This window comes from Xanthomonas sp. 4461 (assembly GCF_024806475.1).
Taxonomy (GTDB): Bacteria; Pseudomonadota; Gammaproteobacteria; order Xanthomonadales; family Xanthomonadaceae; genus Xanthomonas; species Xanthomonas arboricola_F.
Genome location: NZ_JANTYV010000001.1, coordinates 344,903 through 402,573 on the forward strand (window position 1 = coordinate 344,903; position 57,671 = coordinate 402,573).

53 protein-coding genes and 2 tRNA genes (2 of these 55 running past the window's edge) are annotated in these 57,671 nt (G+C 62.4%); 7 read left to right on the forward strand and 48 right to left on the reverse strand.

What is annotated here, in order from left to right; translation table 11 throughout:
- The 6 genes from FHY19_RS01355 to FHY19_RS01380 form a co-directional block, all read right to left on the reverse strand.
- Nucleotides 1-151: the 5' portion of a type IV pilin protein gene (locus tag FHY19_RS01355; RefSeq protein ID WP_326521099.1), read on the reverse strand. The gene continues 290 nt to the left of window position 1, outside the view; the window shows 151 of its 441 coding nt (coding positions 1-151); it begins with the start codon at nucleotides 149-151; its stop codon lies off the left edge, out of view.
- 3 nt (nucleotides 152-154) lie between these two features.
- A complete protein-coding gene (locus FHY19_RS01360; protein ID WP_259160991.1) occupies nucleotides 155-3,955 on the reverse strand; it encodes a PilC/PilY family type IV pilus protein in 3,801 nt (1,266 codons plus the stop codon).
- An 11-nt stretch (nucleotides 3,956-3,966) separates the two neighbouring features.
- The gene (locus FHY19_RS01365; RefSeq protein ID WP_259160993.1) at nucleotides 3,967-4,500 is read right to left on the reverse strand and encodes a PilX N-terminal domain-containing pilus assembly protein; all 534 of its coding nucleotides are present in this window, start codon (nucleotides 4,498-4,500) and stop codon (nucleotides 3,967-3,969) included.
- On the reverse strand, nucleotides 4,497-5,432 hold the full coding sequence (locus FHY19_RS01370; protein ID WP_259160994.1) for a PilW family protein: 936 nt from the start codon (nucleotides 5,430-5,432) through the stop codon (nucleotides 4,497-4,499). The genes FHY19_RS01365 and FHY19_RS01370 overlap by 4 nt, the downstream gene beginning before the upstream one ends.
- Nucleotides 5,433-5,497: 65 nt before the next feature.
- Complete coding sequence (gene pilV / locus FHY19_RS01375) at nucleotides 5,498-5,980, reverse strand: type IV pilus modification protein PilV (protein WP_259160996.1); 483 nt, start codon at nucleotides 5,978-5,980, stop codon at nucleotides 5,498-5,500.
- A 40-nt stretch (nucleotides 5,981-6,020) separates the two neighbouring features.
- Nucleotides 6,021-6,488 (reverse strand): GspH/FimT family pseudopilin, encoded by a 468-nt coding sequence (locus tag FHY19_RS01380; protein WP_326521113.1) that lies wholly within the window; start codon nucleotides 6,486-6,488, stop codon nucleotides 6,021-6,023.
- Nucleotides 6,489-6,708: 220 nt separating this feature from the next.
- Between FHY19_RS01380 and FHY19_RS01385 the strand changes: the two genes are divergently transcribed.
- Nucleotides 6,709-7,773: a histidine kinase gene (locus tag FHY19_RS01385; RefSeq protein WP_259160997.1), complete on the forward strand. Its 1,065-nt coding sequence runs from the start codon at nucleotides 6,709-6,711 to the stop codon at nucleotides 7,771-7,773.
- Here the strand turns inward: FHY19_RS01385 and ppnN are convergent.
- The 5 genes from ppnN to grxD all read right to left on the reverse strand — a co-directional run bounded on the left by ppnN (nucleotide 7,770) and on the right by grxD (nucleotide 14,542).
- Nucleotides 7,770-9,155 (reverse strand): nucleotide 5'-monophosphate nucleosidase PpnN, encoded by a 1,386-nt coding sequence (gene ppnN, locus FHY19_RS01390; protein WP_259150999.1) that lies wholly within the window; start codon nucleotides 9,153-9,155, stop codon nucleotides 7,770-7,772. The two genes, FHY19_RS01385 and ppnN, sit on opposite strands and share 4 nt — an antisense overlap.
- A 103-nt stretch (nucleotides 9,156-9,258) precedes the next feature.
- Nucleotides 9,259-12,516: a carboxypeptidase regulatory-like domain-containing protein gene (locus FHY19_RS01395; RefSeq protein WP_259160999.1), complete on the reverse strand. Its 3,258-nt coding sequence runs from the start codon at nucleotides 12,514-12,516 to the stop codon at nucleotides 9,259-9,261.
- Between the two features lie 369 nt (nucleotides 12,517-12,885).
- Complete coding sequence (locus FHY19_RS01400; RefSeq protein WP_046963961.1) at nucleotides 12,886-13,485, reverse strand: YhgN family NAAT transporter; 600 nt, start codon at nucleotides 13,483-13,485, stop codon at nucleotides 12,886-12,888.
- Entirely contained in the window at nucleotides 13,482-14,225 is a 744-nt protein-coding gene (locus FHY19_RS01405) for an SDR family NAD(P)-dependent oxidoreductase (RefSeq protein WP_259161001.1), read from the reverse strand. Before FHY19_RS01405 ends, FHY19_RS01400 begins: the two co-directional genes overlap by 4 nt.
- On the reverse strand, nucleotides 14,222-14,542 hold the full coding sequence (gene grxD / locus FHY19_RS01410; protein WP_039420602.1) for a Grx4 family monothiol glutaredoxin: 321 nt from the start codon (nucleotides 14,540-14,542) through the stop codon (nucleotides 14,222-14,224). The genes FHY19_RS01405 and grxD overlap by 4 nt, the downstream gene beginning before the upstream one ends.
- A 120-nt stretch (nucleotides 14,543-14,662) precedes the next feature.
- Between grxD and FHY19_RS01415 the strand changes: the two genes are divergently transcribed.
- Nucleotides 14,663-15,241 carry a Fe-Mn family superoxide dismutase gene (locus FHY19_RS01415; RefSeq protein ID WP_259151004.1) on the forward strand — a complete coding sequence of 193 codons (579 nt, stop codon included), beginning with the start codon at nucleotides 14,663-14,665 and terminating at the stop codon, nucleotides 15,239-15,241.
- A gap of 124 nt (nucleotides 15,242-15,365) precedes the next feature.
- Here the strand turns inward: FHY19_RS01415 and FHY19_RS01420 are convergent, their stop codons facing one another.
- Entirely contained in the window at nucleotides 15,366-16,511 is a 1,146-nt protein-coding gene (locus FHY19_RS01420) for a 5-(carboxyamino)imidazole ribonucleotide synthase (RefSeq protein ID WP_259161005.1), read from the reverse strand.
- Complete coding sequence (gene purE, locus FHY19_RS01425; protein WP_259151007.1) at nucleotides 16,508-17,011, reverse strand: 5-(carboxyamino)imidazole ribonucleotide mutase; 504 nt, start codon at nucleotides 17,009-17,011, stop codon at nucleotides 16,508-16,510. Before purE ends, FHY19_RS01420 begins: the two co-directional genes overlap by 4 nt.
- A gap of 58 nt (nucleotides 17,012-17,069) precedes the next feature.
- On the opposite strand from purE, the gene FHY19_RS01430 reads away from it, so the two are divergent.
- The 3 genes from FHY19_RS01430 to FHY19_RS01440 all read left to right on the forward strand — a co-directional run bounded on the left by FHY19_RS01430 (nucleotide 17,070) and on the right by FHY19_RS01440 (nucleotide 19,333).
- Nucleotides 17,070-17,339: a Trm112 family protein gene (locus tag FHY19_RS01430; protein ID WP_046963956.1), complete on the forward strand. Its 270-nt coding sequence runs from the start codon at nucleotides 17,070-17,072 to the stop codon at nucleotides 17,337-17,339.
- Nucleotides 17,336-18,217, forward strand: a complete 882-nt coding sequence (gene nadC / locus FHY19_RS01435; protein WP_259161008.1) for a carboxylating nicotinate-nucleotide diphosphorylase — start codon at nucleotides 17,336-17,338, stop codon at nucleotides 18,215-18,217. Before FHY19_RS01430 ends, nadC begins: the two co-directional genes overlap by 4 nt.
- Nucleotides 18,218-18,280: 63 nt before the next feature.
- The gene (locus FHY19_RS01440; RefSeq protein WP_259161010.1) at nucleotides 18,281-19,333 is read left to right on the forward strand and encodes a DUF2272 domain-containing protein; all 1,053 of its coding nucleotides are present in this window, start codon (nucleotides 18,281-18,283) and stop codon (nucleotides 19,331-19,333) included.
- A 232-nt stretch (nucleotides 19,334-19,565) separates the two neighbouring features.
- Here FHY19_RS01440 and pnp read toward each other — a convergent pair whose 3' ends face one another.
- From pnp to tpiA, 25 genes are all read right to left on the reverse strand, one after another.
- On the reverse strand, nucleotides 19,566-21,680 hold the full coding sequence (pnp, locus tag FHY19_RS01445; RefSeq protein ID WP_046963953.1) for a polyribonucleotide nucleotidyltransferase: 2,115 nt from the start codon (nucleotides 21,678-21,680) through the stop codon (nucleotides 19,566-19,568).
- 168 nt (nucleotides 21,681-21,848) lie between these two features.
- Nucleotides 21,849-22,109 carry a 30S ribosomal protein S15 gene (gene rpsO / locus FHY19_RS01450; protein ID WP_005991399.1) on the reverse strand — a complete coding sequence of 87 codons (261 nt, stop codon included), beginning with the start codon at nucleotides 22,107-22,109 and terminating at the stop codon, nucleotides 21,849-21,851.
- Between the two features lie 156 nt (nucleotides 22,110-22,265).
- Nucleotides 22,266-23,192 (reverse strand): tRNA pseudouridine(55) synthase TruB, encoded by a 927-nt coding sequence (gene truB / locus FHY19_RS01455; RefSeq protein ID WP_259161012.1) that lies wholly within the window; start codon nucleotides 23,190-23,192, stop codon nucleotides 22,266-22,268.
- A gap of 79 nt (nucleotides 23,193-23,271) precedes the next feature.
- Nucleotides 23,272-23,664 (reverse strand): 30S ribosome-binding factor RbfA, encoded by a 393-nt coding sequence (gene rbfA / locus FHY19_RS01460; protein ID WP_259161014.1) that lies wholly within the window; start codon nucleotides 23,662-23,664, stop codon nucleotides 23,272-23,274.
- Between the two features lie 144 nt (nucleotides 23,665-23,808).
- On the reverse strand, nucleotides 23,809-26,520 hold the full coding sequence (infB, locus tag FHY19_RS01465) for a translation initiation factor IF-2 (RefSeq protein ID WP_259161015.1): 2,712 nt from the start codon (nucleotides 26,518-26,520) through the stop codon (nucleotides 23,809-23,811).
- Nucleotides 26,521-26,615: 95 nt separating this feature from the next.
- Nucleotides 26,616-28,127 (reverse strand): transcription termination factor NusA, encoded by a 1,512-nt coding sequence (gene nusA, locus FHY19_RS01470; protein ID WP_259161017.1) that lies wholly within the window; start codon nucleotides 28,125-28,127, stop codon nucleotides 26,616-26,618.
- A 4-nt stretch (nucleotides 28,128-28,131) separates the two neighbouring features.
- Nucleotides 28,132-28,722: a ribosome maturation factor RimP gene (rimP, locus tag FHY19_RS01475; RefSeq protein ID WP_259151031.1), complete on the reverse strand. Its 591-nt coding sequence runs from the start codon at nucleotides 28,720-28,722 to the stop codon at nucleotides 28,132-28,134.
- Nucleotides 28,723-28,919: 197 nt separating this feature from the next.
- Nucleotides 28,920-28,996 (reverse strand) — tRNA-Met (locus FHY19_RS01480).
- Nucleotides 28,997-29,204: 208 nt separating this feature from the next.
- Entirely contained in the window at nucleotides 29,205-30,665 is a 1,461-nt protein-coding gene (nuoN, locus tag FHY19_RS01485; protein ID WP_259151033.1) for an NADH-quinone oxidoreductase subunit NuoN, read from the reverse strand.
- Between the two features lie 36 nt (nucleotides 30,666-30,701).
- Nucleotides 30,702-32,204, reverse strand: coding sequence for an NADH-quinone oxidoreductase subunit M (locus FHY19_RS01490; protein WP_259151036.1), 1,503 nt, complete (start codon nucleotides 32,202-32,204; stop codon nucleotides 30,702-30,704).
- Nucleotides 32,205-32,224: 20 nt separating this feature from the next.
- Complete coding sequence (gene nuoL, locus FHY19_RS01495; protein WP_259151038.1) at nucleotides 32,225-34,393, reverse strand: NADH-quinone oxidoreductase subunit L; 2,169 nt, start codon at nucleotides 34,391-34,393, stop codon at nucleotides 32,225-32,227.
- Between the two features lie 7 nt (nucleotides 34,394-34,400).
- Nucleotides 34,401-34,706: an NADH-quinone oxidoreductase subunit NuoK gene (gene nuoK, locus FHY19_RS01500; RefSeq protein WP_005914274.1), complete on the reverse strand. Its 306-nt coding sequence runs from the start codon at nucleotides 34,704-34,706 to the stop codon at nucleotides 34,401-34,403.
- Nucleotides 34,703-35,365, reverse strand: coding sequence for an NADH-quinone oxidoreductase subunit J (locus FHY19_RS01505; protein WP_259163814.1), 663 nt, complete (start codon nucleotides 35,363-35,365; stop codon nucleotides 34,703-34,705). The genes nuoK and FHY19_RS01505 overlap by 4 nt, the downstream gene beginning before the upstream one ends.
- Before the next feature lie 4 nt (nucleotides 35,366-35,369).
- Entirely contained in the window at nucleotides 35,370-35,858 is a 489-nt protein-coding gene (nuoI, locus tag FHY19_RS01510) for an NADH-quinone oxidoreductase subunit NuoI (RefSeq protein ID WP_039407442.1), read from the reverse strand.
- 3 nt (nucleotides 35,859-35,861) lie between these two features.
- Nucleotides 35,862-36,956 carry an NADH-quinone oxidoreductase subunit NuoH gene (gene nuoH, locus FHY19_RS01515; RefSeq protein WP_259161019.1) on the reverse strand — a complete coding sequence of 365 codons (1,095 nt, stop codon included), beginning with the start codon at nucleotides 36,954-36,956 and terminating at the stop codon, nucleotides 35,862-35,864.
- Nucleotides 36,953-39,187 carry an NADH-quinone oxidoreductase subunit NuoG gene (gene nuoG, locus FHY19_RS01520; RefSeq protein WP_259161021.1) on the reverse strand — a complete coding sequence of 745 codons (2,235 nt, stop codon included), beginning with the start codon at nucleotides 39,185-39,187 and terminating at the stop codon, nucleotides 36,953-36,955. Before nuoG ends, nuoH begins: the two co-directional genes overlap by 4 nt.
- Nucleotides 39,184-40,518, reverse strand: a complete 1,335-nt coding sequence (gene nuoF / locus FHY19_RS01525; protein WP_259161023.1) for an NADH-quinone oxidoreductase subunit NuoF — start codon at nucleotides 40,516-40,518, stop codon at nucleotides 39,184-39,186. The genes nuoG and nuoF overlap by 4 nt, the downstream gene beginning before the upstream one ends.
- 3 nt (nucleotides 40,519-40,521) lie before the next feature.
- Nucleotides 40,522-41,049, reverse strand: a complete 528-nt coding sequence (gene nuoE / locus FHY19_RS01530; protein WP_005991372.1) for an NADH-quinone oxidoreductase subunit NuoE — start codon at nucleotides 41,047-41,049, stop codon at nucleotides 40,522-40,524.
- Entirely contained in the window at nucleotides 41,046-42,353 is a 1,308-nt protein-coding gene (locus tag FHY19_RS01535) for an NADH-quinone oxidoreductase subunit D (protein ID WP_039420572.1), read from the reverse strand. The genes nuoE and FHY19_RS01535 overlap by 4 nt, the downstream gene beginning before the upstream one ends.
- Nucleotides 42,350-43,102, reverse strand: coding sequence for an NADH-quinone oxidoreductase subunit C (locus FHY19_RS01540; protein WP_005991368.1), 753 nt, complete (start codon nucleotides 43,100-43,102; stop codon nucleotides 42,350-42,352). Before FHY19_RS01540 ends, FHY19_RS01535 begins: the two co-directional genes overlap by 4 nt.
- Nucleotides 43,103-43,138: 36 nt before the next feature.
- Nucleotides 43,139-43,693 (reverse strand): NADH-quinone oxidoreductase subunit B, encoded by a 555-nt coding sequence (locus tag FHY19_RS01545; protein ID WP_039420570.1) that lies wholly within the window; start codon nucleotides 43,691-43,693, stop codon nucleotides 43,139-43,141.
- Nucleotides 43,684-44,040, reverse strand: coding sequence for an NADH-quinone oxidoreductase subunit A (locus FHY19_RS01550; RefSeq protein WP_005991364.1), 357 nt, complete (start codon nucleotides 44,038-44,040; stop codon nucleotides 43,684-43,686). Before FHY19_RS01550 ends, FHY19_RS01545 begins: the two co-directional genes overlap by 10 nt.
- 105 nt (nucleotides 44,041-44,145) lie before the next feature.
- A tRNA-Leu gene (locus FHY19_RS01555) sits at nucleotides 44,146-44,230 on the reverse strand.
- 49 nt (nucleotides 44,231-44,279) lie between these two features.
- A complete protein-coding gene (secG, locus tag FHY19_RS01560) occupies nucleotides 44,280-44,753 on the reverse strand; it encodes a preprotein translocase subunit SecG (protein WP_259151170.1) in 474 nt (157 codons plus the stop codon).
- A 33-nt stretch (nucleotides 44,754-44,786) separates the two neighbouring features.
- The gene (tpiA, locus tag FHY19_RS01565; protein WP_259163824.1) at nucleotides 44,787-45,542 is read right to left on the reverse strand and encodes a triose-phosphate isomerase; all 756 of its coding nucleotides are present in this window, start codon (nucleotides 45,540-45,542) and stop codon (nucleotides 44,787-44,789) included.
- 112 nt (nucleotides 45,543-45,654) lie between these two features.
- Between tpiA and FHY19_RS01570 the strand changes: the two genes are divergently transcribed.
- Nucleotides 45,655-46,455 carry an SDR family oxidoreductase gene (locus tag FHY19_RS01570; protein ID WP_259161024.1) on the forward strand — a complete coding sequence of 267 codons (801 nt, stop codon included), beginning with the start codon at nucleotides 45,655-45,657 and terminating at the stop codon, nucleotides 46,453-46,455.
- A gap of 74 nt (nucleotides 46,456-46,529) precedes the next feature.
- Here the strand turns inward: FHY19_RS01570 and FHY19_RS01575 are convergent, their stop codons facing one another.
- The 10 genes from FHY19_RS01575 to trpB form a co-directional block, all read right to left on the reverse strand.
- The gene (locus FHY19_RS01575; protein WP_259161026.1) at nucleotides 46,530-46,952 is read right to left on the reverse strand and encodes a group 1 truncated hemoglobin; all 423 of its coding nucleotides are present in this window, start codon (nucleotides 46,950-46,952) and stop codon (nucleotides 46,530-46,532) included.
- Nucleotides 46,952-47,770: a DUF3034 family protein gene (locus tag FHY19_RS01580; RefSeq protein WP_259163827.1), complete on the reverse strand. Its 819-nt coding sequence runs from the start codon at nucleotides 47,768-47,770 to the stop codon at nucleotides 46,952-46,954. The genes FHY19_RS01575 and FHY19_RS01580 overlap by 1 nt, the downstream gene beginning before the upstream one ends.
- Nucleotides 47,771-47,820: 50 nt before the next feature.
- Entirely contained in the window at nucleotides 47,821-50,187 is a 2,367-nt protein-coding gene (locus tag FHY19_RS01585; protein ID WP_259161029.1) for an EAL domain-containing protein, read from the reverse strand.
- The gene (locus tag FHY19_RS01590) at nucleotides 50,184-50,867 is read right to left on the reverse strand and encodes a methylamine utilization protein (protein ID WP_259161030.1); all 684 of its coding nucleotides are present in this window, start codon (nucleotides 50,865-50,867) and stop codon (nucleotides 50,184-50,186) included. Before FHY19_RS01590 ends, FHY19_RS01585 begins: the two co-directional genes overlap by 4 nt.
- A gap of 253 nt (nucleotides 50,868-51,120) precedes the next feature.
- Nucleotides 51,121-52,059 (reverse strand): 2-oxoglutarate and iron-dependent oxygenase domain-containing protein, encoded by a 939-nt coding sequence (locus tag FHY19_RS01595; RefSeq protein ID WP_259161035.1) that lies wholly within the window; start codon nucleotides 52,057-52,059, stop codon nucleotides 51,121-51,123.
- 113 nt (nucleotides 52,060-52,172) lie between these two features.
- Nucleotides 52,173-53,522 carry a phosphoglucosamine mutase gene (glmM, locus tag FHY19_RS01600; RefSeq protein WP_259151184.1) on the reverse strand — a complete coding sequence of 450 codons (1,350 nt, stop codon included), beginning with the start codon at nucleotides 53,520-53,522 and terminating at the stop codon, nucleotides 52,173-52,175.
- A gap of 97 nt (nucleotides 53,523-53,619) precedes the next feature.
- Complete coding sequence (gene accD / locus FHY19_RS01605) at nucleotides 53,620-54,504, reverse strand: acetyl-CoA carboxylase, carboxyltransferase subunit beta (protein ID WP_259161036.1); 885 nt, start codon at nucleotides 54,502-54,504, stop codon at nucleotides 53,620-53,622.
- Nucleotides 54,505-54,851: 347 nt separating this feature from the next.
- Nucleotides 54,852-55,670: a tryptophan synthase subunit alpha gene (gene trpA / locus FHY19_RS01610; protein ID WP_259161039.1), complete on the reverse strand. Its 819-nt coding sequence runs from the start codon at nucleotides 55,668-55,670 to the stop codon at nucleotides 54,852-54,854.
- Entirely contained in the window at nucleotides 55,667-56,185 is a 519-nt protein-coding gene (locus FHY19_RS01615) for a hypothetical protein (RefSeq protein WP_326521100.1), read from the reverse strand. The genes trpA and FHY19_RS01615 overlap by 4 nt, the downstream gene beginning before the upstream one ends.
- Nucleotides 56,182-57,399 carry a tryptophan synthase subunit beta gene (gene trpB / locus FHY19_RS01620; RefSeq protein ID WP_259151196.1) on the reverse strand — a complete coding sequence of 406 codons (1,218 nt, stop codon included), beginning with the start codon at nucleotides 57,397-57,399 and terminating at the stop codon, nucleotides 56,182-56,184. Before trpB ends, FHY19_RS01615 begins: the two co-directional genes overlap by 4 nt.
- Before the next feature lie 107 nt (nucleotides 57,400-57,506).
- On the opposite strand from trpB, the gene FHY19_RS01625 reads away from it, so the two are divergent.
- Nucleotides 57,507-57,671, forward strand: the start of a protein-coding gene (locus tag FHY19_RS01625) for a LysR family transcriptional regulator (RefSeq protein WP_259151198.1). It continues 762 nt past the right edge of the window; 165 of the gene's 927 nt are visible here — the first part of the coding sequence; the start codon lies at nucleotides 57,507-57,509; its stop codon lies beyond the right edge, outside the window.

Consider the following 57,671-nt stretch of genomic DNA (forward strand, 5'->3'; position numbering starts at 1 on the left):
TGATTACGTAGGCGTTATAGCTGGGGAACGCAATCGCTGACAGAATCGCAATGACAGCCACAACAACCATGACCTCCATCAGCGTGAACCCATAAAGGCGAGATCGCATATGGGACATACGTCGATAATGAAACACACTTGATCTGCACATCGATCAGTCTCCTCGCTTGACTTCGCGCCAAGACACACGCCCGACGTTACGATTTTCCGGGATACCCACGCTCGCATTATTGCCTGATGAACCACCCAAGACTGCCCGCCCGCGGAGCAAGTTCGCCAATGTCGGCATCCCCACCCCCAAATCCACCGATCCAACTGGAATGTCTCGACCGTCACTCGTCAATTTTTCGTCTGTAAAGCTACCATCACCATCCAAGTCGAAGAACGAAGAATTGCTACTGGTACCGGTAAAGGCGTCCAAAGCATTCAAGTAGCCACGTCCATCTGCCTGACAAGCACTAGCAGTGGGAATAACGCTGGAAGTTACTAGAACATCGCCTAGCAATTGGGCATCACTCACGATACGTTCGCCTTCTGCCGTGCCTGGCTGTGGCGGTGCCACAAGATCGACGTACCAGCCCTTTGATGTAGCAGGCAAAGGAGAATTCGCCTCAAAGGAGCGAACCGGCCTGCCACCCAGCGTACCGGCAACAACAGTAGTGCGACGCGTAAGATTCGCTGACGCGCCGCTTCGAACGATTGCTGTACCATCATCGACAAAGCCATACATGCTTTGAACATCCATATTTGTCAAGTCGCCAGTTGTCATCAACCGGCCAGTACCAAAGAATACCCATGTCTTGAAGGTCGTAGGATTCAGGGCAACTGTCAATCCACCAGTAATGGGCTGGCGCACTGGCGTAGCTCCTCCGGTATAAGTAGCCGCAAAAATGGGGCGACCGCTATTTGCTAAACCCCATGTTGTAGCGGTTGCTGACGAGACATCGAATTTCCAGAGATTACCAAGTAAGTCACCAGCGTAAACAGCATCCACAGTCCCGTTGCCATCAGAATCCCAACCAACAGAAGTAGACAATCCGTTCGAATCAGCACTATCCGTGACAGGTGAACCAACGCCTGTGTCGATCTTCCTAATTAACGCTCCGGTATCAAGATTATAAATCAACAGAACAGCACGACCATTTGTGCTATTGACTCCATTGCTGACAATCAACGCGGTCTCCCCGGTGTTAAGCTTTGCTATAACAGGCTTGGACTGTACCAAACCCATATCGCCGCCTTGTTCCGTCACCTCCCATTTGAAGTCACTCACGCCAAAAGTGGTCGGATTGGTTACGTCCAGCGCAAATAGACCTTTGCCGCCCTTCCCAAGAGTGCCAACCAAGGTGTTTTTACCCGGAGTCTGGGTCCGCGTAGACACGACAACTGGACCATCTACAGAATACCTGTGCGTATAATCTGGACGACTCAAAGAATTCAGACCGCTCCAGCTGACTCCATTTGGAAGATAGGCAAACAACTCGGCACCATTCGCGGCATTTATCGCATGCAGCATGCCGTCGTTAGATCCCACGTAAAGACTATTCGTTTCTGGAACATACGCAGGAGACGAGCTGACGATATCTCCTAGAATGCGACTACGGTTACGTAATGTACCGCCATTTTGAATTTCAAGCGTCCGCGTTCCGGCGATATATGCAGCATTATCCTCACCACTCACGGGATAATTACTTGCCCCAACCCGAGCCAGCGACGCAATTTGCGCCGCTGTCGCCGATGCCGGAAAAGCCAATCCTCTGGCTCCATCGGAAGTAAAGACTTTACGATTAACAGTGGGAATTTGTTCAGACGCTCTCCAACTCGCGGTCGTCGACACTCCATCAGCCGCAGTGACTGCATAAGAAGTCACTTCCCCCGTCCATACTCCTGAAACGTAGGTCGCCTGATAGACCCGGGTTCCTGTGGTGAGCGATGTTGAATTTGCAGATACATTTGAAAATGAACCAGTTCGCTCAGTAACCGAGGACAATGCTGCACGCAAACCGCTTGTTACCTGGCCCGGATTACTTGCTGCAACAAATCGGCCTCGACCGTTGACCGAAGCATGCCACAGATCATCGATCGTAGTGATGTTATCCGCGACCGGGCTCGGCCACGCCTTGGTTCCCGCAGTGATTGCCGGTAGATCTGATGCTGGATCCAATGTTCCTCTGAGACCAATCGATAGACCGAAAGTCACCATGTGCTGCCAGAATGCAGGGTCGGCTCCCGTTGTCGGCACAATATTTGGCATATCTGCACGAAGATCATTTTTCCAATAGCGCATGGCGACGTCCGCCAAAGTATTGGAAAGCCCATCACTGTAAGGCCGCGAAGCTGTATAGGTGTAAGAAGAGTTGTCCGGCCTTAAAATTGCGCTGCCATTGGAGCCATCCTGATTACCTCCGGAGCTGAAACCGCTATCGCTATTCCAGTAGCCATCCGTAGTCAAGATAGTGAAATTTTGCCTGCACTGAAGCTGATTGGAACCAGCTTCAGGCCCATACGGCCCCGAAGCATTTGTCTGCGAAAAATATTCACCAGCGTTCGTGAGAGCGCTACGTAGCGGCGTACCGTTTGACGCTATTGTCGAATAAAGTCTCCGATACCATTCAGCTCGGTTGTTATTCGTGCCGGATACGCCATTGGGGTCATCGAATAAACCCTGATTATACGAAACGGGAATCGGGACAGTCTGAGTAGGTATGTTGGCATTAGTACTTGCCCCGTTACGCCCCCAGATAGTGCGATAACCAACACGAACATCGGTCCCAAGCTCACTAAAAGCGGTGCCGGCAGCAGCCTTTGCTGCTTTCGTACGGGTACGATAGTAAGAATACCATGCAGCAAAGTTGGTTCTTTCTTCGGCATCGGTCCTGGACCTTGAATTGCCTTGGCTATCTACGATGACCGGAGTCGAATAAGTGCAATTCCTCCATCCCCAGCCAGAGGTGCTCGTATCGCAGCCGGCATTGGAGACGCCATTGCTATTCAAAATGTCATAGCTGTAACTTAGTGTAACACCCGAATAAGCACTACCACCATACACCCGGATATTGTAAACACCTGCCGCCGGAGATGAGAAGTTGCACGCCTCTGAATTTCCACTCGAGGTCTGGGCACAATCAAACTGCGCCAAAGTTGGCGGGGCGTTCAATCTGACGTAAAGATCAGCACAACGCGCATTTCTACAATTGGCAGAGCTTGCGGTCTGAATTGATAAATTCGAAGCTCCTGCCGGCAAATTTATTGAGTAATTTGCACTAAACACTCCAGCAGCGCCTGACAGTCCAGATGCAATCGTTCCGCTATCGCTTCTCGATACACCTTGCAGGCGCTCACTACGGACCACCTGCCCGCCAGTAAGAATTTGATACCTGTAGTATTGAGTAGCATCAGAATAATTGGAAATATCGCCTTTAGGAAAGTAGAAAGTCCTTACAGCGCTGGAAAGATTCACAGTAGCACTCGTGGTATTTGCGAACGAGCTCTGCACGTTGACATTATCAGAGTAGGCCGCGGTGTAACTCAACCCTCCCACGAGCGGCGTGCCTGTTGAATCCAGCCAGGCGTTGTATGATACATTAGGGTTGTAATAGAGCGTATTTGTCACATAATTGAGATCATAGAAAGCTGCCAAATCGACACTATCTGACCCGTAGTCGTTGTCCGCGGTTCTATTGTCACCAGTAGGAATACTGGTAATGCCGCCACCAGAGATACTGGAAACATCAGGGTTGTACATATACCTCCATTGCATGGAGCCCGAATCATCCAGAATAAATAGAATATTCGGAGGCACACGACTGGAGGTAGTCAAGGGATCGGAAGGCAATGTGATGCCGGCATTGACGGGTATTGCCAACAGAGTCGCAAAGTAAGCACACAGCACAGGAGTTGCACGAGCGAATAAACGTCGGTGCCAGGAATTATTTTTGGTTTGCGGCGTACGCATGGCAAACGTCCTCAGCGAACTAGATAATTGGTCTGTAGCAGGACGCTGGCGCGGTCCGCCTCTTCTGCTAGCGCAGTGATTCGATAGCGCGGAGTAAGACATTGCGCATCGATTGGCACTTTGCGATCGCACGCCGGCCATGTAGGCGCCTCCCCCATATACTCGATGAAATATTTAGCCCTGGGGAGAGGTGCTTTATCAGAAATATCATTGGTCGCATTAAGCCAACCGGCAAAACTGTTATTCAGCCAGCGATCTGATTCAGTTGCGACTGGTGTACTGCAGACACCCGCAGTGCATCCACTGCTCGGAACTGCAGAAGCGAGAGTTGCCTGCGCGAGCAACTCACCCTGACGCAGGGCAGATTCGGCTGCCTGAAAGCCGAGACTTCGATCATACAAGTTAGCGGCCATGCGCTCTTCGAGAGTAGTGTTCCGCAAGACAGTCAAACCAAGAAGCGTCATAACCAAAAGCAAAATCAGCACTACAATCAAAGATGCGCCACGCTGCCCTGAAGCATTTGGCAAATGGGTTAGCTCACTCATGGGTTGCGGTTCCGCAGGCTTGCGACGTGGACCAATTGACGTTCAATCACTGCAGACCCCACTCCGACGCTATCGGTACCGACAAGACTGAGGCTCATACGAGCTGCGATAACATCCGCCCAACGGGTTCCAACCGCAGATGCATTGACGTAGCTATTACTACCTTTCACTAGATAGAGCACACTGAGATTCTTGACACCCTCAGCCACCTCTTGAGTTGTTACAGTGCCATTGGCAGTGGCCACCTGCTGGTATAAGGATGGACCATTAGTGCCGTTACCGATATACCAGCGAGTTGCATGCAAACGGACCAGGACCGAACCAGAGGCCGCGTAATTGAAGACCGTTCCTGTGGCACAGCTCATAGGTACTCCTAGACCCAACGTACAGTTTCCCGGCGTTCCAGCTCGTGCATGGAAAATGTCTTGACCGCTAACCGATGACACTTGGAAAATGGACGCCTGACGTGAATTGCAAGCAACCGCCAAGTCGCCTGCATTCAAACCGTGACTGGCAGTATTCACTGTAAATTTCGCAGTCGCAGTGTCATGCAGACTGATGGTCGCCGCATTCTCATCAGCTGCAAACAATTGCAGCACTTCGGTACCTGCAAGGCGCTGCCCATTACTTCCACCAACAGTCAGATCCGCAGCGTTGTCTGTCGCCCCATATCCGCGAAAAGCATCGCCCCACTGATTCAGGTTGCTCCACCACTTGGAAGAAGAACTCTCAAGGACATTCGCTATAGGCAGGTTATTGACACAGGGATTTCCGGCAGCTTCACGCACGTCTCTTGCCATCAACTCAAAAGCGTTACGCACCCCTTCTTGCATTCTCCCAAGGCCCTCGGTAGCTCGATATGTCTGGCGATTGGAGGCAAAAATGCCAACGGCAGCCCCTACCACTAGCAGACCAAGCAGCAGCGCTATCATGAGCTCAACCATTGTGAAGCCGCTGCTTTTAGTACGGCTACCACGCTCCCTCCTACGCATTGCGCTCATAACTGCACCGTAGTCATAAATTCCTGGGCAGAATTGCCTGCCTCTTTTTTGCTGCCAGCCGCGTTAACTGCTCTGCTGTCATCCCACTTTAATCCGATATCACAAATTCCGCTTTGGCAATCTATGCTGCCGCAGGCGCTCGCGTCATCCATTGCAACTCCTAAACTTCCCTTCCAGGCCCTTAACCACGCGGCTTTGTCGGTTTCTGCAAGTGAAGCACCGGTCGGCGCAGCACAAAGATAGCCAGACGTGTTATACCCACCTGCCAAGGCTATATCACGATTGGCGCGCATCGCGTCCAACACCGTATATGCCTGAATCACGGCACCACTTCTTTCCAAAGAGCTCTGACTATTCCGCAATGCTGTAGTCTGCATTGCAGCGATCCCAAGCAAGCCAATTGCCATGACCAGCACTGAAATCATCACCTCTATCAATGTGGCGCCACGCTGCAGCTGCTTAGACAAAGGACGATACATCGGTTTCTCCTGGTGGGCGCTCACGCTGCACCTAATTTAATTAAGGACAACTGCCCGCCTCTCGCTTGACCTCGAGGCGAGAGCCTCCCGCAAGTTGTACCAACCGACGATTCTGTGCGGGCCTTGTCGTATTCATGCACACGACGATCTGTGCAGTCGCGAGCATGCCAGTGCTGGCCTTCGCCAATCCGTCGGAGCCGTAGACGATCGCGCTGACGTTCCCCGTGGCGGTGATACCGGCCTTACCAGAGAAGTCGCGTAGTACCTCGCCACTATTGTCAATTCGAGCGATCCATCGTGTCCATGTGGTACCCGTCAAACAGCTTGAGCCATTTGACGATGGACAGACCGTCACTTTTCTATTCCGTCGAATCGCTTCCGAACGGGCGTACTGTAACGTTCCAATCAGTTCATTGGCCTGCGATGCCAAACGGCTGTCATTAATAAATGTATTGAAGCTGGGGACAGCGATGGCAGCTAGAATTGCCATTACGGCAATTGCCGTCATCAGTTCCACTAATGTAAATCCTCTTTCCCGCAGCACTAACCGCAGTTGCGGGTTCGCAGGAAGCTCACAAGTACTTAGCATGGAGATCCCCATCCCCTAGTCGACCCGCGTACACTAAGCTAGACGGGGTGGAAATCCATAGCTTGTGCCGACAAACGGGCGCATCAGTGATCCAAGCGGCCTGCCTCCCATCCAGCTCCTTCACAGGGCGTCGCCGCCAGTGATCCAAATTCCTGCCTCCAAACCACTGCAAGCTCCCCTCGATGCGCTTTGGCAAGCCCCAGTGATCATTGCAGTCATTTTGGCGGGCGAGTTGCTTGCCGCAACGCTAGCGCTCGCACCCGGCATCGAAAGCGGCCGCTGGGTCTACTTCGGGCTGAGCTCTCTGGTCATTCAATGGATCAGCCTGCCAACTTTGGGAGCACTTTACCTAATACGAACTCCGCTCAGCAGGCTGCGCCCCCAACAAGTCGCTCAGGCTGCGCTAGCGGCCCTTTTGATCGTAACCGGACTGATCTGCTTGTTGATACAGGGCCTGACGCACGATGTGATGCCGATCCCCCGTAACGACTGGATGTCACTTTGGCTACAGTTCACGGGCATCGCACTGGCAATGGGCATTCTAAGCTTGGTCATTTTTCAGAATCACTGGAATGCGCGACAGTTAGCCGTCCGTGCGAAACAGGCAGAGCTTGAGGCCCTCCAGGCGCGCATCCACCCACATTTTCTGTTCAACACACTCAATACCGGAATCGCCCTGCTGCACCAACGGCCAGAGGCTGCAGAACAGCTCCTGCTAGATCTAGCAGATCTCTTCAGGGCTGCGCTTGCCGGCCCACCAGCAATGAAGCTTGCCGAAGAATTGGCACTGACGGAGAGGTACTTGAAGATCGAAGCATTGCGTTTCGGCAAACGATTACGTATCGCCTGGCAGCTACCTTCTCCATTGCCCGATATCGAGGTCCCCACGCTGAGCATTCAGACATTGGCTGAAAATGCAATCCGCCATGGAGTCGAGCCATCCGCTAATGGTGGCGAGGTTCTCGTCAGAGTAGTCACTTATGAGGACAGGATCGAACTATCCGTTACGAACGATGTGCCGAGTACACCACTTGATACGAGTATCGGCCACCGCATCGGCCTAAACGCAGTGCGTAGCCGTCTCGACAGCTTGACTGATGGTAAAGGCAGACTAGACACGGATATCAGCGATGGCCGCCATTTGGCAACCATCGTGATGCCCCTTATCCATCAAAGATCACAAACTCAGGAAAACAACCTCTAAGTCACTACCCGATAGCACGGCCGGTAATCCCCAGAGATCTTCATCCGGCGTTGTTCGACGAAGCCGCGCAGCAGTTCGTCCAGGGCCTGCATGATGTCCGGGTCGCCATGGATCTCGAACGGGCCAAACTCCTCGATGCGGCGCATGCCATCTTCCTTGACGTTGCCGGCAACGATACCGGAGAAGGCACGGCGCAAGTCGGCCGCGAGGGCCGGCGCCGGGCGGCCGTGGTGCAGGTCCAGCGCAGCCATGGCTTCGTGGCTGGGCACGAACGGCTGCTGGTACTCGAGCGGGATATGCACCGACCAGTTGAAGTAATACGAATCCTTCTGGTCCTTGCGGTGCGCGCGCACCTCGTGGATGCCTTCTGCCATACGGCGTGCGACGGCGACCGGGTCGCCGACGATGATCTCGTAACGCGACGCAGCCGCCTCGCCGAGGGTGAGGCGGATGAAGCGGTCGATCTGTTCGAAGTACGGCGCGGCAATGGTCGGGCCGGTCAGGATCAGCGGGAACGGCAGGTCGGCGTTCTCCTCGCGCAGCAGGATGCCGAGCAGGTAGAGGATTTCCTCAGCCGTGCCGACGCCGCCCGGGAACACCAGGATGCCGTGTCCGATGCGGACGAAGGCCTCCAGGCGCTTCTCGATGTCCGGCATGATCACCAGGTGGTTGACGATCGGGTTCGGCGACTCGGCTGCGATGATGCCCGGCTCGGTCACGCCGATGTAGCGCGTGTGGTGCTTGCGCTGCTTGGCATGCGCAATGGTGGCGCCCTTCATCGGGCCCTTCATCGCGCCCGGGCCACAGCCGGTGCAGATATCCAGGCCGCGCAGGCCGAGCTCGTAGCCGACCTGCTTGGTGTACAGATATTCGTCGCGCGAGATGGAATGCCCGCCCCAGCACACGACCAGATTCGGGTCCGACGGCTGCAGGATGCGCGCGTTGCGCAACTGGCCGAAGACGGCGTTGGTGATGCCTTCGCTGGTGTCCAGATCCGCGCGCTGCGCTTCCAGCTCGATCGCCATGTAAGCGAGATCGCGCACGACGGCAAACAGCAACTCGGCGACGCCGCGGATGATCTCGCCGTCAACGAATGCCATTGCCGGCGCGTTGCTCAGGTCGATGCGGATGCCGCGATCCTGCTGATTCACCTGGATGTCGAAATCCGGATACAGGTCGCGCGCGGCGCGCGGGTCGTCCGAGGCGCTGCCACTGGTCAGCACCGCCAGCGCGCAACGGCGCAGCAATTCGTGCATGCCGCCGCTGGATGCATCGCGCAACCGGGCCACTTCCGCCTTGGACAACACGTCCAGACCACCCCGCGGATAGATCCGCGCATCCACCACCGGCAGCGCCCGTGCTGCCGTACTGCTGAGTTCCATAGCTTGCTCCTGTCGTCTGTCGGAGACTTTAGCGTACTCACCCGCACAAAAGAAAACGGCCGGGAGAACCCGGCCGTTTTTGCTGCTTACGTCACCAGCCGCATTAGAACTTGTACTTCAACGTCACCTGCATCGACCAACGCGACACGCCAGTGTTGCCCTTGTCGTTGTTGTTTTCCTGCACCGTAGGCTCGTCGGTGGCGCCTGTAAAGTTGTAGATGTACTTGCCGGTTGCAGGATCGATACCGGCATAGCTCGCCACTCGGGCGGTGGAGTTGAAGCCGTAGTCCTCGATGCGACCCCACTTTTTGTTGAGCAGGTTACCGACGTTCATGATGTCCAGCGCCAACTCGGTCTTGTGGCCTTCGAACAGACCGGGCAGCTCCTGACTGACGTGCAGATCGAAGCTGTTCACCCACTTGGTACGGAACTCGTTCGCAGGCGCAATCTGCCCCTTGTAGGCAGCCAACTCGGGATTTTTTGCCAGCCAATCAAAGAAGCGCTGCTCCATTGCAGCTCCGCCAACCCACCGGACGTCGCCAGGCCCGTTCGGTACGTAGAACAGGTCGTTGAAGTAGCCGGCCCCGGAGGTAGAAGCAGCGTCGCCGTTCAAGTCGTTGTAGTAGATGTAGCTAAACGGACGACCCGAACGACCTTCGTAGAACAACCCCACGCTGGTGTTGTACTTGCCGAAGAACGCCTTCTTCCAATTGATCGAGCCAGTGATGCGATCCTTGATCGCATAACGCGAATCGTAGGCCACGTTTTCATTGGCAGTGCCGATCAGCGTGCTGCCCCAGTTCGAGGTGTTCTGCGAACTGGTCAAAGGACTGACTTCAGTGGACTCTGTGTAGGTGTAGGCAAGCGACCAGCCCCAGGTTTCCGTGAGCGGCTTGTTCAACCCAACCGTGAACTGGGTGCCTTCGCCCTTGTCAGTATTGCGCATGAGCATCACATCGCCCATGTCGCTTGGACGATTGGCCTTGCCGCTTACGACTTGACCACCACCCAGGTTTTGACCGTTCTGTACGGAAGTATTGGTACCAGTCGAAGGGCGGTAACCCGCAGCGTTCCAGTACAACTCACGACCATCCTGACCAATACGGGTCGCAGCCACACCAGCTTGGTTGTACAGATCCAGGCGCTCAAAATAGATCGCGTTATTGACCTTGGTGTACAGCACCTCAGCCGAAGCGACGATGCCATACCAGGGCAACTCATGGTCGAAGGCGAGATTGGTCTTCCACACCGATGGCAGCTTGAGGTCGGGCGCGGCGATATCCACGTTCTGACGAGCACCGGCCCCAGCAGTCGGGATGTACGGCGGATTGGTGTTCGGGGTGAAGATACCGACCGGATTGTTGACCGTGTACTCGGTATAGTTCAGGCCGGTGTTCTGGTACACACCTGCCAGCCATACATTCGGTGCGGCACCGCCAAACAGACCCAGGCCGCCGCGCAGCTGTGTAGGACGATCGCTATCGAACGTGTAGTTGAAGCCGAAGCGCGGCTGCACCAACTTGTCGTCGGGTAGCTGGGTATTGTCGTAGCCATACAGCGACATAATGCGCGGGTTGTACAGGCGCTGATCACTGAAGTCGGGCATGTCGATGCGCACGCCGCCCTGCACGGTCAGATTGCTATTGACCGCCCAGCTATCCTGGATGAACAAACCAGTATTCTTCAGCGTGTACTCGGCCGGAATGTCGTCATAACTACCGCCGGGACGCGGCGCACGCACAATGTACTGGTTAACGCGACCTGCCGCGAAGTCGTTGAGGGTGTTGAACAAGTATGCGCCGTTGAGATTACGGCCGAAGTAGTTGAGCAGATCGTTTTTGGAATAATCGAAGCCAAACTTGACGGTGTGGTCACCGACATACCAAGTCCCGGCACCGAAGGCGCTCAATTCCTTGCTCTCGACCGCATTGATGTGCGAGTTCTGCTCGGTACCGAAATAGAGCGAATTATTCGCAGTCCCGCCAAAACCACGCACCTGAATCTGCGGCAAGGTCGAATTCGGCTCGCGGACCGCAGAGTATTCCTTATGCGAAAGCTTGAATTCGGTTGAGAAGTTCTCGGACCAGTCACTGAACAGTTCGCCCATCCAGGATTCGTAGGTCTTTGGCTGCTGATACCAAAAACTGCTCAGCGAGACAGCACTATTGCTGATCTGCGGGAAGCGGACCACATTTTGCTCAAGCTTGTTGTAACGCACAGCGGCGCGATGATTGTCGCTGATGTTCCAGTCGATCTTCAGCGCATATTCTTCGACTTCGGTCTTATTGGCAGGCTGGTTCAGCGAACCCGCGTCGAAGCCATAACCGGTTGCGATCTGCTGTGCACGGGCGATATCGGCATCGGTGATGCTACCTCTGCCATACGGAGAATCAGTCAAGCTGATACCCGGCGCCGAACGCTCCATCTTTTCGTAGTTGGCAAAGAAGAACAGCTTGTCCTTGACGATCGGCCCACCCAAGGTCATGCCATAGGTCTTTTCATCATCGAAACCATTGAAACGAACGCCTTCCAATTCCTTGCGTACCATATCCTTGTCGCGATACGCGTAGTACACGGTGCCGCCAAAGTTATTGGTACCCGACTTGGTTACCGCATTGATTACTGCGCCGGTACCGCCAGAAATGGTGGTGTCGTAATTGGCGACATCGATATTGATTTCCTGGATGGCATCCATCGACACCGGCTGACGCTCGGTCGGCAGGTTATTGGACTCCAAACCAAAGGGATCGCCTGCACCAATACCGTCGATGCGAATAGCGTTGTAGCGCGTATTTTGACCGCCCACCGAAATTGCGCCATCGGCCTTGCTGACTTGCGAAATACGCGGATCGAGACGGATGTAATCTTGGATGTTGCGATTGACCGACGGCAGCGATTCGATGGTCTCGCGAGACACGTTCGTGCCGGTACCCATCTTGTAAGCGCTAAACAGCTCCGAGCCACCCGCGACAGCCATGACCTGCACGGCTTCGAGATTGGTGGCGGCGATGTCGCCTGCCAAATCCGCATTGACAGTGTTGACCTGATTGAGGTTGAGGTAAACGCCCTCTTCGGTCTTGGTGCCTTCACCCGATTTGGTGATGGTGATGGTGTACGGCCCACCCACACGCAGGCCGCGCGCGTTGTAGCGTCCGCTGGCATCGGTGGTGGCGCGGCTGACGGTACCCGATTCGACGTGGGTGATCGTGACTTCGGCATTCGGCACCGGCTGACCGCCGCTGCTGGTGACCAGGCCAGCGACGCCGGCGGAGGTGCTCTGCGCAAATACGGGAGCGGCGGCGAGTGCGGCAACGAGACCAAGCGTGAGCTTGGACATGCGGAGACAACGGGGGTGGGTCATTTCGGTGGCCTCGATACAGGTTGGGCAGTGACAAAAGCGCAGTCAGCCCAACCGTTCCCGGGGGTGGGCTGCCGATGATCTGGGGTCCCTCGCCGGGCGGCTGGTTGCTGCCGCAACGGTTAACAACAGATTAACACGCTAAGGCCTGATTGTGACGGCGGCGTGACAAAGTTCGCGCACTGCAACATGAACTTCGCATGTGAAGGCGCAACGGCCTTGTTGCGCAAGATCGCAGCGGGAGCGAGACCTGCGTCTCGACTGGGCCAAATTCGGTCGTCAAAAGCCGGCGGGACTGCGGCTGGACCGGGTTTGCGCAAAGGAGCGCGCGTCGCGCCACGGCCAGTGCCGACCCCTGATATGACAGCGCCCTTAAATCGACACCGGCAGCTTGAAGTACGTCCCCAACCCATCCAGGAACATCTGCACGGAAATCGCGACCAGCAGCATGCCCATCAGCCGCTCGATCGCGGTCAGTGCGCGATGACCGAGCAGTTTGTACAGCAACGGGGCCGAGGCCAGGATCGTGGAGGCGCCGATCCAGGCGATCATCAGCGCCAGGCTCCAGTCCCACAGACGCGTAGGTTCGTTACTGCCCATGAGCATGACCGCGGCCATGCCGGACGGTCCGGCCACCAGCGGAATGGCCAGCGGCACGATGAAGGGCTCGCCGTCCGGGATCTCGCCCATCAGGCCTTCCGGGCGCGGGAAGATCATGCGGATACCGATCAGAAACAGCACGATGCCGCCGGCGATCGCCACCGATTCCTGCCGCAGATGCATCAGTTCCAGCGCGTATTTGCCGCCCCACAGAAACGCCATCAACACGATCAGGGCAATCAGCAGCTCGCGCGCGAGCACGAAGCGCTGCCGCTTGGGCGGCAACGGTTTAAGCACGCTGAGAAAGACCGGGATGTTGCCCAGCGGGTCCAGGATCAGGAACAGCAGCAAGGCCGCCGACAGAATGGTCATGCGCAAGGGCTCCAGATCGCACCGCGGTGCGGGGCACCTGCCATGGACAACAAGGTGACACAGGCGGACGCGTAACGGACGGGGTCGGCCGCCTCGCTGTCTTCCTGATGGGTAAAGGCGCGCGCGCGCAATGCGGTGCGCATCGGCCCTGGTTGCAGGCCATGGACGCGCACCGGGCCGGCTGCGGTTTCGTGATGCAGGCTGGCGATCACGCCGAGCTGCGCATGCTGGGCGGCGCCGTAGGCGCCCCAGTAGGCCTGACCGACGCGCACGGCATCGTCGACCACGAAGACCACGGCCGCGTCGTCCTGCTGTCGCATCAGTGGAAGGCAGGCCTGGGTCAACCAGGCGCGTGCGGTGAGATTGACGTGGATGCTGCGTGCGAAGTCCGCAGGTGCCGCAAGTTCGGCCGGCGTCAGCCCGCCGAAATCGGCGGCGCAATGCAGCAGCCCATGGACACCGCCCAATTCGGACTGCAGCCGTTGCGCCAACCCAGCGTAATCATCGGGTGTGGCACCGGCCAGATCGAGCGGGTACAGCAACGGCTCCGGACCCAGCGTTGCCACCGCATCGTAGACGCGCTCCAACGGACGCAGCTTGCGCCCCAGCAGTACCACGGTCGCCCCTGCCGATGCGCATGCCCGTGCGGCGGCGGCGCCCAGCCCACCGGCCGCGCCGGTGATCAGCAGCACCCGCCCGGCCAGCGACTGCGGCGGACCCTGGTCCTGCAACGCACTCACGGCTGATACGCTTCGGTGACGATGCGCTTGAGTTCGCCGGCTTCGAAAAGTTCCAGCGTGATGTCGCAACCGCCGATCAGCTCGCCATGGATGAACAACTGCGGAAAGGTCGGCCAATTGGAATAACGCGGCAGATTGGCGCGGATTTCGGGTTCTTCCAGCACATTGACCGTGCGCAGCTGATCGGCGCCGGCGGCGATCAACGCCTGCACTGCGCGGCTGGAAAACCCGCACATCGGAAACTGCGGGGTGCCTTTCATGAACAGCACGATCGGGTGTTGTTCGACTTCGGCCTGGATCCGTTCCATCACCGGCATTGGACTCTCCTGACTGGGAGCGGCAGGCCCGACCGCCGGGTCGGATAGACTTCCGCAAAGGCGCGCATTGTAAGCCTTCACGCGACCTGCCGCCGGACTCCCTTCGCTGCCTTGCACATCATGCCGATCGAACACGCTGCACTGCCCTACTCCCGCGCCGCTCTGGAGCCGCATCTGTCTTCCGCGACCCTGGAGGCGCACCACGGCGTCTGTCATCGCGGCGAGGTCGAACGGCTCAATACGCGCATCGAAGGCAGCGAATTTGCCGAGCTGACGCTGGAAGAGATCATCGCGCAGGCGCAGGGCACGCTGTTCCATCTGGCCGCGCAGGTGTGGAACCACAATTTCTATTGGCAATGCCTGCGGCCACGCGGTGGCGGCGAGCCGCTCGGCAAGCTGGCCGATGGCATCGGCAGATCGTTCGGCGATTTCGTGCACTTCAAGCAGGAGTTCAATCGCGTCGCCTTGAGCAGCTTCGGCTCGGGCTGGGTCTGGCTGGTACAACGCCCGGACGGCGCATTGGCCGTTGTCGCCACGCCCAATGCGTCCACGCCACTGACCGGGCCGGATACGCCGCTACTGGCATGCGACCTCTGGGAACACGCGTACTACCTGGATTACCAGCAGGACCGTGCCCAGTACCTGGAGGCGTTCTGGAAGCTGATCAACTGGGATTTCGTGGCCAGCCGGCTGAGCTGACACGCGCACCTGGATGCCGATGGACCGCCGACCGGCGGCCCGCGTCAGTGCTCTGCGCCCAAGTGCAGGCAGCCATCGCGCCGCCTCACTGCTGCGTCGCGATGTCTCGGGATCGGCTGACAACTCAGCCTTCGCGCAGGCGCGCAATCACCGGTTCGACTTGCGCAGTGCGCTGCAGTGCCACTCCGGCTGCGACGAGCGCCTCGTCCAGCGCCTGCGGGGTATCGGCACGCAGCGTTGCGTGGCCCACCTTTCGGCCCTCGCGCGACTGCTTGCCGTAGTCGTGCCAATGCCCACCTGGCACTGCCAGAAATGCCGCAGCGTCCGGCATCGCGCCCAGCCAGTTGAGCATGCAGGCATGGCCACGCATCGCGGTGCTGCCAAGTGGCAGGCCGAGCACGGCGCGCAGATGATTTTCGAACTGCGAGGTCTCGGCGCCTTCAATGGTCCAATGCCCGGAGTTGTGCACGCGCGGCGCCATCTCGTTGGCGAGCAACTGGCCATCGCGCACGAACAGTTCCAGCGCGAACACGCCCACGTAGTCCACGCGCTCGGCGATCGCACGCGCATGCGCCTGTGCGGCGGCCTGCAACCCGGCATCTACACGCGCCGGCGCCAGACTGGCCGAGAGCACGCCGTCCACATGCCAGTTCTCGGTCAGCGGCCACGCGCGAAATTCGCCATCGCGCCCACGCACGGCCACCACGCTGACCTCGCGCTCGAACGGCACGAAGGCCTCCACGATCAGCCCGACCTTCGCCGCCTGCGCGCCAAGCGCGTCCCACGCGGCATCGGCATCGGCCAGCGTCTTGATGCGGAACTGGCCCTTGCCGTCGTAGCCGAAGCGGCGCGTCTTGAGCACGCAGGGCGTACCGATACGCGCCAAGGCCGCGTCGAGCCCGGCACGGTCGTCGATGGCGGCAAACTCCGGCACCGGAATGCCGAGCGCGCGGAACAAGGTTTTCTCGCTCAGCCGATCCTGCGCTACCGCCAGGGCATCCGGGCGCGGCAACACCGGCAGCTGCGCGGCAAGTTGCTGTGCGCTGGCGGCAGGCACGTTCTCGAAATCGAAGGTGATTGCATCCACCTGCGCGGCGAATGCCGCGAGCGCGGCAACATCGTCGAACGCGCCCACCTGCAGCGGTGCCACCTGCCCTGCGCAGGCATCGGCCGCCGGGTCGAATACCGCAAACCGCAGCCCAAGCGGAACGCCGGCCAGCACCAGCATGCGCGCCAACTGGCCGCCTCCCAGAATACCGACCGTGGTCATTGGCGCGGGTCGTCGCTGGCCATCACATCGTCGGTCTGCTTGGCACGGAACTGCGCCAGCGCCTGACCGATCTGTACCTGCTCCGGCGCCAGCATCGCGGCCGCAAACAACGCCGCGTTGGCCGCGCCGGCGTTGCCGATCGCAAACGTGGCCACCGGGATGCCGGCCGGCATCTGCACGATCGACAGCAATGAATCCATGCCGTTGAGCGCCTTGGACTGCACCGGCACGCCCAGCACCGGCACCGCCGTCTTGGCCGCCAGCATGCCTGGCAGGTGCGCTGCACCGCCGGCACCGGCAATGATGGCGCGCAAGCCGCGCTCGCCAGCTTGTTCTGCGTAGGTGAACAACACATCCGGGGTACGGTGCGCCGAGACCACCTTGACTTCGTAAGGCACGCCCAGCGCATCGAGCTTCTGAGCTGCGTGTTGCATGGTCTCCCAATCCGAACGGGAGCCCATCACGATGCCGACCAGCGGCGCGGAGTGGTTGGAGGTCATGGCCCTGCCCTGCGGTAAAGACGTATTCTAGCCAATCTCCACGCAAGACAAGACTTCGATGGATCGCAAACTGCTCGACCTGCTGTGCTCGCCCGACACCCGTCAGCCGCTTTCGCTGCTGGACGGCAAGGGCCTGGAAGCGCTCAACACCGCCATCGCCGCCGGAGCCCTGCAGCGCGCCGACGGCACCGCGCAAAGCCAGCCGCTGCGCGAGGCCTTGATCACCCGGGACCGCAAGCAGATCTTCCGCGTCGACGACGGTATTCCGGTGCTGCTGGCCGAAGAAGCCATCGCCACCGCGCAGATCACCGACTTCCCCGAAAAGTGAGTTCTTCCGTGCGTACCGTGCCTGCGGCTCCGCCAGCGGCGTTGGTCGATGCCGATGTGGCGCGCGCGCTGGCCGAAGACATCGGCACTGGCGATGTGACTGCCGCGCTGCTGCCCGATCAAGCCGACAGCGCCTATCTGTTGTGCAAGCAGGACGCGGTGATCGCTGGCCGACCCTGGTTCGATGCCACCCATCGTGCGCTCGACCCACAGGTACGCATCGACTGGCACGTACACGAAGGCCAGCACGTCAGCGCCGGCACGGTGCTGGCCATCCTGCAAGGCCGCAGCCGCAGCCTGGTCAGTGCCGAACGCACGTCGCTTAACTTTCTGCAGACGCTCTCCGCCACCGCCACCGCCACCGCGGCCTATGTGGCGGAAGTGGCAGGCACCGGCGCCCACATCCTGGACACGCGCAAGACGCTGCCGGGCCTGCGCATGGCGCAGAAATACGCGGTGCGCTGCGGTGGCGGCGACAATCACCGCATCGGCCTGTTCGATACGGTGATGCTCAAGGAAAACCATATCCGCGCCGCCGGCTCGCTCGGCGCAGCCGTGCATGCGGCACGTGCGCAGCAACCGCAGTTGCCGCTGGTGGTGGAGGTGGAAACGCTGGCGCAGCTGCGCGAGGCCTTGCAGGTGGGCTGCACGCGCATCCTGATCGACGACTTCGACCCGGCGATGCGTCGCGAGGCGGTGCGCATCGTTGCCGCACTGCCGGTGGATCAGCGCATCCCGCTGGAAGTCTCCGGCAGCGTCGACCTGGCCGGCATCCGCGCAATTGCACAGGACGGCGTGGACTGCATTTCCATCGGCGGGTTGACCAAGCATGTGCAGGCGGTGGATCTGTCGCTCAAACTCGGCCCGCCGCCGCACTGATTTCACGTCTGCGCGCAGGCCGCTCTGGCAGCCTGCTGCGATTGCTTTCGTGCAGGATGTTCGATGACCGTAAGACCCTGGCCGTGGATGTGCCTGTTGCTTGCAGGATTGGGAGGCGGCGCTGCGGCTGCGGAAGTGTGCGATGTGCCGCCGCGGTTCGGCACCAGCCCCGCCGCTATCGCCATCGTGCGCTCGGCCTGCAATGAGCATCGTCTGTGGCAACACCCGTTCATCGATGCCAAAGGGCGCCTTGCCAGCCTGGGCGTGACCGAAGCCGAATCGGGCTATCTCGCCGACCATGGTGTCGTCGCCTGGCAGCGCGTGGCAGGCTATTGGCGCGACAGCGGCACGCTTGCTTCGATGGGCGGCCGTCCCGGCGCGTCAAGTTGCTCTGCATTGGATGGCACCCGCTACACCGCCAGCGATTGTCGCGCGTTTCTGATCGACAACCCGTGGTCGGCCGCTTTCATTTCATGGGTGATGACGCAAGCCAGACTGAGCGGATTCCACCGTTCAGCGCGCCATCTGGACTACATTCGCAGCGCGTACAACGACGGTGCCACCGGCCCGTACCAGTTCGCCGACCCTGCCGTCGAAAAGCCTGCACCCGGCGATCTGCTCTGCCTGCTCCGCGGGCGCAGCGTGGCGCTTGGCTACGCAGGATTGAAGGCCGCGTTGGGCGGTAGCGCATCGATGCCATGGCAATCGCATTGCGATGTGGTGGTGGCTGCCAATGTCGGCGGCGATCGCACGCTGTATCTGATCGGCGGCAATGTGTTCAACACCGTGATGATGCGCAAGATGCCGCTGGACCGCGCCGGTCGGGTGGTATTGCCGACGCCGCAGTCCGACAACGCGCAGGACCAGAACGAAGACAGCCTTGGCGCCGCCAGCGAATGCACGCCGGCACACGAAGAACTATGCGACTTCAATCGTCGCGACTGGGCTGCGTTGCTGAAGCTGCGTCCTGATGCGGCGATGCTGGCGCCACCGCCGACCGAACCACTGCCTGCGCCCACCGCACCGCCTGCCGAGCAGACGATGCCACCAGGTTTTCCACGCGTGGTGCCGCCGCGCCCGGAAACGCAGCCTGCGACGCAGCAGCAGCCTGGGTGAGGCACGAATCAAAAGCCCCTCTCCCTGCGGAAGAGGGGTTGGGGTTGGGGTGAGGGTACGGACGCGTAGCCCTGGCGCCGTTTTACCTGCATGAGACTGCGACCGCACCCTCATCCGCCCCTTCGGGGCACCTTCTCCCGGTGGGAGAAGGAACAAGGCATGGGCTATTGCGAATCGACAACAAAAAAGCGGGCCGAAGCCCGCTTTTTCGTGACGTATCAACCAACGGCGATTACTCGGCCGACGGCGGAACGCCCTCGCCTTCTTCCACTGCCTTGATCGACAGACGGATACGGCCCTGCTTGTCCACTTCCAGCACCTTGACGCGGACCAGATCGCCTTCCTTCAGCTTGTCGCCGACCTTCTCCACGCGCTCGCTGGAAATCTGCGAGACGTGCACCAGGCCGTCCTTGCCCGGCAGGATGGTGACGAACGCGCCGAAGTCCATGATCTTGGCGACCTTGCCTTCGTAGATGCGGCCCGGCTCCACGTCCGAGGTGATCTGCTCGATACGCGACTTGGCAGCTTGCGCGGCGATCGCGTTGACCGAGGCGATGATGATCGTGCCGTCGTCCTGGATGTCGATCTGCGTACCGGTTTCCTTGGTGATCGCCTGGATGGTCGAGCCGCCCTTGCCGATCACTTCGCGGATCTTGTCCGGGTGGATCTTGATGGTCAGCAAGCGCGGCGCGTAGTCGCTCAGCTCCTGACGCGGGGCGGTCAGTGCATGCGCCATCTCGCCGAGGATGTGCAGACGGCCGGCCTTGGCCTGCTGTAATGCCTGCTTCATGATCTCTTCGGTGATGCCTTCGATCTTGATGTCCATCTGCAGCGCGGACACGCCTTCGGCAGTACCGGCCACCTTGAAGTCCATGTCGCCGAGGTGATCTTCGTCACCCAGGATGTCCGACAGCACCACGAAGCGGTCGTTTTCCTTGACCAGGCCCATCGCGATACCTGCGACCGGGGCCTTGATCGGCACGCCGGCATCCATCAGCGCCAGCGAGCTGCCGCAGACCGATGCCATCGACGAGGAGCCATTGGACTCGGTGATTTCCGAGACCACGCGGATCGTGTACGGGAATTCTTCCAGGCTCGGCATCACGGCGAGCACGCCGCGCTTGGCCAGACGGCCATGACCGATTTCGCGACGCTTCGGCGCACCGAAGCGACCGCACTCGCCCACCGAATACGGAGGGAAGTTGTAATGGAACAGGAAGTTTTCCTTGTACTCGCCGCTGACCGCATCGATCACCTGGCCATCGCGGGCAGTGCCCAGCGTGGTGACCACGATCGCCTGCGTCTCGCCGCGGGTGAACAGCGCCGAGCCGTGGGTACGCGGCAGCACGCCGGCCTGCACCGCGATCGGACGCACGGTATCCAGCGCACGACCATCGATACGCACCTTGGTGTCGAGCACCGAGTCGCGCATGGTGTGGTATTCCAGCTCGCCGAATTCCTTCGACAGCTCGGCGCTGCTCCAGCCCTCAGAGGCGACGCGGCCGGCCAGCGACTCCATCACGTCCTTCTTGATCGCCGAGATGGCATCGCGACGCTGCAGCTTGTCGCGCACCTGGAAGGCGCTCGCCAGCTGCGTGCCGACGGCTTCCTTCAGCGCGTTGATCAGCGCGGTGTTCTTGGCAGGCGCAACCCAGGTACTGGGCTTGGTGCCGGCTTCGACGGTCAGCTCGTTGATCGCATTGATGACCTTCTGCAGTTCGCGATGACCGAAGGTCACTGCGCCCAGCATCACTTCTTCGGACAGCAGCGCCGCTTCCGACTCCACCATCAGCACCGCATTGGCGGTACCGGCAACCACCAGCTCCAGCTGCGAATCCTTCAGCTCGGCGATGGTCGGGTTGAGGATGTACTCACCGTTCTTGTAGCCCACCTTGGCGGCGCCGATCGGGCCATTGAAGGGGGTGCCGGCCAGCGACAGTGCAGCCGACGCACCGATCAACGCGGCGATATCGCCGTCGATGTCCGGGTTCATCGACATCACGGTGGCGATGATCTGCACTTCGTTCTTGTAGTCCTCCGGGAACAGCGGACGGATCGGACGGTCGATCAGGCGCGAGATCAACGTTTCCTTCTCGGTCGCACGTCCTTCGCGCTTGAAGAAGCCGCCCGGGATGCGGCCGCCGGCGTAGAACTTCTCCTGATAATCGACCGTCAGGGGGAAGAAGTCCTGCCCTTCGCGCGCGGTTTTTGCGGCGACGGCGGTGACCAGCAGTACGGTGTCGTCCATCTTGACGATGACGGCACCGCTCGCCTGGCGAGCGACTTCGCCCGTCTCCAGGGTGACGGTGTGCTTGCCGTACTGGAAGGTTTTGGTGATTTTTGCCACGGAGGTTTTTTCCTTAGGTGTAACTGTCTTCGTTGGACCGTCGTCGACCCATGCCGAGAACGGGCGGCCGGGAGGCTCCGGCCCATGAACTTGATGATGCGATGACGCGTTTGCGAACGACCAAAACAAAGCCGCGGCGCATCGCTGCGCCGCGGCGGTAGGACTCGATTAGCGGCGCAGGCCGAGCTTCTCGATCAACGACTTGTAACGATCGTTGTCCTTCTTCTTCAGGTAGTCGAGCAGGCTGCGGCGACGGTTGACCATCTGCAGCAGACCGCGACGGCTGTGGTGATCCTTCTTGTGGGTCTTGAAGTGGCCGGTCAGCAGCTCGATGCGTGCGGTCAGCAGAGCGACCTGCACTTCCGGCGAACCGGTGTCCTGGGCGCTGCGCTTGTTGTCTTCAATAACTTTCTGGGTGTCGACGGACATGATGTTTACTCGATAGATGCGTGGTCGACAGGAACGTGCATGACGCACCGTCGGACTCGCCGTTTGCTAGGGATGAGCGCGCTTGGCGCTGAGGTGCCCCGATCGGGGCCGCGAAATTGTACCGTCGCAGGACGCCGGGAACAAGTTGACTAAACCTTAACAACCTGGAGTTTCGTTCAGTCCATTGAACAAGCGCTGCGGCGACAGCCGGCCGTCAGCGTCAACAAGGCCAAGGCCTGACGGGCTTCCATCCGGGCCGAAAACGGCGACCTGGCCGGCTGGAAACGCCGGATCGCGCAGCCTTTGTCCCATCCGGAAGCGGGTCGCATGGGCGTGATCGAGGGTGATCTGCGCAAAATCGGCCAGCCCTGCCTGGATCGGCAGCAGCAGATCCTGCGCCCGCGCGCCCGATTCCACTGCTGCGCTCAACGCTTCCAGGGTCATCATCTGGGGCGAGCGGAACGGCTCTACCCAGAGCCGGCGCAGCGCGGCGATATGCGCACCGCAGCCGAGACTTTCGCCCAGATCGCGGGCCAGGCTGCGGATGTAGGTGCCGGAGCCGCAGGTCACGCGCAACTGCAGGCGCGGCGCGTGGTAGCCGATCAACTCGATCGCATGCACGTCGACCTCACGTACCGGCGCTTCGATCGCTTCGCCCCTGCGTGCCTTGGCATACAGCGGCTCGCCACCCTGCTTGAGCGCGGAATAGATCGGGGCCTGCTGCTGGATGCGCCCGATAAACGAGGCCAAGGCCGCGCGCACTGCCTCTTCGCTCAGCGCAGGCACCGCACGCTCGCGCAGCGGCTCGCCGTCGGCATCGTCGGTATCGGTGGTGACGCCCAGTACCACCTCGGCGTCGTACGCCTTGGCCGAACCCAGCAGCAAGCCGGCGATCTTGGTCGCCTCGCCCAGGCATAACGGCAGCAAGCCGGTGGCCAGCGGGTCCAGGCTGCCGGTGTGGCCGCCCTTTTCGGCACGCAACAAGCGGCGTGCGGCCTGCAATGCAGCGTTGGAACTGAGCCCGGCCGGTTTGTCCAGCAACAGGATGCCGTGCAGCGGGCGATAGACGATGCGGGGTTTCAAAAGATCGGTGCTCGAATCGGGCGCTGTGCGCATCCGCGGGAATCCAGGGGCGCGGCAGCTCGCCCAGCCGACACAGCGCTCAGCGCTGCTCGGCGTCCTCATCGCTGGACGTGGCCTGCGGACCGACATCGTCCAGGTCACGCAGCAGGTTGTCGATGCGTTCGCCACGGTCGACCGAGTCGTCGTAGTGAAAGTGCAGCTCGGGCACATGCCGCAGCTTCATCGCGCGCGCCAGTTGCGTGCGCAGCTGACCGGCGATTTCCTTGAGCCCCTTGACCGCTTCGGCCGAGCGCTCCTGCTGCAGCGCGGTGACGAACACCTTGGCGTGCGCCAGATCGCGGCTGATTTCGACATCGGACACGCTGACCGACGGCAGGCCGTGGTCGCGCACGGCCGCGTGCACGATGGTGCCGAGGTCGCGACGCACCTGCGCAGAGACGCGGTCGGTGCGATGGAATGATTTGGGTGGCATGGTCGTGGACCTGGTTGATTCGGAGGGCCAGATGGCACCGAAGCCAAAAACGAACGCGGGCGGCCATGCCGCCCTCGCCTTGCAGAACTTGCGTGACGCCATGCGCCAGCGCGGTAAATCGGGGCCCGCAGGCCCCGATTTCCATTACAGCGTGCGGGCAACCTCGATACGCTCGAAGCACTCGATCTGATCGCCGGCCTTGACGTCGTTGTAGGCCTTCACGCCGATACCGCACTCGGTACCATTGCGCACTTCGTCGACGTTTTCCTTGAAGCGACGCAGCGATTCCAGCTCGCCCTCGAACACCACGACGCTGTCGCGGAGCACGCGGATCGGCTTGCTGCGCTTGACCACGCCTTCGATGATCATGCAGCCTGCGACCGCGCCGAACTTGGAGCTGCGGAACACATCGCGCACCTGCGCGATACCGATGATCTCTTCGCGGATTTCCACGCCGAGCAGACCGGAGGCCACCTGCTTCACCTGGTCGATCACGTCATAGATGATCGAGAAGTAACGCAGATCGATGCCGTTGGACTCGACGATCTTGCGCGCCGAGGCATCCGCACGCACGTTGAAGCCGATCACCGTGGCCTTGGAGGCCGCTGCCGAATTGGCATCGGACTCGGTGATGCCGCCCACGCCGGAGTGGATCACGTTGATGCGGATATCGTCGTTGGACAAGGCCACCAGCGACTGCTTGAGCGCTTCCACCGAACCCTGCACGTCGGCCTTGATCACCAGGTTCAACACCTGCTGGCCTTCGCCCTTGCCCATCTGGGCCAGGATGTCTTCCATGCGGTTGGTGGCCGAGGCGACCAGGCGCGACTCGCGACGCTTGGTTTCGCGCTGCTGCGCCACGTCCTTGGCCAGACGCTCGTCGTCGACGACCACGAAGTCGTCGCCGGCTTCCGGCACGCCTGACAAGCCGAGCACCTGCACCGGGATCGACGGGCCCGCCGAGGCCGGCTGATGGCCGGTTTCGTCGAACAGCGCACGCACGCGGCCGTACTGGATACCGCACACCAGGTAGTCGCCACGCTTCAGCGCGCCCTGCTGCACCAGCACCGTCGCGACCGGGCCGCGGCCCTTGTCCAGCGACGATTCGATCACGGTACCGCTGGCGCGGCCATCGGCCACGGCCTTGAGTTCCAGCACTTCGGCCTGTAGCGAAATCGCGTCCAGCAGCGTGTCCACACCGGTACCGACCTTGGCCGACACTTCGATGAACTGGGTATCGCCACCGAACTCTTCGGCCACCACGTTTTCGGCCAGCAACTCGTTCTTGACCCGCAGCGGATCGGCGCCGGCCTTGTCGATCTTGTTGACCGCCACGATCAACGGAACGCCCGCCGCCTTGGCATGCGCCACCGCTTCCTTGGTCTGCGGCATCACGCCATCATCGGCTGCAACCACCAGCACCACGATGTCGGTGATCTTGGCGCCGCGCGCACGCATCGAGGTAAACGCGGCATGGCCGGGCGTATCCAGGAAGCTGATGACGCCACGGCCGGTTTCGACGTGGTACGCACCGATGTGCTGGGTGATGCCGCCGGCCTCGCCAGAGGCGATCTTGGTCCGACGGATGTAATCCAGCAGCGAGGTCTTGCCGTGGTCGACGTGACCCATGATGGTGACCACCGGCGGACGCGAGGTGGTTTCCCCCTGCGCATCCTCGGCATGCGCCAGCAGCGCATCCTCGAAGTCGGCATTGTCGGCACGCACAGCCTTGTGGCCGAGCTCTTCGGTCACCAGCGCAGCAGTGTCATGGTCGATGCTCTGGGTGATGGTCGCCATGACGCCCATCTTGAACAGCGCCTTGACCACGTCGCCGCCCTTGAGCGCGAGCTTCTGCGCCAGGTCGGCCACGGTGATGGTCTCGCCGATCGCTACTTCACGCACCACCGGTGCGGTCGGACGCTCGAACCCGTGCGGGCCGCTATTGCCTTGGTTGCCGCCCCGGCCGCTGTCGTTGCCACGGCGCGACGACGACGAACCCGGACGACCGGTCGGCTTGCCACGCACGTTGGAACGACGCGCACGATCGGCCGCAGACAGATGCAGCTGACCGGCAAAGCGCTTGGTCGCATCGTCGTCTTCGACGCCAGCCACCATGACGTGCGAACCGCGCGTCTTGTGCTTGGCGGCGTTGTTGCGGTCGTCCGGGCGGGCCGGCGTCGCCGGACGCGAGGCGGGCGACGCGCCAGCCGGGCGGGCCGGACGCGGTGCCGAAGACGGCGAGGACGGAGCACGCGCGGCGGGCGCAGACGACGGCGTCGGCGCAGCAGCAACCGGGGCCGGCGCACTGGCAGCCGCAGCGGCTTCCTCGGCAGCCTTGCGCTCGGCTTCTGCGCGGTCTTTTGCGGCCTGCTCTTCGTCGCGCTTGCGCTGGATTGCTTCATCGCGCACACGATCGCTTTCGGCCAGACGCTGCTGCTCGTCGAGGTTGCGCTTACGCGACTCCTCGAGCTTGCGCAGGATGTCGGCGCGCTCTTCGTCCGGCGTCATCGGCGCGGCGCGGCCGCCGCCTTCGTTCTCGGACTTCACGTAAGTACGCTTCTGCCGCACTTCCACGTTGACCGTGGTCTTGGTGCGGCCGGCGTTGACCGTGACTTCCTGCAGCTTGCGCCGATTGAGCGTGATCTTCTTGGCTGCCTCGCTCGCCGCTTCGGCGGGCGTGTCGGCCTTGCCATGCGTGCGACGCAGGAAGCCAAGCAGTTTCATCTTCTCGGTGCTGGTCACGACCTGGTCGGGACCGCTGAACTTCATTCCGGCCTCGGCCAGTTGAACCAGCAGTTTATCGACCGGCGTATTGACCAGTTCGGCAAGCTTGCGGATGGTGGTTTGCTGCGACATTCGGATCCTATGATCTGGTTGGCGCCCCCTCGCCCAGAGCAAGGGAAACGCTGATTCTAAGCCCTGATGGGGTCAGGGCGCGGTTCATTGCCGGCTCATTCGCCGCGCTCCAAACGGGCGATCTCCTCGGCGCGGGCCGCCAGGATCAGCGCCGCGGCGCGCTCCTGGGTCATGCCCTCGATGCCGAAGTCGACGATCTCGTCCGCTGCCAGGTCGGACAAATCCTCGCTGGTGCGCACGCCGTGCTCGGCCAGAGCAAAGGCCATTTCCTCGTCCATCCCCTCCAGCGCCAGCAGGTCCTCGGTGGGCTGAGTTCCTTCCAGGCCTTCTTCCTCGGCCAGCGCGGCGTTGAGCAACGCATCGCGGGCACGGGCACGCAGTTCTTCGACGATGTCTTCGTCGAAGCCTTCCACCGCCAGCAGTTCACCGACCGGGACGTAGGCGATTTCTTCGACCGTATTGAAGCCTTCGGATACCAGGATCGCGGAGATTTCTTCGTCCACTTCCAGGCGGTCCATGAACAGCTGGCGCGCCGACGCCTGTTCAGCCTCGGACTTGGCGGCCACCTGGTCGGCGGTCATCACGTTGAGCTGCCAGCCGGTCAGGCGGCTGGCCAGGCGCACATTCTGGCCGCCCTTGCCGATCGCCTGCGCCAGGCGGTCTTCCGCCACAGCCAGGTCCATCGAGTGCTTGTCTTCATCGACGATGATCGACTGCACTTCGGCAGGCGCCATTGCGTTGATGACGAAGTTGGCCGGGTTCTCGTTCCACAGCACGATGTCCACACGCTCGCCATTGAGCTCGTTGGACACCGCCTGCACGCGCGAACCACGCATACCGATGCAGGCGCCGATGGGATCGGTGCGGGTGTCGTGCGCGATCACGGCGATCTTGGCGCGATCGCCCGGGTCGCGGGCGCAGGCCTTGATCTCGACCAGGCCCTGACCCACTTCCGGCACTTCGAGCTTGAACAGCTCGATCATGAATTCCGGCGCGGCGCGGCTGATGAACAGCTGCGGGCCACGCGGCTCGGAGCGCACTTCGGCCAGATAGCCGCGCACGCGGTCGCCCGGGCGCAGCACGTCGCGCGGAATGCCCTTGTCCTTCGGGATGAAGGCCTCTGCATTGCCACCCAGATCGACAAAGATATTGCCGCGCTCGGCACGCTTGACCACGCCGGTGATCAGCTCGCCCACGCGATCCTTCCAGGCATCGACCACCTGCTGGCGCTCGGCCTCGCGCACGCGCTGCACGATCACCTGCTTGGCAGCCTGGGCGGCGATACGGCCGAAATCCGGGTTTTCGATCTGTTCTTCGATGTAGTCGCCCACATCCACGCCGTCGGCCTCGTCGATGGCATCCATCAGGCGCACCTGGCGATCCGGCGACTCCATCACCACGTCGTCGGCCACCACTTCCCAACGGCGGAAGGTTTCGTAATTACCGTCCTTGTGGTCGATGGTCACGCGCGTCAGCACGTCCTGGTCGGGATAGCGCTTCTTCGCTGCGGAAGCCAGCGCGGCCTCGATCGCATCGAAGATCACTTCGCGCGGCACGCCCTTTTCGTTGGCCACCGCATCCACTACCAGCAAAAGTTCCTTGCTCATTTAGTCACTCCGCGCGCGGCTTGCCAGCCGCCGACTCGTTGGATGGTTTCTTCTTGTCGTGCCCGGGTTTTTTCGGGCCGGGCTTATTCGGTTTTTGCGGCGCAAGGCCCAAGGCGACCCAATCCGGCAGGATGCGCGCCTTGTCGATGTTGTCGAAGCCGATCTGCACGTCCTTGCCGTCGACCGAAAACACCACGGCATCAGCTTCCGGCTCGGTGCGCAGGATCTGACCCTGAAAGCGGCGCCGACCATCCTGCGCAAGCTTCAACACGATCTTTGCGGACTCGCCGACATGGCGCGCGAATTGTTCCAGGGTGAACAACGGACGGTCCACACCCGGCGAGGACACTTCCAGGGTGTAGTTGCCACTGATCGGGTCTTCGACGTCGAGCTGGGCGGAGACTTCACGGCTCACGCGCTCGCAATCGTCGACGTTGATGACACGCTCGGGCTGTTCGGCCAGCGGAACATCGATGTAAAGGCGCAACGTGGCGCCGCCTGGCGCGGGAAGATACTCCACGCCCAGCAGTTCCAAGCCCAGGGACTCAACCGTTGGACTCAGCAGATTCGCGATTTCGGTCGCTTTTTCGCTCACAGACTGCCCTGATCAAATGATTGCCAGTAGAACCCCGGCAACCGGCAGCAAACTTTCCGGTTCCGGAAAAAACAAGGGGCCCGATGGGCCCCTTGCGTGAAAAAAGCCCGACCTCTCAGGGTCGGCGTAAGGACGGGAACATGCGTCCTTACGATCCAAGAAGTTGAATCACTGCGATAAAGCGGTAATTCGAAACTTGGTAGCGGGGGCAGGATTTGAACCTGCGACCTTCGGGTTATGAGCCCGACGAGCTGCCAGACTGCTCCACCCCGCAGCAGAAGCGGAATTATGAAGAACTTGAGCGGCAATTGCAAGCCCTAAGTTTTTCATCTGTTAGACACTTTGGCGAGTGTCCAACGTCGCGGCGAATGATAACCGCAATGCAACAAAAACGAAACACCAATCACAACTTTATTTCATATCCGCGCCATGCGCAGGCAACAGGCGTCGCGACGAACGCGACACCTGACCATGCCCGCTTCTTATGCGAGACCGGCAAACGCGCGCTGGCACCACACCATGATCGGGTTCCAGGCCAAGCCAAGCGCGAGCAACGCAAGTGCGTTGACGCCCAGCACGGTCCCCAGCACACGGTCGTTGTTGGCTGGCAACGGCTCACCGACCGGCTCGTCGAAATACATGACCTTGATGACACGCAGGTAGTAATACGCACCGATCACTGCGCAGATCACACCCACCAGCGCCAACCACAGCATGTCGCCGTTCACTGCCGCGCCCAGCACGGCCAGCTTGGTCCAGAAGCCGAGGAACGGCGGAATACCAGCCAGCGACGCCATGATGCACAACACCAGGCCGGCCATCCACGGATTGCGCGCGTTGAGGCCCTTGAAGTCGTCGATGTTCTCGGCTTCGAACCCATTGCGCGACAACGCGATGATGGCGCCGAACGACGCGGTCGACATGATGGTGTAGCTCACCGCATAGAACATCGCGGCCGCGTAACCCTCTTCGCCGCCGCCGGCGACGCCCATCAGCAGGAAGCCGATATGCGAGACCGTCGAATACGCAAGCATGCGCTTGAGATTGCTCTGCGCGATGGCCATCAGGTTGCCGACGACCAGCGACAGCGCCGACAGGCCCCCGATCAACAGATGCCACTGCGGCGACAACGGCCCCATGCCCACCTCCAGCAGGCGGTAGGTCATGCCGAACGCAGCCAGCTTCGGTGCGGAGCTGATAAACAACGCGATTGGTGCCGGTGCGCCCTGATAGACGTCCGGCAGCCACATATGGAACGGTGCCGCGCCCAGCTTGAATGCCACGCCAGCGATCATGAAGATGGTGCCGGTCAGCAGCAGCGTGCGCTCGCCGGAGCCTTCGATCGCTTCGTGGATGCCAGCCAGGCTCAGGGTGCCGGTAGCGCCATAGACCAGCGACATGCCGTACAGCAGCAGGCCCGACGCCAGCGAACCCAGCACGAAATACTTCATCGCCGCTTCGGTGGCCAAGCCGTTGTCGCGGTTGGATGCGACCAGCGCGTACGAGCACAGCGCCAGCAGTTCCAGACCCAGGTAGACCATCAGCAGGCTGCCGGCCGACGCCAGCAGCATCATGCCGGCGGTCGCGAACAACACCAGTACCGGGATTTCGCCTTGGTAGAGATTGCGCTCGCGCAGGTAGGTCCAGCCATAGACCAGGCTCAACCCGCTGACGAGCACGATCACCGTCTTCATCACGTCTGCGGCGGTATCGCGCACGAACATGCCATTGAAGATATCGCCCTGCCCGCCTGTGCCGGTGGCCAGCAACGCAAACACCACGGCGAGAACAGCGATGGAGAACAAGTGGGTCCAGACCTTGTTCCGCTGGCTCATGAACAGGTCGAGCATCAGCAATGCGAAGGCGCCGCCGATCAGCACCAGCTCCGGAACGAGCGGAGCCAGGTCAGCGGTGGTCAACGGCGCGAGCGTTGGCGTGGTCATCATCAAATCCTGAAAATCAAAACGTACGGCAAGCGGTCAAAGCTTGCTCGCGGCGATCTGGGTAGCCAGCTTGGCGATCGATGGTTCCATCAGATCGGTCAGCGGCTTCGGATACAGGCCCAGGGCCAGCACGCCAGCAGCGAACACCCCCAGCACGAAAGCCTCGCGGCCATTGATGTCCTTCAGCTCGGCCACGTGGGCATTGGCCACTTCGCCGAAGAACACGCGCTTGTAGAGCCAAAGCGTGTAGGCGGCCGTGATCACCAGGGTCGTGGCGGCGGCGAAGGCAACCAGCGGATGCTTCTGGAAGCTGGCCAGGATCACCATGAATTCACCGACGAACCCGCTGGTACCCGGCAGACCGGCATTGGCCATGAAGAACAGCATGGAAAAGGTCGCGAACCACGGCATCACATTGACCACGCCGCCGTAATCGGCGATGCGGCGCGTGTGCATGCGGTCGTACAGCACGCCGATGCAGGAGAACATCGCGCCGGACACGAAGCCGTGCGAAATCATCTGCACCATCGCGCCCTGCAAGCCGAGGCGTGCTGCGTCGGTGCTGCCGTACTCGCGCACCAGGGTGAAGGCGATGAAGGTGCCCAGGGTGACGAAACCCATGTGCGCGATGGACGAATATGCCACCAGCTTCTTCATGTCGTCCTGCACCAACGCCACCAGGCCGACGTAGATCACCGCGATCAGCGACAGCGTGATCACTAGCCACGCAAACTCATGGCTGGCATCGGGAACGATCGGCAGGTTGAAACGCAGGAAACCGTAGCCGCCGATCTTCAGTGCGATCGCCGCCAGGATCACCGAACCGGCGGTCGGTGCTTCGACGTGCGCGTCCGGCAACCAGGTATGCACCGGGAACATCGGCACCTTGACCGCGAACGCGATCAGGAACGCGAAGAAGATCCAGGTCTGCTCCTTGGCGGTCAGCTGCAGCGCATACAGGTCGGCGAGCTGGAAGCTGCCGCCCTTCAGATACAGATACACCAGACCCACCAGCATCAGCACCGAGCCGAGGAAGGTGTAGAGGAAGAACTTCATCGCCGCATAGATACGCCGCGGACCGCCCCAGACACCGATGATGAGGAACATCGGGATCAGCATGGCTTCGAAGAAGACATAGAACAGCATCGCATCGGTCGCGGCGAAGATGCCGACCGTGACGCCTTCCAAGATCAGGAAGGCAGCGACGTACTGGTTGACGCGCTTGTCGATCGAGCGCCAGGCACCGATCAGTGCCAGCACAGTCACCAGCGTGGTCAGCACGATCAACGCAACCGCGATGCCATCCACGCCCAGGTTGTAGCCGATGTTGTAGGCCGGAATCCAGGCATGCAGTTCGATGAACTGCATCGCGTCATTGGCCGTGTCGTAGCCCAGCAGCGGCAGACTCAGCACAAAGGTCGCCACCGCCACCGCCAGGGATGCCCAGCGGGCAGTCTCGGCGTTGCGCAACGCAAGGATCAGGGCGCCACCGATAATCGGCAGCCAGATCAAGATAGACAGTAAAGGCCAGTTCGACACGTTTTCTTATTCCGTACAGGTCAACGCCAGAAATGCATCAGTACCGCCAACAAGGCGATCAAACCGATGATCATTGCGAAGGCGTAGTGATAGAGGAAACCGGATTGCGTGCGACGCAGCAGATTTGCAGCCAGGTCGATCAGTCGGGCAGAACCATTGACGGCCACGCCATCGACCACATGGGTATCGATTGCGCGTGACGCCTTGCCAAGGACAACACCGCCACCGGCGAAGCCATTGATCCACAGCTTGTCGAAGCCGTACTTGTTTTCCAGCAGCCACACGATCGGCGCGAACGCCTTGCGCGACTTGGTGGCCAGTTCCGGCTTCCACAGGTAGAACAGAGCAGCGAGCACTAGACCGGCAAGCGTCAGGAAGAACGGTGCCGCCATCATGCCGTGCAGCGCGAACGCGACCGGGCCATGGAACTCCTCGGCCAGGGCACCCACGGTATCGCGTGCCGGGTCGTAGAAGTCGACGATGCCGGTGAAGAACGACACAGCCTGCCCTTTAAGCGCGTGCGCCGCGTGATGGCCCTGCCAATCGGTGCCGAACAACATCGGGCCGATAGTGAAGAAGCCGATCGCCACCGACGGAATCGCCAGAAGGATCAACGGCAACGTCACAACCCACTTGGACTCGTGCGGCTCGTGTGCGCCATGGTGGCCGTGATCGTCGTGGCCATGCGTGTCGTGTGCATGTGCGTCGTGCGCATGGCTGTCGTGCACGTGGACCTGCGCCTCGGCGTCGGTGTGCGCGCTGTCGTGGTGGGCATGGGCGTCGTGCGCATGCGCATCGCGGAAGCGTTCCTTGCCGTGGAAGGTCAGGAACAGCAGACGGAAGCTGTAGAAGCTGGTCACCAGCACGCCGCCGAGCACCGCCCAGTAGCCATAGGTCGCGATCCAGCTATGCGACTCATGCGCGTGATGCGCAGCGGCCTCGATGATGGTGTCCTTCGAGTAGAAGCCCGAGAAGAACGGCGTACCGACCAGCGCCAGCGTACCGATCACACTGGTCCAGTAAGTCACCTTCATGTACTTGCGCAGGCCGCCCATCTTGCGCATGTCCTGCTCGTGGTGCATGCCGATGATGACCGAGCCGGCCGCCAGGAACAGCAGCGCCTTGAAGAAAGCATGCGTCATCAGGTGGAACACTGCGGCCGAATAGGCCGATACGCCCAGCGCCACGGTCATGTAGCCGAGCTGGGACAGCGTCGAGTACGCGACCACGCGCTTGATGTCGTTCTGCACGATGCCGATCAGGCCAGTGAAGAAAGCCGTGGTCGCACCGATGAACAGGATGAAGTTCAGCGCGGTTTCGGACAGCTCGAACAGCGGCGACATGCGCGCCACCATGAAGATGCCGGCAGTGACCATGGTTGCAGCGTGGATCAGCGCCGAGATCGGGGTCGGGCCTTCCATCGAGTCAGGCAGCCACACATGCAGCGGCACCTGCGCCGACTTGCCCATCGCACCGATGAACAGGCAGATGCAGATCAGCGTCATCACGCTCCACTCGTGGCCTGCGAACAGCTGCACCTTGGCACCGGCCATGGTGGTCGCGTTGGCGAACACGGTGGAGTAATCCAGCGAGCCGAACCACAGCAACACACCGGCGATGCCGAGAATGAAGCCGAAATCGCCGACGCGGTTGACCAGGAACGCCTTCATGTTGGCGAACACGGCGGTCGGGCGCTTGAACCAGAAACCGATCAGCAGGTACGACACCAGGCCCACCGCTTCCCAGCCGAAGAACAGCTGCAGGAAGTTGTTGCTCATCACCAGCGTCAGCATGGAGAAGGTGAACAACGAGATATAGCTGAAGAAGCGCTGGTAACCCGGATCCTCTTCCATGTAGCCGATGGTATAGATGTGCACCAGCAGCGACACGAAGGTCACCACCACCATCATCATCGCGGTCAGGCGATCGACCATGAAGCCGACATGCGCGGAGTAATTACCGACGTCGAAGAAGGTGTACAGGTTCTGGTTGAACGGGCTGGCACCCTGCTCCACCAATTGGTACAGGGTCAGGCACGACAGCACGCAGCTGACCGCCACACCGAGGATGGTGACGTACTGCGCGCCCTTGCGTCCTACCTGGCGCCCGAACAGGCCGGCGATGATGCTGCCGACCAGCGGTGCAAGCACCACTGCGATCAACAGACTCTTGGAGAGAGTGATTTCCATCTACAGGTCAGCCCTTCAACGTATCGACTTCGGCCACATTGATCGTGCGGCGCGTGCGGAACAGAGTCACCAGGATCGCGAGGCCGATGGCGGCCTCCGCGGCGGCAACGGTCAGGATGAAGAACACGAACAACTGACCGGCGGTGTCGCCGAGCTCGCGCGAGAATGCGATGAAGTTGACGTTGACCGACAGCAGCATCAACTCGATCGACATCAGCAACACGATGACGTTCTTGCGGTTGAGGAAGATGCCGGCCAGGGAGATGCAGAACAGCACCGCGCCAAGCCCAAGCAGGTGGCCCAAGGTAATCAAGACTTCGCCTCCTGTCCGTCGGCCGCGTCGATCTGCGGCGCAACCTGTACCGGCTTTTCAACCGCCATTTTGACCATGCGCAGACGGTCGCCCGCCTTGACCCGCGACTGCTCGCCGGCGTTCTGCAGCTTGATGCCGGTGCGCTTGCGCAGGGTCAGCATCACTGCAGCCACCACCGCCACGGTCAGAATCACCGCAGCAAATTCGAACGGCAGCAGGAACTCGGTATACAGGCTCTTGGCCAGCCAGGTCAGGTTCGAGCTGTCGGCAGCCTGCGCTGCTGCATTGTCGACCGGGAACGGCGTGGCAGTGCGTGACTTGACCCCGATCAAGGTGACCATCTGCACCAGCATCGCCACCGCAACGATCACGCCCAGCGGCATGTACTTGACCCAGCCCTCGCGCAACCGGCTGGTGTCGATGTCCAGCATCATCACCACGAACAGGAACAGCACCATCACCGCGCCGACGTAGACCAGCACCAGGGTGACGCCGAGGAACTCGGCACCGACCAGCAGCCAGATGCAGGCCATCGAGAAGAAGGTGAGGATCAGGCACAACACGGCATACACCGGGTTACGCACGCTGATCACCGCACCGGCGGACACCACCGCGATTGCGGAGAAGGCGTAAAACGCAATAGAGACCCAGTCCATCATGACCTCAACGGAAGGCGGCATCGGCAGCGCGACGCTCGGCGATCTCGGCCTCTAGCCGGTCTCCGATCGCCAGCAGCTGCGGCTTGTTGACAATGTTCTCGCCACGCTTCTCGAAGTGGTACTCGAGGATATGCGTTTCGACGATCGAGTCCACCGGGCAGCTTTCTTCGCAAAAGCCGCAGAAGATGCACTTGAACAGGTCGATGTCGTAGCGCGTGGTGCGGCGCGAGCCATCCTCGCGCTTGGCCGAGTCGATGGTGATCGCCAATGCCGGGCAGACCGCTTCGCACAGCTTGCAGGCGATGCAGCGCTCCTCGCCATTGGGATAACGACGCAGCGCATGCAGGCCACGGAAACGCGGCGACTGCGGAAACTTCTCCATCGGATACAGCACGGTGTACTTGGGCTTGAACGTGTATTTCAACGTCAGCCACAAGCCTCCGAGCAGTTCGAGCAGGAGCAAGCTCTTGAAGTAATGGGTGATCTTGTTCATCAATTACACGCCCTTCTGGATCACGCCGTAAAACACCATCAATGCCGTCACTGCGATCCACACGATCGTGAGCGGAATGAACACCTTCCAGCCCAGACGCATGATCTGGTCGTAGCGGTAGCGCGGGAAGCTGGCACGGAACCAGATGTAGGCGCTGGCGAAGAAGAACACCTTCATCAGCAGCCACGGCCAACCGCCCTTCCACACCCAGTCAATCCACGGCGAGATGTCTGGGCTGCCCCACACCTGGGGCCACGGGCTCAACCAGCCGCCCAGGAAGAAGATCGAGATCAGGAAGCTGACCAGGATCATGTTGGCGTATTCGGCCAGGAAGAACAGTGCGAATGCACCGCCCGAGTATTCCACCATGTGGCCCGCGACGATTTCCGACTCGCCTTCCACCACGTCGAACGGCGCGCGGTTGGTTTCGGCAACGCCGGAGACCCAGTACACGATGAACAACGGGAACAGCGGAATCAGGAACCAGTCGAAGAGGCCGGAGTTACCCGCTTGCGCAAACACGATCTGGCTGAGGTTGACGCTGCCGGAAGCGATCATTACGCCGACCAGCGCAAAACCCATCGCAATCTCGTAGCTGACCACCTGCGCGGCCGAGCGCATCGCACCCAGGAACGCATACTTGGAGTTGGAGGCCCAGCCGGCGAGGATGATGCCGTACACGCCCAGCGAGGTCATCGCCAGCAGATACAGCAGACCGACGTTGGCATTGGAGAGCACCAGCTGCGCATCGAACGGCACCACCGACCATGCCGCGAAAGCCGGCGCCAGCGTCAGCAGCGGCGCGATGATGAACATCGCCTTGTGCGAACTGCTCGGCTGCAGGATCTCCTTGAACAGGAGCTTGAACACGTCGGCGAAGGCCTGAAAGATGCCCATGCCCACGTACATGGGCCCGTGACGCACGTGCATCCAACCGATGAGCTTGCGCTCCCAGACCACGTAGAAGGCCACCGATACGATCACCGGCACGGCGATCAACAGGATCTTCAACACGGTCCATAGCACGATTCCGCCATCGCCCAGTCCGAGGAACCACTGGTGCAGGGGATCGACCACGTTCAACAGCAATCCGTTCATGCAGCCACCACCGTTACGCGACCGGCGCCGAGCGGCGCGGTAGCGCCATGGCCGCATTCGATCCACACCGTGCCCGGTGCGACGCGCTTGTCCAGCACCACCGGCAACGTCGCCTTACCAGCGTCGGTGCCGACCTTGACCATCTGGCCTGCGCCAATCTGTAGCTGCGCAGCCTGCTCCGGATGCATCGCCACACACGGCGAGACGTTCAGCGGATGCGACTGCAACGCAGCGGCGCGACGCACCACCGCGTCGGTGCGGTAGATCGCGGCGGTTGCCGCAACCTCCAGCCCGTCGGTGGTCGCCTGCGGCTGGGCCGAAGCTACCGGGCGCACGTCGCGGTTCTGCAGGCCGGCACGCAGGCCGACCAGATCGATGAACTCGAAACCGGCCAGACCCAGCTCGCCACCCAGCGCACGCAGCACACGCCAACCTTCGCGCGCTTCGACCGGCAGGCGGCCTGCGGCACGCGCCGTCTGCACGCGACCATCCAGATTGGTCAGCGAGGCGTCGATTTCCGGCAGTGCGCCGATCGGCAGGATCACATCGGCAACATCGCGCGTCGAAGCGCAGGCGAACTGGCTGAATGCAACGACCTTGGCACCGGCGAGCGCGCTGCGTGCAGCGGCGGCATCGGCAAAATCCAGACCCGGCTCGATGCCGTACAACACGTAGGCCTGACGCGGCTGCGCCAGCATGCCGGCCACATCGCGTGCGCTCGGCAGCACGCCTTGCGACACCAGACCCACCGCGTTCGCACCCTGCGGGATACGGCACAGCGAGGCGCCCGTTGCGGCAGCGAAGTCACGTGCGGCAGCACGCAGTGCCGCAGCCTGCGGATGATTTTCAGCCAGTGCACCAACCACGATTACGGCGCGCGTCGCGCCCTTGACCACATCGCGCAGCGCGGCATCGTCGAGTGCAGCAGCCAGTTTCGACGGCGCGACGACGGTGCGGCTGGCCTGGGTAAATGCGAAATCGAAATCGACCGGATTGACCGAATGGATCTGCGTGCGGTTCTGAATGTGCGCCTTGCGCAGACGCGCATGCAGCAATGGCAGCTCGTGACGCACGTTGGTGCCGAACAGCACCACCACATCGGCCTGTTCGATCTCGGCCAGCGGCGTTGCAAACGTTTCGGCCACCGCAGCGTCGGAGAAATCGCGATTGAGCAGACGGTGATCCAGATTGCCGCTGTTCAAGCCTTCGGCCAGACGTGCGAGCAGCGCGCCTTCCTCGTTGGAGGTGGACGGATGCACCAGTACACCAAGCTGATCGCCAGCATTGTCGCGCAGGATCTGGGTCGCAGCGGCCAGACCTTCGGTCCAGCTCACTTCGGTCCACTCGCCGTTGATCTTCTTCAACGGCTTGACCGCACGGTCTTCGGAGTACAGACCCTGATGCGAGTAACGGTCGCGATCGGACAGCCAGCACTCGTTGACCGCCTCGTTCTCGCGCGGCACGGTGCGCAGCACTTCGCCGCGACGCACGTGCAGGAACAGGTTCGAGCCCATCGCGTCGTGGTAGCCCAGCGACTCGCGCGCCATCAGCTCCCACGGACGCGCGCGGAACTGGAACACCTTGTTGGTCAGCGCGCCGACCGGGCACACGTCGATGACGTTGCCGGAGATTTCGGTGGTCAGCGGCTTGCCGTCGTAGGTGCCGATCTGCAGGTTTTCACCGCGATACATGCCACCCAACTCGTAGGTGCCGGCGATGTCTGCAGTGAAGCGCACGCAACGGGTGCACTGGATGCAGCGGGTCATTTCGGTGGCGACCAGCGGACCGATGTCCTCGTCCGGCACCACGCGCTTGCGCTCGTTAAAGCGGCTGACCGAACGGCCGTAGCCGAGCGAGACGTCCTGCAACTCGCACTCGCCGCCCTGATCGCAGATCGGGCAGTCCAGCGGGTGATTGATCAGCAAAAATTCCATCACGCTGCGCTGGTACTTCAGCGCCTTTTCGCTACGCGTGGTGACCTTCATGCCGTCCATCACCGGGGTGGCGCAGGCCGGCGACGGCTTCGGGGATTTTTCGACGTCCACCAGGCACATGCGGCAGTTGGCCGCGATCGGCAGCTTCTCGTGGTAGCAGAAGCGCGGGATCGGGATGCCGGCCTTGTCGGCGGCCTGGATGATCATCGAGCCCTTCGGCACCACCAGGGACTGCCCGTCGATTTCGACGGTGACATGATCCGGAGGTACGTTCGGGTTGACTGGTTGGGCGCTCATGCGGCCACTCCGACTTGCGTGTCGACGATCGAGCGACCGTTGACGATGTAGTACTCGAATTCGTCCCAGAACTGGCGCAGGAAGCCTTGGATCGGCCACGCCGCCGCTTCACCGAACGCGCAGATGGTGTGCCCTTCGATCTGGCCGGCAACGGTACGCAGCTGGTGCAGGTCTTCCATCGTGGCCTTGCCGGCGACGATGCGCTCCAGCACGCGGTGCATCCAGCCGGTGCCTTCGCGGCACGGGGTGCACTGGCCGCAGGATTCCTTGTGGAAGAACTGCGAGATGCGGCAGGCAAAGCGTACGCAGCAGACGCTGTCGTCCAGCACCACGATCGCGCCGGAACCCAGGCCGGTGCCCAGCGCACGCAAGGTGTCGTAATCCATCTGCAGGCCGGCCACCTGGTCGGCCTTCAGCACCGGCATCGACACACCGCCAGGTACAACGCCCTTGAGCTTGCGGCCCGGACGCAGGCCGCCGGCCATTTCCAGCAGCTCGTCGAAGGTGGTGCCGAGCGGCACTTCGAAGTTGCCGCCCTTCTGCACGCAACCGGACACCGAGAAGATCTTCGGGCCGCCGTTCTTGGTCTTGCTCAACCCGAGGAACCACTCCGGGCCGTTGCGAATGATCGCCGGCACCGACGCATAGGTTTCAGTGTTGTTGATGGTGGTCGGCTTGCCGTACAGGCCGAAGTTGGCCGGGAACGGCGGCTTGTAGCGCGGCTGACCCTTCTTGCCTTCCAGCGATTCCATCAATGCGGTTTCTTCGCCGCAGATGTAGGCGCCGGCACCCAGCGCACCGTAGATATCGATATCCACGCCGCTGCCGAGAATGTTCTTGCCCAGCCAGCCGTTGGCATACGCATCGGCCAGCGCCAGCTCGAAGTTCTCGAACGGCTCATGGTGGAACTCGCCGCGCAGATAGTTGTAGCCCACGGTCGAGCCGGTGGCGTAGCAGGCGATCGCCATGCCCTCCACCACCGAATGCGGGTTGTAACGCAGGATGTCGCGGTCCTTGCAGGTTCCCGGCTCGGATTCGTCCGAATTGCACAGGATGTACTTCTGCATGTTGCCCCTGGGCATGAACGACCACTTCAGACCGGTCGGGAAGCCTGCGCCACCGCGGCCGCGCAGGTTCGATGCCTTGACCATCTCGATGACATCGGCCGGCGCGATCTTCTCTTCGAGGATCTTGCGCAACGCGGCGTAGCCACCGGTCTTGAGGTAGCTCTCGTAGGACCACGGCGTGTCGTAGTGCAGGGTCGTGTAGACGACCTGATGCGGCAACGGCGCCGGACCGACCGGACCTGTAGGTGCGTGATGATGTGCCATGTCTTATTCCAGCCCGTCCAGCAGCGCGTCGACCTTCTCTTTCGTCAGGTGCTCGTGGTAGTGGCCGTTGATGACCATCATCGGCGCTGCCGAGCAGGCCGCCAGGCACTCTTCTTCGCGCTTGAGGTAGACGCGGCCATCGGCCGTCGACTGCCCCAGCTTGCAACCCAGCTTCTTCTCCGCGTGCGCCAGCAGATCTTCGGCACCGTTGAGCCAGCAGCTGATATTGGTGCAGAACGCCACGTTATGGCGGCCGACCTTCTCGGTCTCGAACATCGAGTAGAAACTGGCGACCTCGTAGGCCCACACCGGCGGCAGCTCCAGATACTTGGCCACGCCGACGATCAGCTCATCGGTCAGCCAGCCCTGGTTCTGCTCCTGCGCAGCATGCAGGCCCTGCAGCACCGCCGAACGCTTGCGGTCGGGCGGAAACTTGGCCAGCCAATGATCGATGTGCGCGCGCGTCTTGTCGCTCAGCACCACCTGCGGATCGACGTCGCGCGCCGCTTCGAAATTACCCGTCGCCTTCATCGGTCAACCTCACCGAAAACCAAATCGTAAGTACCGATCATCGCCACGACGTCGGCCAGCAAATAACCACGCACCACCGCGTCCATCGACGACAGATGCGCAAAGCCCGGCGCGCGCAGATGCACGCGGAACGGCTTGTTGGCGCCATCGGACATCAGGTAGCAGCCGAACTCGCCCTTGGGCGCTTCGACCGCGCTGTAGGTTTCGCCGGCCGGTACGCAATAGCCTTCGCTGAACAGCTTGAAGTGATGGATCAGCGCTTCCATGTCGTCCTTCATGCCTTCGCGGCTTGGCGGAGCGACCTTGAAATTGGTGACCATGACCGGGCCGGGATTGGCCTTCAGCCACTTCACGCACTGCTTGATGATGCGGTTGGATTCGCGCATCTCGGCCACGCGGACCAGGTAGCGGTCGTAGCAGTCGCCGTTGGTGCCGACCGGGATATCGAACTCCACCGCGTCGTACTTGGCATACGGCTGCTTCTTGCGCAGATCCCATTCGATGCCCGAGCCACGCAGCATCGGGCCGGTCATGCCCCAGGCGCGCGCCAGATCCGGGCTGATGATGCCGACGTCGACGGTGCGCTGCTTCCAGATGCGGTTATCGGTCAGCAGCGTTTCGTACTCGTCCACGCGCGCCGGGAAGGTGTTGGTGAACTCCTCCAGGAAGTCCAGCAGCGTGCCCTCGCGACCGGCGTTGCGCTTCTTCAGCGCCCCACCCTTGTGCCAGCGGGATTCCTTGTACTGCGGCATGCGATCGGGCAGATCGCGATACACGCCACCGGGACGGTAGTAGGCCGCGTGCATGCGCGCGCCGCTGACCGCCTCGTAGACGTCCATCAATTCTTCGCGCTCGCGGAACGCGTACAGCATCACCGCCATCGCGCCCAGATCGAGTGCATTGGAACCCACCCACATCAGGTGGTTCTTGATGCGGGTGATCTCGTCGAACATGGTGCGGATGTACTGCGCACGCTCGGGCGCCTCGATGCCCATCAGGGACTCGATCGCGCGCACGTAAGCGTGCTCGTTGCACATCATCGACACGTAATCCAGACGGTCCATGTACGGAACCGACTGGTTGAACGGCTTGGACTCGGCCAGCTTCTCGGTGCCACGGTGCAGCAGGCCGATATGCGGATCGGCACGTACCACGGTCTCGCCGTCCATTTCCAGGATCAGGCGCAACACGCCGTGCGCCGCAGGGTGCTGCGGGCCGAAATTCATCGTGTAATTGCGGATTTCCTGCTTGCTTTCGACAGGATTGCTCGCGAAGGCATCGGTTGCCTGGCGGAACTCACTCACTTGGCAGTCTCCGACTTGCCCACTTCACCAGCGGCAGTCTCATAACGGGCATCGTCGCGAATCACGCGCGGCACACCGACGCGCGGTTCGACCGAGGTCACCGGCTCGTACACGACACGCTTGCGCTCTTCGTCGTAACGCACTTCGACGTTGCCGATCAGCGGGAAATCCTTGCGGAACGGGTGGCCGACGAATCCGTAGTCGGTCAGGATGCGGCGCAGGTCCGGATGGCCGTCGAACACGATGCCGAACAGGTCGAATGCTTCGCGCTCGAACCAGTTCACGCCCGGCCAGATATCGGTCACCGACGCCACCACCGGCACCTGCTCGTCCGGTGCATAGCAACGCACCCGCAGACGCTGGTTGTGCTGATAGGAAATCAGCTGGGCGACCACCGCAAAGCGCTGCTTGGGCATGTGCTGCGGATGGGCGCCGGTGGAGCTTTCCTGGCTGGGAAACTCTCCCCAACCGAAGCGACCGACGGCCTTGCCTTCGACGCCGCGACTGAAGCCCTGCGACGACACGTCGGCGGTATCCCACTCGTCGCTGCCATAGCCCAGGTAGTCGACGCCGCACAGATCGCTGAGCTGCTCGAAACCGAGCTCGTCGCGCAGCGCCAGACAGGTGGCGTGCCAATCTGCCGCAGCGACTTCCAGCGTCACTTCGCCGCGCGGCAAGGCCACGGCGATCTGCGCACCGGCGAAACGTGCCGCAAGTCGGTCAGTGAAGGAAGATGCTTGCTCTGCCATGGGGGCTTGGCTGCTCTCGTTAGGAGAAGACGGGTGTCAGCGCGCGATCGTCTGGGTACGCCAGATCTTCTTCTGCAGCTGCAAGATGCCGTAGACCAGGGCCTCGGCGGTCGGCGGGCAGCCCGGGACATAGATGTCCACCGGCACGATGCGGTCGCAACCGCGCACCACCGAATACGAATAATGGTAATAGCCGCCGCCGTTGGCGCAGCTGCCCATCGAGATGACCCACTTCGGGTCCGGCATCTGGTCGTAGACCTTGCGCAGCGCCGGGGCCATCTTGTTGACCAGGGTGCCGGCCACGATCATCACGTCGGACTGGCGCGGCGACGGGCGGAACACCACGCCGTAACGGTCCAGGTCCAGGCGCGACGCGCCCGCATGCATCATTTCGACCGCGCAGCAGGCCAGACCGAAGGTCATCGGCCACATCGAGCCGGTACGCGCCCAGTTCAGCAGCGCGTCGACGCTGGTGGTCACATAGCCCTTTTCGAGCAGCGGGTTTTCGCCGTCCGGGCGCAGGATGTCTTCCACCCGGCCTTCCGGCATCGGGTTGGTCATCAGACGATCCAGGGTCTGAATCACTCCCATTCCAGCGCTCCCTTCTTCCACACGTAGATAAAGCCGAGGAACAACATGCCGACGAACAGGCCCATGGTGACCAGCGAACGTGCGCCGATCTCCATGAACACCTGCGTCCACGGCACGATGAAGATGATTTCCAGGTCGAACACGATGAACTGGATCGCGATGAGGTAGTAGCGCACATCGAACTTCATGCGCGCGTCTTCGAAGGCCTCGAAGCCACACTCGTACGGAGAAAGCTTGCGCGCGTCCGGGCTGCGCGGAGCGAGGAACCGACCAATCAACATCAGCACGATGCCGATGCCGGTGGCGACGATCAGAAACAGCAGACTCGGCAAATATTCGGCCAGCACAGCGATTCTCTCTTGCCTCTGCCCGCACGCGCCGCGTGCCGGCATGGGGTATAGGCAGACCCTGCGCGCGACACGTCGCGATGCGCAGGAACTGCAGCCAAACAATGGTGCCCAAGAGGGGACTCGAACCCCTACGACCTAAGTCGCTACCACCTCAAGGTAGTGCGTCTACCAATTCCGCCACCTGGGCATACGTTGCGCCGCTGGGCATCCCAGTGCGCAGCGTATTGTAACCGGCTTCAGCGTTTTTGTGCTGGTTCTGAAGCGTTTTCTTCGCTGGCGGCGGGCGCCGACGGCGCAGGCGCGGACTGCGCCGGTGCAGCAGCCGGCGCAACTGCAGGAGCAGGCTGCGACGGAGCGGTCGGTACCGCACCAGCGGCAGGCGCCTGCGGCAACGGCTTGGTCAACTCACCGGCTGCAGCCGGGGCCGGAGTGGCGGACTGCGACATCACACCCAGGTTCTGGTCGGTCGGACGGGCACCGTGGGTGGCGTACCAGGCCATGAACAGGCTGATGCTGAAGAACACCACGGCCAGCCACTTGGTCGACTTGGACAGGAAGTTCGACGCACCCTGCGAACCGAACACCGTGCCCGACGCGCCCGCACCGAAGCCGGAACCGGCCGCCGCACCCGCGCCACGCTGCATCAGGATCAGCGCAATCATCGCCAGCGCGACCAGCACGTAGACCACATTGAGGATCAACATCAGCATTTCGAAATCCGTCCCCGGACAAAACTTAATGGGTTAACAAGCGGCCGCCGCACGCGCAATGGCCAGGAAATCTTCGGCCACCAAGGAGGCGCCTCCGACAAGCCCGCCGTCGACATCGGGCTGTGCGAACAGCTCGCTGGCGTTGTCGGGCTTGACACTGCCTCCGTACAGGATGGGCAGAGAGTCGGCGATTCTAGCATCCGCCTTCGCGACTTCGCCACGCAGGAAGGCGTGCACGGCCTGGGCCTGGGCCGGACTGGCGGTCCGCCCGGTGCCGATCGCCCAGATCGGCTCGTAAGCGAGCACGGCCCGTTCGAAGCCTTCGCTACCGACCAGGGCAATCACCGGCTCGAGCTGGGCACGTAGGATTGCCTCAGTCTGACCGGCTTCACGCTGCTCCAGCGATTCGCCCACGCAGAGCACCGGGATCAACCCGGCATGGATGGCGGCGGCAAACTTGCGCGCCACCAGCTCGCTGCTTTCCTGGTGGTACTGACGACGCTCGGAGTGGCCGACCAGGCCGTATTCGGCGCCGACATCCACCAACATCGTTGCCGAGACCTCGCCGGTGTAGGCGCCCTTCTCGTTGCTACTGACGTCCTGGGCTCCAAAGGACAGGTGATGGGCCTCGAAATCCTCGATCAGGTCGCCGAGGTAAGGCAGTGGCGGCAGGATGACGACATCGACACCCTCCAGGGGCATGTGCGCGGCGATCCGGTCCACCAGTTCGGTGGCGAAGGCGCGGCTGCCATGCAGCTTCCAGTTTCCGGCAACGATCTTTCGACGCATCAGGCGCAGGTTCCTGAGTTGAAGACAGGCGACAGAATAGCCCATGCCCTGTCGGCAACCGGCACACTTCTGTCTGCCGCATGTCCCATCCCTCCCCCACCAGGAACCTGCCATGTCCGTTTCGCCTGTCTTCGCGCTGGTCACCGGCGCTTCCAGCGGCATCGGCCGCGAGATTGCGCGGGCGTACGCCAGGCGGGGGGTGCCGTTGATCCTGACCGCGCGCCGGGTAGATCGACTGCAGGCGCTGGCCGCCGAACTGGGCGCGCAGGTGCGGGTGGAAGTGCTGCCGGCCGACCTGGCCGAGCCTGCGGCGGTCCAGGCGCTGGTGACGCAGATCCAGCGCAACGGCTGGACGGTGGGCACGCTGGTCAACAACGCTGGCTACGGCGTGCCGGGGCGCTATCTGCACAACGACTGGGCCACGCATGCACGCTTCCTGCAGGTGATGATCGGCGCGGTATGCGAGCTGACCTGGCGCTTGCTGCCGATGATCCGTGCCAGCGGCCAGGGCCGCATTCTCAACGTCGCCTCGTTTGCCGCACTCACGCCAAGTGCCGACGGCCAGACACTGTATGCGGCGAGCAAGAGCTTCATGCTGCGCTTCAGCGAGTCGCTGGCGCTGGAAAACGCCGACTGCGCGGTCAAGGTGTGCGCGCTGTGTCCTGGCTTTGCGTGGTCGGAATTCCACGATGTCACCGGTACCCGCGCGGCGATGTCCACCCTGCCCGGCTGGGCCTGGCTACAGGCCGATGCGGTTGCCGAGTACGGCATTGCCGCATTGGAGCGCGGCCAGGTGCTGGCGGTGCCGGGCTGGCGCTATCGACTGGTCAATGCCGGCCTGCGCCTGCTTCCGCATTCGGTTGCGCTGCGACTGATGGCGCGCGGCTCGCATCGGGTGAGACCGCTGGGCTGAAACGCTGCCGGTTGGCCGTTGCCTCGCGACGCGCATCCTAAACGGTCGCTGTCGATGGCATGCAGCTGTACGACTCAGTGATTGACGATCTCGCCGTGCATGGCGGCCAGCCGCGCCAACAGACGGTTCTGGGTACGGCGCGGGATCTTTTGCTGGTCCATTGCCCAGTTGAGATCTTCGACCAGGGCGTTGAAGTCGCCCTCGCGGATGGCCAGATGCGCATGCGCCTGCTGCATCGATTTGGCCGTGTCCGGGCACGGGCCGTCGGCGACGTGGCAGAACTTCTGCACCAGGCGTGCGTTGAGCATGACGATGTTGACCCGTGCGAACCTGTCGACGATGCGTTGATCGTCGGCGATACGCGACAACATGGTTTCCACCAGCGCCTCGATGCCGGCCTGCCCACCGAGTTCGTCATAGAGCGTCCGCGGCTGCGTGGTGGCGCAGGCACTCAAGCTCAGCGCGCACAGCAGGGACCAACGCAGCCATCGATTCATCAGAACGCTACCTGCAAGGAAAGATACGGGCCGCGCTGGTCGGTCAGCGTGGCGATATCGCCAAGATCGGCCCAGGCGGCGGTCAGCGATACGTGCTTGTTGGGGAACCAGGCGACAAAACCGTCGGCCCAGGCCTGTTCGCGCGCAAAGCCCAGATTGTCCGGCTTGTCGCGATATTCCACACCGACCGCCCACGATGGCGACAGCACGACCGCAGCGCTGGCCTCGGCGACCAGCCGGTAGCTGTTGCGACGGTCGCCGCCAAAGCCGAGCAAGCCGGTCTGATTGGCGCGGGTCGCGCGCAAGGTGCCGTTGAGCAGCAATTGATAGCCACCGGCGCCTTGCAGCAACAGTCTGCTGGCGCTGACAAAGACATCTGTGCCGTGGTCGTCGCGCGCACCGATCGCCAGCGGCAGCGTGCCATCGCGCAACCGTTTGTACTGCACGCCGACGCTGACTTGCGGGGCGCGCCCATAGACCAGATCGCCAGATACGCGCAGCTTAGCGCCGAAGACATCCTGGCCGAGCGCGTTCCATGGCAACGCAAGGCGATCCTGCAAGGTACCCAGGTCCAGGCGCTGACGCGCGAGCGACAGTTCCAGCCGGTTGCCGACCGTCAGCGCGGCGCCTTGCACGTCGAGCCGGTAATCGCCGCTGTCCACATGCGTGGCGAACAGCACGGTGCCGAGTTCGTCGCGCGTGCCATACCCGGACAACGTGGCCCACGGCACGATACCGCCACCGCTGCTGCCTTCGATCATCGACACGCCGCCGGTAGCGAGCAGTCGGCCGTCGCCGGCAACCGCAAGCGCTGGCATCAGTACGAAACTGCACACCGCAAAAGCCAGAGGAGCACGCAGACGATGCTTCATCCTTGCGCTCCTGTCTGCGCGGGCGAGGTCATTCCGAGCTGACGCATGCACCACGCAACGAAGGGGGCCTGCTCCAGCGGCGGTGCGTAGAGATAGCCCTGCACCATGTCGCAGCCGTAGCCGCGCAACAGATCGAGCGCGGTGTCGTTTTCGACGCCCTCGGCGATCACGCTCAGGCCCAGGTTGTGACCCAGATCGATGGTGCTGCGCACGATGAAGGCATCGTCGGTGCCTTCGGCCAGCTGCATGACGAAGCTCTTGTCGATCTTCAATTCGTTCACCGGCATGCGCTTGAGTTGGGCCAACGAGGAATAGCCGGTACCGAAGTCGTCGATGGACAGGCGCACGCCGACGTTACGCAGTTGATGCAGCATGTGCAGCGCGGATTCGACATCGCGCATCAACGCGCTTTCGGTCAATTCCAGCGTGACCGACTGCGCAGGTACCGCATGCAGTTCCAACCGTGCCCGCACGTAATCGGGCAGCCCCGGATCGGCAAGATCCAGCGCCGACAGGTTGATCGCCATGCCCAGCTCCAGCCCTTGTGTGCGCCAGCGCGCCTGGCAGCGCAGCGCCTCGTCCAGCACGAAACGGGTCAATGGATGGATGACGCCGGAATGCTCGGCCAGCGGAATGAATTCGTCCGGACCGATCGGGCCCAGCGTCGGGTGATGCCAACGCACCAGCACTTCGACCTGTTCGACGCGATCGCTGCGCAGGCAGATCTTGGGCTGGAAGCGCAGGGTCAATTCGTTGCCGCCGATGGCCTGACGCAGATCGCCGGTGAGACGCAGCCGCCGCAGATGCTGTTCGTCCTGGCCCATGCGGTAGACGCTGGCGCCGATGGTGGCGACATCGTCCATCTGCCGGCGCGCGATGTCGGCACGGCGCAACAAGGTGTCCGGGTCGGCACCATGCTCGGGAATCAGGGCGATCCCGATACTGGCTTCGAGCTGGATGCGTGCCTGCGGCAGCACCAATGGACGGCGCAGTTGCAGCAGCAGGCGTTGTGCGTCCTGCTGCACGGTGGTCGCATCGGCGTGCGCCACGATCACCATGAACTCATCGCTGCCCAGCCGCCCGACCAGGTTCGGCTCCTGCACCACCTCGGCGAGTCTGCGACCGGCCTCGACCAGCACCTGGTCGGCGAAATCATGACCGAGGCTGTCGTTGAGTTCCTTGAAGCGGTCCAGATCCAGGATCAGTACCGCCGCAGCCCCGCCGGAGGCGACTGTCTGCTCGGTCACTTCCTTCAGTCGCTCCAGCAACCAGACCCGATTGGGCAGCCCGGTCAATGCGTCGTGCCGCGCCTGATGCAGGATGTGCTGCTCGCGGCTGGCGATCTGATGCTGCATGCGTCCGAAGCTGTCGGCCAGCTCGGCGAGCTCGCGACCGGGCGGGACGTCCACCGCCGTCTGATAATCGCCGCGCTGGATGCGGCGCGCCGCCTGCACCAGTTGCGCGACCGGCCTGCTGACGCCGCGTGCCAGAAAGATCGCCACCGCCAGCGCAGCAGCAGTGGCCAGACCGGCCAGCAGCAGGATGCGCAATTTGAGAATGCGATACGGTGCCACTGCGCGATCCAGCGATGCCTGCAACGCAACCCGCACATGACTGTCGCCCTGGATCGCCTGCAGTTTGACCAGGTAGCGCGACTGCCCGAGGTTGAGCGGAATCGCCGCCCCCGGCGTGTGCTCGGCAGCCGGCAACTGCTGCGCGAACTCGCCACGCAGTGCCGGCTCCAGGGTGGATGCCAGCACGCGCACCGGCGGCCCATCGGCAAAAAACGTGGCATCCAATCCCGTCGTGCTGCGGAAATCCTGTGCCAGGCCGTCGCCGGATTCGTTACCGATCGCGATCCAGCCAACGCGGCTGGGCGCCAGCACCTGCACCACGGCTAGGCGCACGATGTGTTGATCCAGGGCAACCACGCCGACCGCGCGCCCATCGCGCTGCGCCTGTTGCAACAACGCCTGCACCGCACGCAGTTGTTCGGCTTGCGGAAGGTCGGCCAGTCCGGTCAGGAATTGGCCATCTGGCGAGAGCAGCAAGGCGGTCTGCGCAGACATGCGCGCGGCATGGTTGCGCAGCGCCGATTGCATGGTGGGCACATCGCCGCTGGCCACTGCGGCACGAAAACCGAAGTCGTCTGCCAGCACCGATGCCGACTGCAGCAGTTGCTCATCGCGGCGCAGATTGATGCGCTGCCAGACGCGCTCGCCGATCTGCAGTTCTTCGCCCAGTTGCGCCTTGACGCTGCGCTCGGTCGCCAGCTGCACGGCGATGAAGGTCAACGCCTGCGTGGCCAGCACGACCAGCACCAGCAAGGCCGCGATGCGCGTATGCAGGCGCATCGCCCTCATGGGTGCGGCTTCTTGGGATCGGCGCGGCGGAACTTGTCCTGCAGCGCGCGCACGCGCTCGTCCGGCGACGCGACGACCGGGGCGGCGCCGGTGGTCTGCAAGGTGAGCTTGCGTTGCACGGCATCGCGCGCAATCACCAGCGGCTCGCCCACTGCAGCGCCCTTGATGCGTGGATGCCAGACGCGCAGCGTGTACGTTCCTGCCGGGGCATCGAGCTGCACGCGACCATCGCTGCCGGTCTTGCCGAAGTACGGCGTTTCCAGCACCACGATATAGCCCAGCATCCAGTCGTGGATATTGCAGCCCACCGTGACCAGACCGGCCTGATCGAACCGCACCGGCGCGGCGGTGGTGCCCTGAAACAGCGGCAATTCAAAGCGTTTGGCAGGCGAGAACGAATACACCTGATGGCGGATCTGATCGTTGTTCGGGAACCGCACCGAGGTCCCGGTGCGCACCACCAGGACCGCCGGCACGAACTGCGAGTTGACCTGATCCATCTCCAGCATCTTGCCCGCGCTGGCTGCGGCGGGGTGCGGCAGTTCCAGACTGACTACCGCATCGACCAGGACGCCGTTGGCATCGGTCACGGTGACGCTGACCGGCGTCGCTGCGGCAGGTGCCACTGCGCCACCCAGCGCCAGCAACGACACCGCACCTAGTTGTTGTAACCACCGCATCCGCATGCGCGCCCCCTACGTCGTGCAATCGGTAGCGGGCGCCAGGTGATCCGACGTCACGCTAGCGATCAGCCTGTGTTATCGGCGCCGGTGAACGCAAGCTTTAACCAGACACGAGAGGAATTTTATGAACAGAACTGTGGGCTCTGTCATGGCGCATGTTGCGGACGCGGCCATGCGCGGCATGGGCAACATGCGCGCATGGCGCGTTGGGCGATGAGTAACCCGATCGCCAACGCTTACGACATCGGAGTTACTTGAGCTTGATCTCGCGCAGGCGCTCTTCCAGGAACCCATGCGCAGTGATCGGCTCGGGATAGCGACTGGGGTTATCGGCGCTGACGCAGGAGGGCAGCACGTCGATCAGGAAATCCGGATTCGGATGCAGGAAGAACGGCACCGAATAGCGCGGCTTGCGCGCCGCTTCACCCGGCGGATTGACCACGCGATGGATCGTGGACGGATACACGTGGTTGGTCAGCCGCTGCAGCATGTCGCCGATATTGACCACGATGGTGTCGGCGTCGGCGGTGAACGGCACCCACTCGCCGTCGTTGGAACGCACTTCCAGACCGGCAGCGCTGGCACCGACCAGCAAGGTGATGAAGTTGATGTCGCCATGCGCACCAGCGCGCACATTGGGAATGTCGTCGCTGGTGATCGGCGGGTAGTGAATCGGGCGCAGGATCGAATTGCCGTTATTGGTCTTGTCGACGAAATAGTCCTGCGGCAGGCCGATGTGCAGCGCCAACGCCGAGAGCACGCGCGAGCCCAGCTGGTCGAGCTGCTGATACAACTGGTAGCCGCGCTCGCGGAATCCGGGCACTTCTTCCGGCCACAGGTTCGGCGCCATCACGTCGCGGTACGGCGAATCGTCCGGAATCTCGCGACCGATGTGCCAGAACTCCTTCAGATCGAAGTGCTTGGAGTCCTTGGCGGTTTCCACGCCAAAGGCGGTGTAGCCCCGTGCGCCGCCGCTGCCCGGCACGTGATAGCGGCGCTTGGCCTCATCGGGCAACGCAAAAAATGCCTTGAACACGTCGTAGGCCGCATCGATGTCGGTCTGTGCGATGCCGTGATTGCGGATGCCGGCAAAGCCCCATTGGCGATAGGCCGCACCGAGCTCGGCGACGAAGGCGTCGCGATCGGTATCGAAACGGGTGATGTCCAGGGTCGGGATGCGGGCGCTCATACGAATGTCTTGGTCGAAGTGAGGGAAGGCCTGCCGATCAGATCAGCAGGCGATACAACAGATAGAACGTCGCGGCCTTGGCAAAGACCACGCAGACGCCAATGATCAGCGACTCACGCCGCGTCACGCACCGCTCCGGACAGCCGGTCGAGCGTGTCCTGCATCAGCCCGGCGTCGTCGGCCTCCACGGTCACGCGTACCACCGGCTCGGTGCCGGACGGACGCAGGAACGCACGCCCACGCCCCTGCACGGCGGCTTGCGCCTGCTGCAGCGCCTGCTGAACGCCGGGCGCTTCGACGACGGCCTTGGCCGCGCCGCCATCCAGACGCACATTCACGGTCTTCTGCGGCACCTTGGTCAGGCCGCTCAGCGCGTGGCGAAGGCTGTGCCCATCGCGCCCCAGCGCTTCGAGCACCTGCAGCGCGCTGACGATGCCGTCGCCAGTGCTGGCGCGGTCCAGGCACAGCAGATGGCCTGACGTTTCACCACCCAGCGTACCGCCACCTTCGACCAGCGCCTGATGCACGTAGCGGTCGCCCACCTTGGCCCGCTGGAACGGAATCCGCAGCGCGGCCAGTGCCGGCTCCAGGCCGTAATTGGTCATCAAGGTGCCGACCACGGTGCCGGTGAGCCGGCCGCTGGCTTGCCACGAGCGCGCCAGGAGATACAGCAAATCGTCGCCATCGACCGGGTTGCCCTGGTCGTCGGCCATCAGCACGCGGTCGCCGTCGCCATCGAAGGCGATGCCCAGATGCGCACCACTCTCACGCACCTTGGCGGCGAGATTGTCGATATGGGTAGAGCCGACACCGTCGTTGATGTTGAGCCCATCCGGGGCAGCGCCGATCACCACCACCTCGGCGCCCAGCTCGCGGAACAGCATCGGCGCGATGTGATACGTGGCGCCGTGCGCGCAATCGAGCACCATTTTCAGGCCGTGCAGGGTGAAGCCGCGCGCCACGCTGGCCTTGCAGAATTCGATGTAACGGCCGATCGCATCGCGGGTGCGGATCGCCTTGCCCAGGCGCTCGGATTCCACGGTGTGGAACGGCTCGTCCAGCGCGGCTTCGATCGCCGCTTCGGTGGCGTCGTCGAGCTTTTCGCCTTCGGCGGAGAAGAACTTGATGCCGTTGTCGTAGTGCGGGTTGTGCGAGGCGCTGATGACCACGCCGGCATCGGCGCGCAAGGTGCTGGTCAGGAACGCGATGGCCGGGGTCGGCATCGGGCCGATCATCTGCACATCGGCGCCCGCAGCGACCAGGCCGGCCTCCAGGGCGGCTTCGAACATGTAACCGGAAATGCGGGTGTCCTTGCCGATCAACACCAGCGGACGCTTGCTGCGACCCTGGGTGAGCACGCGGCCGAGCGCATTGCCCAGCCGCAGCACGAAGTCGGCAGAAATCACGCCCTGCCCCACCCGGCCGCGGATGCCGTCGGTGCCGAAATATTTGCGAGCGCTCACAGCGCAGGCACCGTGCAACGCGCGTCGCAACCGCGCGACTGCGCGCCGCTGGCGCACGTCCGGGCGCAGATCCGCAGTGCTGCGGTCATGACACCGCTCACGCCACCGCCTCTTGCGGACGTGCCTGACGCATCATCATCGCGGTCAGCTCGGCAATGCGGTCGCGCATTTCGCGACGGTCGCAGATCTGGTCGATGGCGCCGTGATCGAGCAGGAATTCCGAACGCTGAAAGCCTTCCGGCAAGGTTTCGCGCACGGTCTGCTCGATCACGCGCGGGCCGGCGAAGCCGATCAAGGCATGCGGCTCGGCGATGTTGATGTCGCCCAGCATGGCAAACGATGCAGACACGCCACCGGTCGTAGGATGGGTCAGCACCGAGATGTACGGCAGGCCGGCTTCGCGCAGGCGACCGAGCGCTGCGGAGGTCTTGGCCATCTGCATCAGCGAGAACAGGCCTTCCTGCATGCGCGCGCCGCCGCTGGCGGAAAAGCACACGAACGGGCAGCCCACTTCCAGCGCCACCTCGGCCGCACGCGCAAAGCGCTCGCCGACCACCGAGCCCATCGAACCGCCCATGAAAGCGAAATCGAAGGCGGCAGCGACCAGCGGATTGCCCTTGAGCGTGCCGCGCATGGCGATCAGCGCGTCGTATTCGCCGCTGGCCTTCTGACTGGCCTTGATGCGTTCGCCGTAGCGCTTCTGGTCCTTGAACTTGAGCACATCGACCGGGCCCAGCTGCGCGGCGATCTCGGTGGTCGCGGTTTCCGGGTCGAACAGCGAGTTCAGGCGCGCGCGCGCGCGAATGGCCATGTGGTGGTCACACTTCGGACACACCTCCAGGTTCTCCTCGAGCTCCGGGCCGTACAGCGCGCTGCCGCAGTTGCTGCACTTTTCCCACAGACCCTCGGGAACGCTGCGCTTCTTGGCCGGGGTGTTCTCGGTGCGGATGCCGGAGGGCATCAATTTGCTGAGCCAACTCATGCGTGTATGACAATCCATGCAGGGCGGCGATGCGGGCCGCAGAGGGGCGACAGTCTAACGCGCCGCGGGAATGCCAAGGTAGCGGGCGTCATGAATGCACGCTCTGAGTCTGTGCCCGATCCCGGCGGGTTTGGGGGCAGGATGTCCTGTGGAATGCCAGATGCGGGGGTGATTGCCGGCTGCTTCAGCGCTTTTGATGATGCAGCGCAGTCTGATGGTTGCGCGTGGCTGCACCTCTACCCCTCCCCCGCCCGCGCCGCGCCCAGGCCCGCGCTTGCGGCGCGGGCGCTCCAGGGCACGCGCGCCAGCGGTACCTTCTCGCCCCGCCGGGAGGGGGCTTTGTGTTCTTACGCCTGGTCCAGCGCCTGTCGCAGCGGAGCCAGGAAGGTTTCGGCGCGTTCGCGGGCGCTGCGTACATCCTCGGCGTCGGCCAGGGCCGCGACCAGGGCGCTGCCAACAACGACACCATCGGCATCGACCGCCATTGCGGCAGCACTGGCAGCGTCCTTGATGCCGAATCCTGCCACCACCGGTGCGCCGGCGCGTTGACGCAGCTGGCGCAGGCGGTCGCTGGCGGCATGGGTATCGAGCAGGTTCGAAGCGCCGGTCACGCCGGCAAAGCTGACGTAGTACAGGTAGCCCTGCGCGGTGCTGCACAGCATGTCCAGCCGCTGCTCGCTGGTGGTCGGCGAGGCCAGCGCGATCAGCGCCAGCCCGACCTCGGTAAAGATCTCGCGGGTCTCGTCGGCCTCTTCCGGCGGCAGGTCCACCAGCAGCATGCCGTCCACGCCGGCGGCAACGGCGGCTTCGGCAAAGCGCCGCGTGCCGTGGATTTCGATCGGGTTGAGGTAGCCCATCAGCACCACCGGGGTAGCGCCGTCTTCGCGGCGGAATTCGTGCACCGCTTCCAGCACGTAGGCCAGGCCGGCGCCGCGGCCCAGCGCGCGCTCGGAGCTGCGCTGGATGGTGGGACCGTCGGCCATCGGGTCGGAGAACGGCACGCCGAGTTCGATGACGTCCGCTCCGGCGCGCACCAGCGCATGCATCACCGGCACGGTGGCTTCCAGCGATGGATCGCCGGCGGTAATGAAGGGGATAAGCGCCTTGCGGCCGGCCTGACGCAGGACGTCGAAACGCGTAGCGATACGGTCTGGCGCGCTGCTCATGCGCAACCCTCCACCAACTGGACGGCATCCCAGCTTCCCCAGTACATCGATGTCACAGTGCCTTCTCCGGTTTCGTAGCGAACGGCGAACTCGCCTTGCGGGTCGCGCCAAGTCAGATAAAGATCGTTGCCGCCGTCGCGGCCGTACTTATGCGGCTGGACGCTGTAGCCCGACGGCAGGCGCGCCCGCGCGGCAGCTTCGCTGTCGCCTACCTGGATGCCGAACGGGCCCACCGCGCCTCGGTCGCTGACATCGAACCGGACGATGCGATCGTCTTCGACCATCATCGACACCGCATCGGGTAGCAGCCCCGCTTCCACATAGCCGCACGGCCCCAACGGCCCCACATTCAGAGGTACCCAGCGCGCGCGTGCCTGCAACTCACTGAAGCGCTGGCCGACCCGCACGGCGCCGCTGCGATCCAGCTCGGGCGCAGGCGTCGCGGCCAGGGCGAGCGCAGACATGCACAGCAGTGCCGCACCGCCGCCCAGCGTGCGCAGCTGCGCCGCGATCACAGCACCATGCCTTCGCGTGCGGCGATGGTATGCACGTCCTTGTCGCCACGCCCGGACAGGTTGCACAGGATCAGCGCATCCCTGGGCAGCTCGCGCGCCAGCTTGATCGACTGCGCCACCGCGTGGCTGGATTCCAGCGCCGCGAGAATGCCCTCGGTGTGCGCAAGCAGATGGAACGCCGCCATTGCCTCGTCATCGGTGATGCCCTGATACACGGCGCGACCGCTGTCGGACAGGAACGCGTGCTCGGGCCCGACGCCGGGGTAGTCCAGGCCGGCGGAGATCGAATGGGTTTCGGTGATCTGGCCGTCGTCGTCGCAGATCACATAGGTGCGGTTGCCGTGCAGCACGCCGGGGCGGCCGGCGGCGATGGATGCGGCATGCCTGCCGGTCGCGATGCCGTCGCCGGCGGCTTCGGCGCCGTAGATCCTAACGCCGGGGTCGTTGAGGAAGGCGTGGAACAGGCCGATGGCATTGCTGCCGCCCCCGACACAGGCGCTGATCGCATCCGGCAGCCGGCCATAGTCCTGCAGCATCTGCTCGCGCGCCTCGCGGCCCACGATCGCGTTGAAGTCGCGCACCATGCGCGGGTACGGGTCCGGGCCGGCCACCGTGCCGATGATGTAGAAGGTGTCGCGCACATTGGTGACCCAGTCGCGCATCGCTTCGTTGAGCGCATCCTTGAGCGTGGCCGAGCCGGACGTCACCGGAACCACTTTCGCGCCCAGCAGCTGCATCCGGTAGACGTTGATCTTCTGCCGTTCGATATCGGTGGCGCCCATGTAGACCACGCATTCCAGGCCCAGCCGCGCCGCCACCGTGGCACTGGCCACGCCATGCTGGCCGGCACCGGTCTCGGCAATGATGCGGGTCTTGCCCATGCGGCTGGCCAGCAGGGCCTGGCCGATGGTGTTGTTGATCTTGTGCGCGCCGGTGTGATTCAGGTCTTCGCGCTTGAGCAGGATCTGCGCGCCGCCCACTTCGCGGCTGAGCCGCTCGGCGTGATAGATCGGGCTGGGCCGGCCGACGTAATGCTTGAGGTCCTTGTCGTATTCGGCGATGAACGACGGGTCCTGACGCGCCTGATCGTAGGCGGCAGACAGTTCCTGCAGCGGGCCGATCAAGGTTTCGGCGACAAACCGGCCACCGAACTTGCCGAAGTGGCCGGCAGCATCCGGATAGGCATAAAAGTCACTGATGGGCTGGGCCGACATGGAGATCCTCTGCAGCGATGCGGTCATACGCGAAGCCGCCACCTTACCGCAGCCGGGCGCCGCGATAAATCGATAAGATTGCCGCAACCTGTGATCTGGACTCACACATGAGTACCACTCTCCCGCCACTGGCGGCGTTACGCGCCTTCGAAGCCGCCGCACGCCTGCAAAGCGTCAGCCGCGCCGCGCAGGAACTGCACGTCACCCATGGCGCCATCAGCCGCCACGTCCGCTCGCTGGAGCAGGCCTTGGGTGCGGCGTTGTTCGCGCGC

Coding starts and splice junctions, on each gene's coding strand:
- FHY19_RS01505 (WP_259163814.1), bottom strand. CDS start 35,365: ATGATGGACTGGGTCTCTATTGCGTTTTACGCCTTCTCCGCAATCGCG.
- accD (WP_259161036.1), bottom strand. CDS start 54,504: ATGAGTTGGCTCAGCAAATTGATGCCCTCCGGCATCCGCACCGAGAAC.
- FHY19_RS01430 (WP_046963956.1), top strand. CDS start 17,070: ATGGATCGCAAACTGCTCGACCTGCTGTGCTCGCCCGACACCCGTCAG.
- FHY19_RS01400 (WP_046963961.1), bottom strand. CDS start 13,485: ATGACCATTCTGTCGGCGGCCTTGCTGCTGTTCCTGATCCTGGACCCG.
- FHY19_RS01370 (WP_259160994.1), bottom strand. CDS start 5,432: ATGATAGCGCTGCTGCTTGGTCTGCTAGTGGTAGGGGCTGCCGTTGGC.
- FHY19_RS01590 (WP_259161030.1), bottom strand. CDS start 50,867: ATGCGGTGGTTACAACAACTAGGTGCGGTGTCGTTGCTGGCGCTGGGT.
- trpA (WP_259161039.1), bottom strand. CDS start 55,670: ATGAGCAGCGCGCCAGACCGTATCGCTACGCGTTTCGACGTCCTGCGT.
- infB (WP_259161015.1), bottom strand. CDS start 26,520: ATGTCGCAGCAAACCACCATCCGCAAGCTTGCCGAACTGGTCAATACG.
- pilV (WP_259160996.1), bottom strand. CDS start 5,980: ATGTATCGTCCTTTGTCTAAGCAGCTGCAGCGTGGCGCCACATTGATA.
- FHY19_RS01545 (WP_039420570.1), bottom strand. CDS start 43,693: ATGGGAGTGATTCAGACCCTGGATCGTCTGATGACCAACCCGATGCCG.
- nuoL (WP_259151038.1), bottom strand. CDS start 34,393: ATGGAAATCACTCTCTCCAAGAGTCTGTTGATCGCAGTGGTGCTTGCA.
- nuoE (WP_005991372.1), bottom strand. CDS start 41,049: ATGAAGGCGACGGGTAATTTCGAAGCGGCGCGCGACGTCGATCCGCAG.
- trpB (WP_259151196.1), bottom strand. CDS start 57,399: ATGTCGGCCCAGCCCATCAGTGACTTTTATGCCTATCCGGATGCTGCC.
- FHY19_RS01395 (WP_259160999.1), bottom strand. CDS start 12,516: ATGACCCACCCCCGTTGTCTCCGCATGTCCAAGCTCACGCTTGGTCTC.
- rbfA (WP_259161014.1), bottom strand. CDS start 23,664: ATGCCACCCAAATCATTCCATCGCACCGACCGCGTCTCTGCGCAGGTG.
- FHY19_RS01440 (WP_259161010.1), top strand. CDS start 18,281: ATGACCGTAAGACCCTGGCCGTGGATGTGCCTGTTGCTTGCAGGATTG.
- rpsO (WP_005991399.1), bottom strand. CDS start 22,109: ATGTCCGTCGACACCCAGAAAGTTATTGAAGACAACAAGCGCAGCGCC.
- FHY19_RS01360 (WP_259160991.1), bottom strand. CDS start 3,955: ATGCGTACGCCGCAAACCAAAAATAATTCCTGGCACCGACGTTTATTC.
- FHY19_RS01585 (WP_259161029.1), bottom strand. CDS start 50,187: ATGAGGGCGATGCGCCTGCATACGCGCATCGCGGCCTTGCTGGTGCTG.
- FHY19_RS01365 (WP_259160993.1), bottom strand. CDS start 4,500: ATGAGTGAGCTAACCCATTTGCCAAATGCTTCAGGGCAGCGTGGCGCA.
- ppnN (WP_259150999.1), bottom strand. CDS start 9,155: ATGGAACTCAGCAGTACGGCAGCACGGGCGCTGCCGGTGGTGGATGCG.
- FHY19_RS01415 (WP_259151004.1), top strand. CDS start 14,663: ATGCCGATCGAACACGCTGCACTGCCCTACTCCCGCGCCGCTCTGGAG.
- FHY19_RS01575 (WP_259161026.1), bottom strand. CDS start 46,952: ATGAATCGATGGCTGCGTTGGTCCCTGCTGTGCGCGCTGAGCTTGAGT.
- nuoH (WP_259161019.1), bottom strand. CDS start 36,956: ATGAACGGATTGCTGTTGAACGTGGTCGATCCCCTGCACCAGTGGTTC.
- FHY19_RS01580 (WP_259163827.1), bottom strand. CDS start 47,770: ATGCCAGCGCTTGCGGTTGCCGGCGACGGCCGACTGCTCGCTACCGGC.
- nuoG (WP_259161021.1), bottom strand. CDS start 39,187: ATGAGCGCCCAACCAGTCAACCCGAACGTACCTCCGGATCATGTCACC.
- nuoF (WP_259161023.1), bottom strand. CDS start 40,518: ATGGCACATCATCACGCACCTACAGGTCCGGTCGGTCCGGCGCCGTTG.
- FHY19_RS01420 (WP_259161005.1), bottom strand. CDS start 16,511: ATGACCACGGTCGGTATTCTGGGAGGCGGCCAGTTGGCGCGCATGCTG.
- grxD (WP_039420602.1), bottom strand. CDS start 14,542: ATGCCGGTGATGGAACGGATCCAGGCCGAAGTCGAACAACACCCGATC.
- secG (WP_259151170.1), bottom strand. CDS start 44,753: ATGCTGATGTTGATCCTCAATGTGGTCTACGTGCTGGTCGCGCTGGCG.
- purE (WP_259151007.1), bottom strand. CDS start 17,011: ATGACCTCCAACCACTCCGCGCCGCTGGTCGGCATCGTGATGGGCTCC.
- FHY19_RS01380 (WP_326521113.1), bottom strand. CDS start 6,488: ATGACGGCAATTGCCGTAATGGCAATTCTAGCTGCCATCGCTGTCCCC.
- FHY19_RS01540 (WP_005991368.1), bottom strand. CDS start 43,102: ATGGCAGAGCAAGCATCTTCCTTCACTGACCGACTTGCGGCACGTTTC.
- FHY19_RS01595 (WP_259161035.1), bottom strand. CDS start 52,059: ATGAGCGCCCGCATCCCGACCCTGGACATCACCCGTTTCGATACCGAT.
- tpiA (WP_259163824.1), bottom strand. CDS start 45,542: ATGCGTCGAAAGATCGTTGCCGGAAACTGGAAGCTGCATGGCAGCCGC.
- nuoN (WP_259151033.1), bottom strand. CDS start 30,665: ATGACCACGCCAACGCTCGCGCCGTTGACCACCGCTGACCTGGCTCCG.
- nuoI (WP_039407442.1), bottom strand. CDS start 35,858: ATGAACAAGATCACCCATTACTTCAAGAGCTTGCTCCTGCTCGAACTG.
- nusA (WP_259161017.1), bottom strand. CDS start 28,127: ATGAGCAAGGAACTTTTGCTGGTAGTGGATGCGGTGGCCAACGAAAAG.
- FHY19_RS01570 (WP_259161024.1), top strand. CDS start 45,655: ATGTCCGTTTCGCCTGTCTTCGCGCTGGTCACCGGCGCTTCCAGCGGC.